Annotated in this window: 42 protein-coding genes (2 of these 42 cut by a window edge); 24 read left to right on the top strand and 18 right to left on the bottom strand. The window is 54.5% G+C overall.

From position 1 onward, the window contains the following. The 5 genes from fhuB to CWS43_RS20420 form a co-directional block, all read right to left on the bottom strand. Positions 1-1,306, bottom strand: the 5' portion of a protein-coding gene (gene fhuB / locus CWS43_RS20440) for a Fe(3+)-hydroxamate ABC transporter permease FhuB (protein WP_101078925.1). Its footprint begins 617 nt before the window's first position; only the first 1,306 of its 1,923 coding nucleotides appear in the window; the start codon lies at positions 1,304-1,306; its stop codon lies off the left edge, out of view. After that, positions 1,299-2,219 carry an ABC transporter substrate-binding protein gene (locus tag CWS43_RS20435; protein WP_101078924.1) on the bottom strand — a complete coding sequence of 307 codons (921 nt, stop codon included), beginning with the start codon at positions 2,217-2,219 and terminating at the stop codon, positions 1,299-1,301. Before CWS43_RS20435 ends, fhuB begins: the two co-directional genes overlap by 8 nt. Then, complete coding sequence (locus CWS43_RS20430) at positions 2,219-4,570, bottom strand: TonB-dependent siderophore receptor (RefSeq protein ID WP_101078923.1); 2,352 nt, start codon at positions 4,568-4,570, stop codon at positions 2,219-2,221. Before CWS43_RS20430 ends, CWS43_RS20435 begins: the two co-directional genes overlap by 1 nt. Positions 4,571-4,699: 129 nt before the next feature. Then, positions 4,700-5,731, bottom strand: coding sequence for a FecR domain-containing protein (locus tag CWS43_RS20425; protein ID WP_101078922.1), 1,032 nt, complete (start codon positions 5,729-5,731; stop codon positions 4,700-4,702). Continuing rightward, entirely contained in the window at positions 5,724-6,317 is a 594-nt protein-coding gene (locus CWS43_RS20420; RefSeq protein WP_232777111.1) for a sigma-70 family RNA polymerase sigma factor, read from the bottom strand. Before CWS43_RS20420 ends, CWS43_RS20425 begins: the two co-directional genes overlap by 8 nt. Positions 6,318-6,569: 252 nt before the next feature. On the opposite strand from CWS43_RS20420, the gene CWS43_RS20415 reads away from it, so the two are divergent. The 7 genes from CWS43_RS20415 to cobA all read left to right on the top strand — a co-directional run bounded on the left by CWS43_RS20415 (position 6,570) and on the right by cobA (position 18,834). Next, positions 6,570-7,802 (top strand): nitrate regulatory protein, encoded by a 1,233-nt coding sequence (locus tag CWS43_RS20415; protein WP_101078920.1) that lies wholly within the window; start codon positions 6,570-6,572, stop codon positions 7,800-7,802. Positions 7,803-8,070: 268 nt separating this feature from the next. After that, the gene (locus tag CWS43_RS20410; protein ID WP_101078919.1) at positions 8,071-9,333 is read left to right on the top strand and encodes a CmpA/NrtA family ABC transporter substrate-binding protein; all 1,263 of its coding nucleotides are present in this window, start codon (positions 8,071-8,073) and stop codon (positions 9,331-9,333) included. Between the two features lie 12 nt (positions 9,334-9,345). Next, a complete protein-coding gene (gene ntrB / locus CWS43_RS20405) occupies positions 9,346-10,245 on the top strand; it encodes a nitrate ABC transporter permease (protein ID WP_101078918.1) in 900 nt (299 codons plus the stop codon). Between the two features lie 9 nt (positions 10,246-10,254). Continuing rightward, positions 10,255-11,052, top strand: coding sequence for an ABC transporter ATP-binding protein (locus CWS43_RS20400; protein ID WP_101078917.1), 798 nt, complete (start codon positions 10,255-10,257; stop codon positions 11,050-11,052). A gap of 20 nt (positions 11,053-11,072) precedes the next feature. Next, complete coding sequence (nirB, locus tag CWS43_RS20395; protein ID WP_101078916.1) at positions 11,073-15,269, top strand: nitrite reductase large subunit NirB; 4,197 nt, start codon at positions 11,073-11,075, stop codon at positions 15,267-15,269. After that, the gene (locus tag CWS43_RS20390; RefSeq protein ID WP_101078915.1) at positions 15,266-17,938 is read left to right on the top strand and encodes a nitrate reductase; all 2,673 of its coding nucleotides are present in this window, start codon (positions 15,266-15,268) and stop codon (positions 17,936-17,938) included. The genes nirB and CWS43_RS20390 overlap by 4 nt, the downstream gene beginning before the upstream one ends. Continuing rightward, positions 17,935-18,834 (top strand): uroporphyrinogen-III C-methyltransferase, encoded by a 900-nt coding sequence (gene cobA / locus CWS43_RS20385; protein WP_101078914.1) that lies wholly within the window; start codon positions 17,935-17,937, stop codon positions 18,832-18,834. Before CWS43_RS20390 ends, cobA begins: the two co-directional genes overlap by 4 nt. A 62-nt stretch (positions 18,835-18,896) precedes the next feature. Here the strand turns inward: cobA and nifJ are convergent, their stop codons facing one another. Then, entirely contained in the window at positions 18,897-22,427 is a 3,531-nt protein-coding gene (gene nifJ, locus CWS43_RS20380) for a pyruvate:ferredoxin (flavodoxin) oxidoreductase (protein ID WP_101078913.1), read from the bottom strand. A 305-nt stretch (positions 22,428-22,732) separates the two neighbouring features. On the opposite strand from nifJ, the gene CWS43_RS20375 reads away from it, so the two are divergent. Continuing rightward, entirely contained in the window at positions 22,733-23,005 is a 273-nt protein-coding gene (locus CWS43_RS20375; RefSeq protein WP_101078912.1) for a DUF333 domain-containing protein, read from the top strand. A gap of 48 nt (positions 23,006-23,053) precedes the next feature. Here the strand turns inward: CWS43_RS20375 and hslJ are convergent, their stop codons facing one another. Next, a complete protein-coding gene (gene hslJ, locus CWS43_RS20370) occupies positions 23,054-23,476 on the bottom strand; it encodes a heat shock protein HslJ (RefSeq protein ID WP_101078911.1) in 423 nt (140 codons plus the stop codon). A gap of 382 nt (positions 23,477-23,858) precedes the next feature. Here hslJ and CWS43_RS20365 point away from each other — a divergent pair, with 382 nt between their 5' ends. From CWS43_RS20365 to CWS43_RS20330, 8 genes are all read left to right on the top strand, one after another. Next, positions 23,859-24,725: a helix-turn-helix domain-containing protein gene (locus tag CWS43_RS20365; RefSeq protein WP_101078910.1), complete on the top strand. Its 867-nt coding sequence runs from the start codon at positions 23,859-23,861 to the stop codon at positions 24,723-24,725. Between the two features lie 79 nt (positions 24,726-24,804). After that, positions 24,805-26,103: an MFS transporter gene (locus CWS43_RS20360; protein ID WP_101078909.1), complete on the top strand. Its 1,299-nt coding sequence runs from the start codon at positions 24,805-24,807 to the stop codon at positions 26,101-26,103. Between the two features lie 194 nt (positions 26,104-26,297). After that, the gene (locus CWS43_RS20355) at positions 26,298-28,814 is read left to right on the top strand and encodes an alpha-L-rhamnosidase (RefSeq protein ID WP_232777109.1); all 2,517 of its coding nucleotides are present in this window, start codon (positions 26,298-26,300) and stop codon (positions 28,812-28,814) included. 150 nt (positions 28,815-28,964) lie between these two features. After that, the gene (locus tag CWS43_RS20350; RefSeq protein WP_101078907.1) at positions 28,965-30,068 is read left to right on the top strand and encodes an ABC transporter ATP-binding protein; all 1,104 of its coding nucleotides are present in this window, start codon (positions 28,965-28,967) and stop codon (positions 30,066-30,068) included. A gap of 60 nt (positions 30,069-30,128) precedes the next feature. Next, the gene (locus tag CWS43_RS20345) at positions 30,129-31,409 is read left to right on the top strand and encodes an ABC transporter substrate-binding protein (protein ID WP_101078906.1); all 1,281 of its coding nucleotides are present in this window, start codon (positions 30,129-30,131) and stop codon (positions 31,407-31,409) included. Positions 31,410-31,426: 17 nt separating this feature from the next. Then, the gene (locus tag CWS43_RS20340; RefSeq protein WP_101078905.1) at positions 31,427-32,338 is read left to right on the top strand and encodes a carbohydrate ABC transporter permease; all 912 of its coding nucleotides are present in this window, start codon (positions 31,427-31,429) and stop codon (positions 32,336-32,338) included. Beyond that, the gene (locus CWS43_RS20335) at positions 32,335-33,177 is read left to right on the top strand and encodes a carbohydrate ABC transporter permease (RefSeq protein ID WP_232777107.1); all 843 of its coding nucleotides are present in this window, start codon (positions 32,335-32,337) and stop codon (positions 33,175-33,177) included. The genes CWS43_RS20340 and CWS43_RS20335 overlap by 4 nt, the downstream gene beginning before the upstream one ends. Positions 33,178-33,197: 20 nt before the next feature. After that, entirely contained in the window at positions 33,198-34,127 is a 930-nt protein-coding gene (locus CWS43_RS20330) for a metallophosphoesterase (RefSeq protein WP_101078904.1), read from the top strand. Between the two features lie 56 nt (positions 34,128-34,183). Here the strand turns inward: CWS43_RS20330 and CWS43_RS20325 are convergent, their stop codons facing one another. Beyond that, complete coding sequence (locus CWS43_RS20325; protein WP_101078903.1) at positions 34,184-35,176, bottom strand: 2-hydroxyacid dehydrogenase; 993 nt, start codon at positions 35,174-35,176, stop codon at positions 34,184-34,186. Between the two features lie 237 nt (positions 35,177-35,413). Here CWS43_RS20325 and CWS43_RS20320 point away from each other — a divergent pair, with 237 nt between their 5' ends. Genes CWS43_RS20320 through CWS43_RS20310 form a run of 3 tightly spaced genes read left to right on the top strand, consistent with a single transcriptional unit; the run spans position 35,414 to position 38,678 of the window. Further along, the gene (locus CWS43_RS20320; RefSeq protein ID WP_101078902.1) at positions 35,414-38,140 is read left to right on the top strand and encodes a YdbH family protein; all 2,727 of its coding nucleotides are present in this window, start codon (positions 35,414-35,416) and stop codon (positions 38,138-38,140) included. After that, positions 38,137-38,331, top strand: coding sequence for a YnbE family lipoprotein (locus tag CWS43_RS20315; RefSeq protein ID WP_101078901.1), 195 nt, complete (start codon positions 38,137-38,139; stop codon positions 38,329-38,331). Before CWS43_RS20320 ends, CWS43_RS20315 begins: the two co-directional genes overlap by 4 nt. A 41-nt stretch (positions 38,332-38,372) precedes the next feature. After that, positions 38,373-38,678, top strand: coding sequence for a YdbL family protein (locus CWS43_RS20310; RefSeq protein WP_101078969.1), 306 nt, complete (start codon positions 38,373-38,375; stop codon positions 38,676-38,678). Positions 38,679-38,799: 121 nt separating this feature from the next. Here the strand turns inward: CWS43_RS20310 and CWS43_RS20305 are convergent, their stop codons facing one another. After that, positions 38,800-39,417 carry an FMN-dependent NADH-azoreductase gene (locus CWS43_RS20305; protein WP_101078900.1) on the bottom strand — a complete coding sequence of 206 codons (618 nt, stop codon included), beginning with the start codon at positions 39,415-39,417 and terminating at the stop codon, positions 38,800-38,802. Positions 39,418-39,716: 299 nt separating this feature from the next. On the opposite strand from CWS43_RS20305, the gene hrpA reads away from it, so the two are divergent. The 3 genes from hrpA to CWS43_RS20290 all read left to right on the top strand — a co-directional run bounded on the left by hrpA (position 39,717) and on the right by CWS43_RS20290 (position 44,642). Beyond that, a complete protein-coding gene (hrpA, locus tag CWS43_RS20300) occupies positions 39,717-43,610 on the top strand; it encodes an ATP-dependent RNA helicase HrpA (protein ID WP_101078899.1) in 3,894 nt (1,297 codons plus the stop codon). Positions 43,611-43,839: 229 nt separating this feature from the next. Then, the gene (locus CWS43_RS20295) at positions 43,840-44,307 is read left to right on the top strand and encodes an STM2901 family protein (protein ID WP_101078898.1); all 468 of its coding nucleotides are present in this window, start codon (positions 43,840-43,842) and stop codon (positions 44,305-44,307) included. Beyond that, a complete protein-coding gene (locus CWS43_RS20290; protein WP_198555884.1) occupies positions 44,307-44,642 on the top strand; it encodes a DUF1493 family protein in 336 nt (111 codons plus the stop codon). Before CWS43_RS20295 ends, CWS43_RS20290 begins: the two co-directional genes overlap by 1 nt. 26 nt (positions 44,643-44,668) lie before the next feature. Here CWS43_RS20290 and CWS43_RS20285 read toward each other — a convergent pair whose 3' ends face one another. The 6 genes from CWS43_RS20285 to rstA all read right to left on the bottom strand — a co-directional run bounded on the left by CWS43_RS20285 (position 44,669) and on the right by rstA (position 51,237). Further along, on the bottom strand, positions 44,669-45,151 hold the full coding sequence (locus tag CWS43_RS20285) for an Hcp family type VI secretion system effector (protein WP_101078896.1): 483 nt from the start codon (positions 45,149-45,151) through the stop codon (positions 44,669-44,671). Between the two features lie 378 nt (positions 45,152-45,529). Beyond that, positions 45,530-46,411 carry a serine protease gene (locus tag CWS43_RS20280; protein WP_101078895.1) on the bottom strand — a complete coding sequence of 294 codons (882 nt, stop codon included), beginning with the start codon at positions 46,409-46,411 and terminating at the stop codon, positions 45,530-45,532. 339 nt (positions 46,412-46,750) lie between these two features. Further along, positions 46,751-47,113 carry an acid resistance repetitive basic protein Asr gene (gene asr / locus CWS43_RS20275; protein WP_101078894.1) on the bottom strand — a complete coding sequence of 121 codons (363 nt, stop codon included), beginning with the start codon at positions 47,111-47,113 and terminating at the stop codon, positions 46,751-46,753. 587 nt (positions 47,114-47,700) lie between these two features. Next, complete coding sequence (locus CWS43_RS20270) at positions 47,701-49,182, bottom strand: carboxypeptidase M32 (RefSeq protein ID WP_101078893.1); 1,482 nt, start codon at positions 49,180-49,182, stop codon at positions 47,701-47,703. After that, positions 49,166-50,509, bottom strand: coding sequence for a two-component system sensor histidine kinase RstB (gene rstB / locus CWS43_RS20265; RefSeq protein ID WP_101078892.1), 1,344 nt, complete (start codon positions 50,507-50,509; stop codon positions 49,166-49,168). Before rstB ends, CWS43_RS20270 begins: the two co-directional genes overlap by 17 nt. Next, positions 50,506-51,237 (bottom strand): two-component system response regulator RstA, encoded by a 732-nt coding sequence (gene rstA / locus CWS43_RS20260; protein WP_101078968.1) that lies wholly within the window; start codon positions 51,235-51,237, stop codon positions 50,506-50,508. The genes rstB and rstA overlap by 4 nt, the downstream gene beginning before the upstream one ends. Positions 51,238-51,591: 354 nt before the next feature. Here rstA and CWS43_RS20255 point away from each other — a divergent pair, with 354 nt between their 5' ends. Beyond that, on the top strand, positions 51,592-52,011 hold the full coding sequence (locus tag CWS43_RS20255; protein ID WP_101078891.1) for a hypothetical protein: 420 nt from the start codon (positions 51,592-51,594) through the stop codon (positions 52,009-52,011). Positions 52,012-52,089: 78 nt separating this feature from the next. Here the strand turns inward: CWS43_RS20255 and CWS43_RS20250 are convergent, their stop codons facing one another. The 3 genes from CWS43_RS20250 to CWS43_RS20240 are packed head-to-tail and all read right to left on the bottom strand — an operon-like array spanning position 52,090 to position 55,850. Next, positions 52,090-53,325, bottom strand: coding sequence for a cytochrome c (locus CWS43_RS20250; RefSeq protein WP_101078890.1), 1,236 nt, complete (start codon positions 53,323-53,325; stop codon positions 52,090-52,092). Continuing rightward, positions 53,322-55,085, bottom strand: coding sequence for a GMC family oxidoreductase (locus CWS43_RS20245; protein ID WP_101078889.1), 1,764 nt, complete (start codon positions 55,083-55,085; stop codon positions 53,322-53,324). Before CWS43_RS20245 ends, CWS43_RS20250 begins: the two co-directional genes overlap by 4 nt. Positions 55,086-55,100: 15 nt before the next feature. Beyond that, a complete protein-coding gene (locus CWS43_RS20240; RefSeq protein ID WP_101078888.1) occupies positions 55,101-55,850 on the bottom strand; it encodes a gluconate 2-dehydrogenase subunit 3 family protein in 750 nt (249 codons plus the stop codon). Between the two features lie 444 nt (positions 55,851-56,294). Between CWS43_RS20240 and CWS43_RS20235 the strand changes: the two genes are divergently transcribed. Next, positions 56,295-57,671, top strand: partial view of a YchO/YchP family invasin gene (locus CWS43_RS20235; protein WP_101078887.1) — the 5' portion only. Its footprint extends 129 nt past the window's final position; the window shows 1,377 of its 1,506 coding nt (coding positions 1-1,377); it begins with the start codon at positions 56,295-56,297; its stop codon lies beyond the right edge, outside the window.

Below are 57,671 nucleotides of genomic sequence, written 5' to 3'. Positions count from 1 at the left end.
CGGCAGGGAAAAGCTGCGACAGCGGCTGATTAAACAGGATCACCAGCAACACCACCATCAGCGATGCGCCGCTGCTGATACCGAGCAGTTCCGGGCTTGCCAGCGGATTGCCGCTCTGTCGCTGGATCAGCACACCGGCCACCGCCAGCATCGCACCCGCGCTGAGCGCACCAAGCATCCGCGGCCAGCGCCATTGCAGAAGTGAACCGGCTGCTGCCGCGGTACCGGGCGTACGGTTGAAGAACAGCGAAAGCGCGATGCCGCAGGCGAGCATCAGCAGCAGAGCGGCAATCCGGCGGCGCGTCAGCGTGCGTAACACCGGCATGTTTAACGTTTGCGGGGCGATATACGGATTGCGCTGGCGGAACAGCAACATCAGCATCAGCGGCGCGCTGAGTAATCCGGCGAGCGCACCGGTCGGCAAATCCCCGCCTGCGGGTGAGAGAAATTGCGCCAGTTGATCGACGGCGGTCAGCAGCCCGGCACCGGCCAGCGGCACGCAAATCAGCTGATGCGTGAAGCGCCGGACGCCTGCCAGACGCACCAGCGCCGGAGCGGCCAGCCCGATAAAACTGATGATGCCGACCTGACTCGTGATGAGCGCGCTGAGCGCCACGGCAACCGCGAGCGTGGCGATGCGGATTTTCACCACAGAAACGCCCAGCGCACCGGCGCTCTGATCTGACAGACCGATCAGCATCAGCGGTCTTGCCAGCAGCGCGCTTCCCGCCATCAGACACAGCACCGGCAACAGTAAAAACTGCGCGACCGGCCAGCCGTTCTGGTTCAGCGAACCGGCCTGCCAGCTGAATAAATCACTCAGATAATCATGGTTGAACAACACCATCAGCGTATTCACGGAGTTACCGTACAGGCTGATGACCATGCCGGTCAGAATGATTTTCAGCGGATCCAGCCCCTGACGGGCGATCAGCAGATAAAGTACCAGCACGGTCAGCGCCGCACCGGCCAGCGCCAGATTCGTCAGGCCGAAAACCAGCAAACCGGGGAAAACGATAATGCCCGCCGACATCGCCAGATTGGCACCGGCGGCAATCCCTAAAGTGGCCGGTTCCGCCAGCGGATTGCGCAAAACCTGCTGGAAAAGCAAACCGGCGGTCGCCAGCGCCATGCCCGCCAGCGCGCCGGTCGCCAGCCGTGGCAGAAAACTGTAATGCAGTAACAGGCTGGCCGTGGAAGGCAGATTACCGGCATGAAGGCGACCGAGATTGCTGATTAACAGCAGGGCGCACAGCAGCGCCAGCGGCAGGATAATCAGCCAGGGCAACGGAGAAAATTTACGCATGAGAGTCAGGATCCGTGAGCGCTGTCGTGATGTGCTGCGCCAGACCAGTGGCTGTCGTCAGGCCGCCAAACGGAAAGAAATGCGTCAGTTCCCGTGCGCGTCCGCCCGCAACCAGCGGCAGTTGTTGCCATAATCCGTCCGGCTGGCGAAGGCGGGAAACCTGCGTCAGCGTCGTCGGTAATTCGGTGTAAAACAGCCAGTCAGCGGGCAAAGACGCCAGCTTTTCAACGCTGACGTTTGCCGTGCCCATCGCGCCAACCGGCTGCGTCCAGGCGTTGCGCAGGCCGAGGCGGGTGAGAATGACGTCCGGCAGGCTGTTCCGGCCATACACCGTGGCGTATTTACCGTCCTGACTGCGCACCGCCACCAGGATCCGCTGACCGGCCGCGCGGCTGAGCCGTTGCTGGCCGTCACTGAGGGCTCGGGTGGCGCGGTTTATCAGCTGCGCTGCCTGCGCGGATGCGGAGAATGATTTGCCCAGACCGGCAGTAAAACTGACTAATGCCAGCCAGAGATCGCCCGCAGCGGGATAAACCGAAACGACTTGCACCGGCGCGATGCGTTGCAGGCTGTCGAGAAGGGCGGGCGCGATCATATCGCTGAGGATCAGCGCGGGTTTCAGGGCGGCGATAAGCTCGATATTCGGTTCCCAGTACGGGCCGATATCCTGCACCTTTTCCGGTAAAACGGGTTCGGCGATCCGGCGGTGGAAATAGCCCACATCGGAAACAGCCAGCGGCGTAATGCCCAGTGACAGCAGGGTTTCCGCCGCCAGCCAGTTAATCGCGATAATACGATCTGCGTTTGTCGTTAAGGGCTGGGATGAAGCGGCCAGCGCCGCCGGGGCATTTACCCACGGCAGCGCCAGCAACGCTTTCAGACAGTCACGACGACTGAGTAAAAAAGCGGACATCAGAAGCTGTATTTCAGCGAGCCGATAAACGTCCGTTCCTGCCCCGGATAGCAGCTGGTGTCGTCGTCACAGGTGCCGACATAGTGGTGATCAAACAGGTTCTGAATGTTGAATCCGACCGTCACATGCTGGTTCACCTGATATTTCGCACCCGCATCCACCAGCGCGAAGTTCTTCACCGGAAGGGTGTTGGCGTTATCGCCATACATGCTGCCGACATAACGCACGCCGGTGCTGAGCAGCAGGCCGTCGAGCACACCCTGATGGAAACCGTAGTTCAGCCAGGTCGATGCCATATGTTTCGGCACGTTAGCCTGTTGTTTGCCGCGATCGCCGTTGTTGCTCTTGGTGATTTCCGTTTCGGTGTAGGTGTACGACGCCAGCGCATCCAGATTTTCCGTCAGCTTCACCGTGGTTTCGGCTTCGATACCGCGCGAACGTACTTCGCCGGACGCCACCTGATATCCGGTGAGCACGTTATTCACGATCTCATTGGTGAGCACGTTACTTTTGGTGATATCGAACGCCGCCAGCGTCATCAGCAGCGTTGGGTCCGGCTGATATTTCACGCCGACTTCATACTGATGCGCCTGGCTCGGATCAAACGTACGGTTCTTGCTGTCGGTGCCGCTGTTTGGCACAAAAGATTCGGCGTAGCTGATGTATGGCGCAAGTCCGTTTTCGGCCAGATAGGTCAGACCGGCGCGCCCGGTCCAGGCGCCTTTGTCCACCCAGCTGGTGGTGTCAGTCAGGTTATTTTCGGTACGCATACTCACGTCATCATGACGGCCGCCCAATGTCAGCAGCCATTTTGGCGTCAGGGAAATCTGATCCTGCATGTAAACGCCGAGCTGTGCGGTGGTCTGATCGTTGTCATTGAGCGCGTAAGTCGGATCCGCGATATCCAGCCCGTACACCGGATTGTAGATATCCAGCGCCGGAGCGGCCGCGCCAAAACGTTTGGCATTGCCGTCGAGGCGGCTGTAATCCAGCCCGGTCAGCAGGCGGTGCGTCACCGGACCGGTGGCGAAATCGGCCTGCAACTGGTTATCCATATTGAACGCGCGCATGTGTTCATCAAAACGGATGGCGTTACGCGAGACGGTGCCGGTGGTGAAATTGACGTTACCCGGCAGCAGGTTGTTAAGAATGGTGTCAGTCTGGCCGTAGCGCACGTTCTGGCGCACCTGGAAAATGTCGTTGAACTGATGGCTCAGCTCATAACCCACGGTGAACTGTTCCTGACGAAAATGGTTGTAGTTGTAATCGCCGAGCAGGGTATCAGTAACGTTGCCGCCCGGTTTAGTGAGCACGGAAACGGTGCCGCCGGACGTATCACGCAGGTAATCTGCACGCAGGGTCAGGCTGGTCTGATCGTCTGGCAGCCAGGTAAACGATGGCGCGAGATACAGGCGGTTGTCTTCCACGTCCGGCCCGTTTTTGTACTGAAATTGCGTGTCGCTGTCGCGGGCGAGGCCAATGACGCGGTACAGATAGTGGCTGTCATCGTCAATTTTGTCGCTCATATCAAACTGTGCCTGACGGCGGTTGAAATTGCCCAGTTCAACCTGAACGTCATGCACGCCCTGCGCGGACGGCAGTTTGCTGACGCGGTTCACAATCCCGCCCGCATCGCCCAGCCCGAAAAGGGTGGATGACGGCCCGCGCACGATATCAATGCGTTCCAGCGCGTATGGCTCGGTGCGGAAATAGCTGTAGCTGTTATTGAGCTGACGCAGGCCATCGCGGTAATCGTTGGTGGTCAGGGCATTAAAGCCGCGAATATAAATCCAGTCATAACCTTTCGGATCGACGCCGTAGGTTTCGGTTTTCACGCCCGGCACATAACGCAGCGCTTCCGTCACGGTTTGCACGTTCTGGCGATCCATACGCTCGCGCGTCACCACGGAAACTGACTGCGGGACTTCAAGCAGCGGTGTGTCGGTTTTGGTGGCGGAATTGCTTTCCTGAGGGACGGTGGTCCACGCGCCAGATTGCCCGTTCACCGTCATAGTATCGGAACCGGCAGCAGGCTGCGGGGCGACGACAACCGTGTCATTTTCAATGCTGAAACTCAGGCCGGAGCCTTGCAGCACACGGCCAAGCGCGGCTTCCAGCGTCATTGTTCCCTTCACGGCCGGAGCCGTTTTTTGCGCCACAGATTCGGGCGCGGCAATCAGCTGCACGCCAGCCTGCTGTGCCAGCGTATTCAGCGAGGCGATCAGCGGCTGAGCCGGAAGTGAAACGGTAAGCGTGGCCGCCGCAACGGCGAGCGGAGAGCAAACCGCCAGCGCGATGGCGGTCAGGCCGGTTTTGAAACGGGTACCCTGGTAAATCGTCGAAATGGTCATGCAGTTATCCCCAGAAAAAACCAAATAAGAATCATTATCCTTTCTGAAGACGAGACCGACGCCAAAACCCTGACGTCGTCTCCTGAAATTTTTTAAACTTTTTTAGCAGGGGGGAAATTTTTGTGACGATCAGCGCCGCGATATCTGTGTTTCGCCGGTCTGCGTGCTGATTTTTACCGGTAACACTTTAGGCAATGCGCGGACGAAACTGTCCGGGCGGTGAACGTTAAAACTGCCGCTGATGCGCAGCGCAGCGACGTCCGGCGAGGCTGCGTGGTAAGGCATTTCGCCGTAACGCGAGAATTCGGCCAGCGCCAGGCTGAGCGGGGTGTTATTAAAATTAATCCGCGACTGCCGCCAGTCGGCAATAGTGTCCGGCGCGACAGACGCCTGACGCGTCAGTGCGCCGCTGGCATCGCTGGTCGCCCGCTGCGTAGCGCGAAGCACCATAAGATGACGGTTTTGCGGATCCTGCCGCAGCGTAGCCATCACGCGCCAGTGCATATTTTGCAGCCACGAACGCGGCCCGACACGCACCGCGCCGCTGCTTACGGCAACGTCCGTACCGTCGCCGCTCATCGATTTCGGAATGTACCGTACGCTGAAATGAGTCCCCAAAACCGTCACGCGGGAAGGGCCGCTGAAAACGATAAACGGCTTATCTTCCAGATGTTGCACCTGAAAATACGCCTGACCTTTGATCAGCGTGACTTCGCGGCGCTGCTCAAAATACGCTACCTGCAACTGCGTTTCGGCATCAAGGCTGACGAGCGTGCCATCGGGCAACGTGAGTTGTTCTAATTCTCCGCGACCGGTATGGAACGCGGTGGTCATGACCGGCGGTGCAAACCACTGCCACGCGGGCCACATCAGCATCACGCAAAGCAGCGCGGCAACCGGGGCGGCAAACCAGAAAGGACGACGCGCCTGCGGCTTTTCCACCGGCAGCGAAGCCCGCAACCGGGCAATATTTTCCTGCGGCAAATCGCCGACGCGCTGCCACATGGCCTGCATCGCCTGAAATTCCCCGGCATTTTCGCCCTGCGAGAGCCACTCATCAAACTCGCGCTGTTCGCGTGCCGACAAACCGGCCTGTTGCCGGCTGAGCCACCGCGCGGCCTGTTCGCTGGCGGACATCTGCGCATCAGAGATGTTATTCATCGCGGGCATCCTTTTCTGCGTGACCGGCGGCTTTCGGGGTGTGATGTTCCTGCTGCCAGGCGTCATTGCTGTTCCGGCAGGCAATCATGGCGCGGATAATATGCTTCTCGACCATATTGATGGATATTCCCATGTGGCTCGCGACATCCTTTTGCGACAATCCGTCAAAACGATGCAGGATAAAAGCTTCCCGGCATCGTGGCGGCAGGGCTTCGATGGTGCGGGTCATCAGCGCATTATACTGATTTTCTTCAATGAGTTCGTAAGGTTGCAGATAAGACGGTGCGGCAAAATGCGCGCCATCGGTTTCTTCAGAAGCCTCATCCAGCGGAAGTTCGGGGCGGCGATAATGATCGACCAGCAGATTTCGCGCGATGCGATACAGCAAACTCCGGTGCGACCGGACCGGCTGCGTGACAGACAAAGCCCGGATAAACGTCTCCTGCGCCATGTCTTCTGAATGCTCGCGGTCACGAAGCTTACGGTTAATAAACCGATATAATTCAGTGTAATATTTCTCGAAAGCCGGCACTGGATTCTCAGATAATGAAAGACAGGGAACTTCTGCGATGCCTATTTTAGACATAAATCCCACAATCATTCATTCACAAATGATAATCATTCTCGAAATAAATTAACCTCATCCACCCATTTGCCTTAAGTAAAAATTACGAAGTGATCTTTTAAGATTTCTATTCGGAAAGCTGAAGACCCACTCAGTAGTCTTGCATTTTTTAGATCTGACCCTGGCGCGCTCAATATCCTGCTGAACGGATTGCCCCCCTGCGGCACGCTTCTTGCTTTATCCCTGAATCTTTCCCACACATCAGGTTTCTTCATGACCCTAACTGCTCTCGGATTCGTTCTGGCGTCGAAAAAAAGTGAAATTACCTGCCTGCAACAACTCCTGCAGATGGGTGAACTGGTCGGTGCGGTCAGCCAACTGATCCATGTGCTGCAACGTGAGCGGGGAACGGCAAATATATTTCTGTGTTCTCACGGGGAAACCTGGGCCGGACAGCTCAGCGAACGGGCGTTGCAGGTGCAAATGGCCGAACAGGTTGTGCATCAGCAACTTCAGGCGCTGGATCTCACCGGCCAGCCGATGGGCAATGCCCCGCGATTATTCAGCCGTATTGCCGCCGTTTTACACAGCCTCAGCACGTTGCCGTTACTGCGTCAGCAGATTCAGGAGCAGACGATCGGCCAGCCTGACGCCATGCGCAAGTACAATGAGGTGATCCGCACACACCTGGCGCTGGTATTTGAAGCGGCTGATATCTCGGGTGATCCGCCGGTTTCACGGGCATTACTGGCGATGTTCAGCTTCATGCAGGGTAAGGAGCTGGCGGGGCAGGAACGTGCAACCGGGGCGGCGGGTTTCGCGGCACAGCATTTTGACGACGCGGCGCACCAGCAACTTTTGGACCTGATCGACGGTCAGGAGCGTTGTTTCCAGACGTTCACGGAATTCGCCGATGCCCGCTGTCTGGCATTGTGGCAACAGCAAGTGAGTGGCGACAGCAGCGAGTTTGAGCGTTTCCGGCGTATAGCCTGCACCCGTACGACGCCGGACGGCGAGGCCGGTGGCGTGGCTTTACGCTGGTTTGCCGTCACCACGGAACGGATCGATGGCATGAAGATCGTGGAAGATTTGCTTGAAGATATTTTGATGGAATGCTGCCGCAAGCGTATCCGCGAAGCACAGGTTTCCCTCGAACTTCAGCAGCAGGATGTCGGACAAATTTCGCAGCCGGAAAACCATTATTCCGCCCTGATCCCCTTGCAACTCAGCCGCGCGGTGCTTGAACTGGTCGAGCAACAGTCGCGCCAGTTACAGGCGCGGGACGCCGAACTGGCCGAACTTCGCGCCACGCTCACTGAGCGAAAGCTGATTGAACGCGCGAAAAGCTTACTGATTCAGCATCACGGAATGACCGAACCGCAGGCGCATAAAACCCTGCGCGATATGGCGATGAATCAGAATAAAAAACTCGCCGAAATTGCCGACGCCATGCTGGCGGTCTCATCGGTATTGGCGAAAAAGGAGGGTGTAACACCAAGGGAGTAGTTGCACTGTGCGTGTGCCTTTGCGATGTGCAGGACGTGCTGTTCCGGTGCACATAAACGGCCATTCCCGCTGGTCATGTCGCTAACAGGCTGATTTTGCAATGACGCAAGGAGTTGGCACACAAACTGCATTATTTCGAAGACATAAGTATCAGGCCAATGGCGGTCTGGTCAGAATTACGGATAAAGGCGTCCGTTAGCGTTCAGGAAACTGAGCGCTAACCGGACGCTTTTTTTTTGTTCATTTTTCACCATTACAGGAAGCCGCAATGACGAAAGACAACAACCAAATTCTGGGGCAATTCACCCGCCGGCGCTTCATTGCGGGCAGTGCGGCGCTGGGCGGCAGCATGATGATGCCGGGATTTATGAACAGCGTCTGGGCGGCGGGTTCAGACGCACCGGAAAAGAAAGAGATCCGCGTGGGTTTTATTCCGCTGACTGACTGTTCTTCCGTCGTGATGGCCGCGGTGAAAAAGTTTGATGAAAAGTACGGCATCAAAATCATCCCGAGTAAGGAATCGAGCTGGGCGTCGGTGCGCGACAAACTGGTCTCCGGTGAACTGGATGCCGCACATGTGTTGTACGGGCTGGTGTACGGATTGCAACTTGGGGTTTCCGGACCGCAGCACGACATGGCAATGCTGATGGCGCTCAACAATAACGGGCAGGCGATCACGTTGTCGAACCAGTTAAAACAGGCCGGTGTAACGGACTCTGCGTCGCTGAAAAAAGTGGTCGATGCCAGTGCCAAAGGCACTTACACCTTTGCGCAGACGTTCCCGACCGGGACACATGCCATGTGGCTGTATTACTGGCTGGCGAATGCCGGGATCCACCCGTTTAACGATGTGCGAAATGTGGTCGTTCCGCCACCGCAGATGGTGGTGAACATGAAGATCGGCAACATGAGTGGTTTTTGCGTGGGGGAACCCTGGAACCAGCGGGCGATTCAGGACGATATCGGCTATACCGCCATCACGTCACAGGAAATCTGGCCGGATCATCCTGAAAAGATCCTCGGCACCACGTCAGCCTGGGTCGATGCTAATCCGAATTCTGCGCGCGCCCTGACTGCGGCGGTGCTGGATGCGTCCCGCTGGATTGATACCTCCGATGCCAACCGTATCGAAACCGCGCAGGTCGTGGCGGGTCGCGCTTACATCAACACACCGGTGGAAACTCTTCAGGGGCGGATGCTCGGCGATTACGAAAACGGTTTAGGCAAGAAATGGAAGGACGCCCACAGCATGCGCTTTTTCAACGATGGCGCGGTCAATTACCCGTACCTCTCCGACGGGATGTGGTTTCTGACCCAGCACAAACGCTGGGGACTGCTCGACCAGGATCCTGACTATCTCGCGGTAGCCAAAAAAATCAATCGCATCGACGTCTATAAACAGGCGGCGACCGCCGTGGGCGGGATAAACCTGCCTGCAAGTGATATGCGAACCAGCACACTGATGGACGGAAACGTCTGGGACGGCAGTCATCCTGCTGAATACGCCAACAGTTTTGCCATGAAACGTTAAGTGAGGTCGCCGATGTCCACGAACACAAAAACCCAGATTGTTACGCTGAATGAACCGGTGAGCGCAGAAATTGTGCCGCTCAGAACCGTCCAGCCGGTTGCCGTCGCGAAGACGCCTATCGGGGTGCGGATCCGCGCGGTATCGCGTCGTTTCCTGCAAAAAGCCATTCCGGCGCTGCTCGGTGCCATCGTCCTGATTGCGGTCTGGCAGATTGCCGCCCTCAGCAGCAAAGGTTTCCCCACGCCGCTGAAAACCTGGGAAGCGGCAAAAGTGATTTTTGCTGACCCGTTTTACATTGCCGGACCCAATGACATGGGCATTGGCTGGAACGTGCTGGCCTCGCTGAAACGCGTGGCGATGGGCTTCGGGATGGCGGCACTGATCGGCATACCGGCCGGTTTTCTGATTGGCCGTTTCAGCTTTATCGCCAATATGCTCAATCCGATCATCTCGCTTTTGCGCCCGGTCAGCCCGCTGGCCTGGCTGCCGATCGGCCTGTTGCTGTTCCAGCGCGCAGAACCCGCGTCGGCGTGGACCATTTTTATCTGCTCCATCTGGCCAATGATCCTCAATACGGCGGAAGGCGTCGCCCGTATTCCGCAGGATTACCTCAATGTGGCGCGGGTGCTCAGGCTCAGTGAATTCACCGTCATGCGCAAGATCCTCTTTCCCGCCGTGCTGCCGTACATCCTCACCGGCGTCCGTCTGTCGATTGGCATTGCGTGGCTGGTGATTGTCGCAGCCGAAATGCTCACCGGCGGCGTCGGTATTGGTTTCTGGATCTGGAACGAATGGAACAACCTCAACGTTGAAAACATCATTATCGCCATCCTGCTGATTGGTGTGGTGGGCATGGTGCTGGAGCAGGGGCTGATGGCCATTGCCCGCCGTTTCAGCTACGACAACCACTAGGAGCCTGACATGAAAAATGACAAAGCGATTATCTGCGTGCAAAACGTCAGCCAGAGTTTCCCGACCGCGAAAGGCGCGTTTCTGGCGCTCGATAATGTCAGTTTCGATATCGCGCAGGGCGAGACGGTCAGCCTGATCGGGCATTCCGGTTGCGGGAAATCCACCTTACTGAATCTGATCGCCGGGCTGAGCCGCCCGACGGAGGGAGTCCTGCTGTGTGATAACCAGGAAATCACCGGCCCCGGCCCGGAACGTGGCGTCGTGTTCCAGAACCATTCGCTGCTGCCGTGGCTGACCGCGTCTGAGAATGTCGCGCTGGCGGTGAATCAGGTGTTCAAAGGCCAGATGAGCAAGGGGGAAATGCAGGCGTGGATCACGCACAACCTCGAGCTGGTTCACATGGGACACGCGGCGGATAAACGTCCCGGCGAAATTTCCGGAGGCATGAAACAACGTGTGGGTATTGCCCGTGCGCTGGCGATGAAACCGAAAGTGTTGCTGATGGATGAACCCTTTGGTGCGCTTGACGCGTTAACCCGCGCGCATTTGCAGGACGCCGTTATGGAAATTCAGTCAAGGCTGAAAACCACCATTTTGCTGATCACCCACGATGTTGATGAAGCGGTGCTGTTGTCTGACCGCGTCATGATGATGACCAACGGTCCTGCGGCGAAAGTCGGTGAAGTGTTGCAGGTGGAACTTGCGCGCCCGCGCTCACGGCTGGCGCTGGCGAACGATCCGCTGTTCCACCAGTACCGTCAGCAGGTTCTGCAATTCCTGCATGAAAAACACCAGGCTGTCGCCTGATTTCGGGCGGGGTGAACGCAATGGATAAACCGACTCTGATCATCATCGGCAACGGTATGGCGGGCATACGGCTGGCAGAACGGCTGTGCGAACAGGCACCGGAGCGTTTTTACCTGATGATTATCGGCGATGAAAATCATGCCGCGTACAACCGCATTTTGCTCACGCCGGTCTTATCAGGTGAAAAAAGCCCGGATGACATCACGACGCATGATACGCACTGGTACACACGTCACAACGTCACGTTTATGGCCGGTATTGCCGTGACAGACATTGATCGCCACGCCCGTCTGGTGCGGGCGGGCGGACAGACGCTGCGTTATGACCATCTGGTGATCGCCACAGGATCGCGCCCCTTTATGCCGCCGTTGCCGGGTTCTGATTTACCGGGGATCCACGGTTTTCGTAATCATCAGGATGTCGCGGACATTCTTCGGGGGCATTACGCCGGGCAACCGGCGGTGGTGATCGGCGGCGGCGTGCTTGGTGTGGAAGCCGCGGCTGCGCTGGCGCTGCGCGGAATGCAGGTGACGCTTTTACACCGTGGCCTGCATCTGATGGATCAGCAACTGGATGAAACGGCCGGGGGATTGCTTCGCGAGAGTCTGTCGGCACGCGGAATTGACACCCTTTTGCAGGCAGAAACGGCGTCTTACGTTGCCAGCGCCACGGGGAGTCTTCAGGCCGTGAAGCTCGGTTGCGGACGCGAAATTCCGGCGCAGCGCGTGGTGGTGGCAGCCGGTGTCCGGCCAGATATCACGCTGGCACAAAACGCCGGGCTGCTTTGCGGACGCGGCATTCTCGTCGATGACCAGTTGCAAACGTCTGATCCGCATATTTCGGCCATCGGCGAATGCTGTCAGCTGGGTGAACTGACGTTCGGTCTGGTCGCACCGTGCTGGCAGCAGGCCGAAGCGCTGGCGGCACGGCTGGCGGGGAAAGAGATACCGCCTTTCTCCACGCAAAATGTCCCGCTGCGTTTAAAAGTCACGGGCATCAGTTTGTTCTGCGTCGGGGATTTACACCCGACGCCGGAGGCACAGATTCACCGCACATTCGATCCGATTGAAGGGCACTACCGTCGCCTGGTGATGCGCGATAACCAGCTGAAAGGCGTGCTGCTGTGGGGCGATATCGGCGACGGCGCGGGCTATTTATCCCGCCTGAGTATTCCACCAGAACAGCAGGCACCGCTGAGCGTTTTTAATCCCGATGAACCGCCTGCGATGAAAATAAAACCGTTAACTGATCCGTTATCCCCGGAGATAGCGAGGAGCAATGTGATGTCTAAACCCGTATTAGTCATGGCCGGACACGGCATGGTCGGCCACCATTTCCTGCAACAACTGGTGGCGCGCGAACTGCATTTGCAATACCAGATCATTGTGTTTGCTGAAGAAAAATCACCGGCCTATGACCGCGTTCATCTTTCGGAATTTTTCTCCGGGCGCAGTGCTGCCTCGCTGTCGATGGTGGAAGACGGCTTTTTTGAATCCACCGGTATTGAATTACGCCTCGCGCACGGCATCGAACATGTCGATACCCAACACCGTTTTGTGGTTGACCATCAGGGGCGACAGACCGCGTATGACGTACTGGTGCTGGCGACCGGCTCTTATCCGTTTGTGCCGCCGATACCGGGCAACGATGCGCCGGGGTGTCTGGTGTACCGCACGCTCGATGATCTGGCGGCGATTCAGGCCTGCGCGGCAAACGGGAAGACCGGCGTGGTGGTTGGTGGTGGTTTACTGGGGCTGGAAGCCGCCAATGCGCTGAAACATCTCGGACTGCAAACCCACGTCGTGGAGTTCGCGCCACGGCTGATGGGTGTTCAGCTTGATGAAGGCGGCGCAGGGATGTTGCGCCGTAAAATCGAAGCGCTGGGCGTACAGGTCCATACCGGTAAAGAAACCCGCGCGATTGTCGCCGGTGAGACGGGCGGCTACCGCATGGAGTTCGCTGACGGCAGCCATCTGGATACCGACCTGGTGTTGTTCTCGGCCGGTATCCGTCCGCGCGATCAGCTGGCGAAAGAGTGCGGGCTGGAGGTGGGGCCGCGCGGTGGCATCGTGATTAACGATCAGTGCCGGACATCCGATCCCGCCATTTTTGCCATCGGCGAATGCGCACTGTGGAATGGTCAGATTTTCGGGCTGGTTGCGCCGGGCTATCAGATGGCGCGAACGCTGGCGGATACGCTGTGCGGCAGTGACGTGGCGTTTAAAGGTGCGGACATGAGCACCAAACTGAAATTGCTGGGCGTTGAAGTGGCCTCGGTCGGCGACGCGCACGGACGCACGGCGGGCAGCCAGAGTTACAGCTGGGTCGACGGCCCGGCGGACATCTACAAGAAAATCGTGGTCTCCGGCGATGGCAAGCGTCTGCTCGGCGCGGTGCTGGTGGGCGACAGCACTGAATACAGCACGCTGTTACAAATGATGCTCAACGATATGCCACTGCCCGCACGTCCTGAAGGACTGATATTGCCTGCCAGCGCGGGCGCAGCGCCGCAAAGTCTGGGCGTTGCGGCACTGCCGGATGGCGCGCAAATTTGCTCCTGCCACAACGTCAGTAAAGGCGATATCTGCGAGGCGGTGAAAGGCGGCTGCGGCGATATGGCCGCGATAAAATCCTGCACAAAAGCAGCGACCGGCTGCGGAGGCTGTGCCGCACTGACCAAACAGGTGATGGAATATGCGCTGACAGAAATGGGCGTCGAAGTAAAAAAAGACGTTTGCGAGCACTTTGCCTATTCACGTCAGGAAATTTATCACTTAGTCCGTCTGGGCAATATCCGCACCTTCGAAGAACTTATCCATAAACACGGTCAGGGAACAGGGTGCGAAATCTGCAAACCGCTGGCCGGTTCCATTCTGGCGTCATGCTGGAATGATTACGTGCTTAAACCCCAGCATTTGCCGTTACAGGATACGAATGACCGCTACTTTGCCAATATCCAGAAAGACGGCACCTATTCCATCGTTCCGCGTATTCCGGCCGGAGAAATTACGCCGGACGGGCTGATCGCCATCGGTCTGGTCGCCAGACGCTATAACCTTTACACCAAGATCACCGGCGGCCAGCGTGTCGATTTGTTTGGCGCGCGCCTCGAACAGTTACCGGAAATCTGGCAACAACTGGTGGATGCGGGTTTCGAAACGGGTCACGCCTACGGCAAATCGCTGCGCACCGTGAAATCCTGCGTCGGTTCTAACTGGTGCCGTTACGGCGTACAGGATTCCACGTCGCTGGCGCTCAGGCTGGAGAACCGCTACAAGGGCTTGCGCTCACCGCATAAAATCAAAATGGCCGTTTCCGGTTGCACCCGCGAATGTGCGGAGGCGCAAAGCAAAGACGTCGGCGTGATTGCGACTGAAAAGGGGTGGAACCTCTATGTGTGCGGCAACGGCGGCATGAAACCGCGTCATGCCGACCTGCTGGCGCAGGACATGAGCACGGAAGACCTGATCCGCACGGTCGACCGTTTTCTGATGTTTTACGTCCGGACGGCTGATCGCCTGCAACGAACCAGTACCTGGATGGATAATCTCGAAGGTGGCATGGATTATCTGCGGCAGGTGGTGATCGACGACAGCCTGGATATCGCCGCCGAACTGGAAAATGAAATGGATGCCGTGGTCGGCACCTATCAGTGCGAATGGCAAACGACGCTGGCCAGCCCTGACCGTCTGGCGCTGTTCCGGCCTTTCGTCAACAGCCAGGAACCGGATGAAGCGGTAGTCATGGTCACGGAACGCCAGCAGATCCGCCCGGCCACGCCACAGGAACGTGCCCGGATGCCTGCCGTCACGGTGAATCAGCCGCAGATGGCGGTACACGGATGGGTCGAGTTGTGCGATCTGAGCGCCATCCCGGTGAATGCCGGTATGGCGGCGAGGCTGGCAAACCGGCAGATTGCGCTGTTTCATCTGCCGGACCACCCGCAACAGGTGTTTGCGCTGAGTAATCATGAACCGGACAGTGACGCAAACGTGCTGGCGAGAGGGCTGGTGGGGGATGTGAAAGGGGAACCGGTGGTGATTTCCCCGCTGTATAAACAGCGTTTTCGTTTGCAGGACGGTCGCAGCGTTGACGACGCGCAGAATGTGCTGAGTGTCTGGCCGGTGAAAATAGAAGAAGGCCGCGTCTGGGTGCAGGAAGTGCCGTCTGTCGCAGAATCTGTCTCCGCTGAAATTATCGCCACGGTCAGCTTATGAATAAACCCTCTGCATCAGAAACCACGCTGACAACCTGCGCCTATTGCGGCGTCGGGTGTGGCGTCAGAATGCAACCACTGGCTGAAGGTTTTGCCGCCAGCGGTGACCCGGTTCACCCGGCAAACCACGGGCGGCTGTGCGTGAAAGGCAGTGCGCTGGGGGAAACGCTCGGATTGCAGGGGCGTTTACTTCACCCTGAAATTAACGGTCAGCGGGTGAGCTGGTCTGAGGCGCTGGACGCGGTAGCCACCGGATTGCAGAAGGTGATCCACGAACATGGTCCGCAGGCGGTGGCGTTTTACGGCTCCGGTCAGCTACTGACGGAGGATTATTACGTCGCCAATAAACTGATGAAAGGATTTATCGGTGCCGGAAATATGGATACCAATTCGCGCTTGTGTATGGCGTCGGCGGTTGCCGGGTACAAACGCGCATTCGGCGCGGATGCCGTGCCGTGCAGTTATCAGGATCTGGAACAGGCCGATTGTGTGATCCTGACCGGTTCAAATACCGCCTGGGCACATCCTGTGGTTTATCAGCGGCTGGTGCAGGCCAAAAAAGAGCGGCCGGAGATGCGCATCGTTGTGATTGACCCGCGCCAGACGGCCACCTGCGATCTGGCGGATTTGCACCTTGCCTTGCGTCCGGGGAGTGATGCTGCGCTGTTTTGCGGTGCGCTGAATGCGATGGCGCAGACCGGCAAACTGGATACCGACTTCCTGCGCGATCATACGCAGGGCGCGGAAGACACCTTACTGGCCGCCCGGGACTGGACGGCGGCGAAAACCGCGGAATTTTGCGAGCTGACCGTGGCGCAGTTGCTGACCTTTTACCACCTGATTGAAAACAGTGACCGGCTGGTGACGGTCTATTCGATGGGCATCAACCAGTCCAGTTCGGGCGTGGATAAATGTAACGCCATTATCAACTTACATCTGGCGACCGGCAAAATCGCCAGGGAAGGATGCGGGCCTTTTTCAATTACCGGTCAGCCCAATGCGATGGGTGGCCGCGAAGTGGGCGGGCTGGCGAATCAGCTTGCGTCGCATATGGGCTTTACGCCCGCCGATATTGACCGCGTCGGCCGCTTCTGGAAGAGTGACAACGTCACTCATTCCGCCGGGCTGAACGCCGTAGAATTATTTCGCGCTATCGGAGAAGGACGCATCAAAGCCGTGTGGATTATGGGCACCAATCCGCTGGTGTCGCTGCCGGATGCAGACCGCGTGCGGGCGGGGCTTGCGCGTTGTCCGCTGGTGATTGTCTCCGACATTATGCGCGATACGGACACCACCCGCGCCGCACATATTTGCCTGCCCGCGCTGGGATGGGGTGAAAAAAATGGCACGGTGACAAATTCAGAACGCCGCATTTCACGTCAGCGGGGCTTTCTGCCTGCGGCCGGGGAAGCCAGACCGGACTGGTGGATCCTCAGTCAGGTCGCGCAGCGGTTAGGATTTGGCGCGGCGTTTGCGTGGACGCATCCCGCAGAAATTTTCCGCGAACATGCGGCGCTTTCCGGTTTTGAGAATCACGGGTCACGGGCCTTTGATATCAGCGCGCTGGCGCACCTTTCCGATCAGCAGTGGGACGAATTGCGACCGGTACAGTGGCCGGTCAATGTGCAAAATCCGCAGGGCACCGCACGTCTGTTCGCTGACAAGCGGTTCTTTCATCTGGACGGGAAAGCGCAGCTGATCGCGATCACACCCGTGTTACCGGCCAGCCAGCCGACGGCGGCGTATCCGCTGGTGATGAATACCGGCCGTATACGCGATCAGTGGCATACCATGACGCGAACCGGCAAATCGCCGCGCCTGATGCAACACATCAGCGAGCCGTTTTGTCAGTTTCATCCCGACGATGCCCCGCAAATTCAGCAGGGCGATCTGGTGCGCGTCGCATCATCGCATGGCTGGCTTTTACTGCGGGCGCAGCCGGACAGCCTGCAACGGCGCGGCAGCGTGTTTGTCCCTATGCACTGGAATACGCAATTCAGTCAGCAGGCGCGGGTGGATGCACTGATTGAGGCGCATACCGATCCGCTGTCGGGGCAACCTGAAAGTAAGCACATGCCGGTCAGTCTGCGGCGATGGAAAGCGGCGTGGCAGGCCGAGTTATTTATTCGCGGCGAGGGCGTTGCGCCACCGTCCACGGCGTACTGGAGCCGCATCACTCAGGCGGGGATCACGCACTACACGCTGGCCGACACCTCACAACCTGAAGACTGGCGCGTCTGGCTGGATGAACAGACCGGCACAGACCTCCGGATATGCCAGACCGCACAGCTGGGTGAGGACGGATTTAATCTGCTGGCGTGGTCCGGCGGACAATTACAACTGGCTTTCTACGCAAGCCGCAGACCGCCTTCACCGGACCGGCAGGCTGTTATCGCGGCCTTTGCCCGACCTCCGGAGAGTGCGCAGGCCCGTCTGGCGTTGCTGGCCGGTCGCGCAGGCGGTGATAAGGCTCCGACAGGTGCCATCATTTGCAGCTGTTTTTCCGTGGGTGAAATCCCGGTGACTGACGCTGTCCGGCGCGGTTGCCACACGGTTCAGCAGCTCGGCGCGGCGCTTAAATGCGGCACGCAATGTGGCTCATGCATCCCTGAACTTAAAAAAATTATTGCCGGCCAGCTCGCCATGCTGCCGGCGGGAGACAGCGAATGAACATTCTGGAAACCTCATTACAGGAACAGCAAATCGCCCGGCTTCTGGCGACGGCGAACAGGCGTGATCCGGTTTCTCGCGGTGAAGTCTGGCTGACCGGTGCCGGGCCGGGAGATGTCGAACTGCTGACACTGAAAGCCTTGCGGGTGATACAGCAGGCCGATGTCGTGGTTTTCGACAGGCTGGTCTCCGCGCCGGTAATGGCGCTGATCCCGGAAGACGCATTGCGTATCGACGTGGGTAAATCAACACGTAATCACACACTCGGGCAGGATGAAATTAATCTGTTACTTGTGGATCTGGCGCGTGCCGGTCACCGGGTGGTGCGTCTGAAAGGCGGCGATCCCTTTGTCTTTGGCCGTGGCGGTGAAGAGATGGCGTTTTGTCAGCAAAATGGCGTGCCGTGCCATATTGTGCCCGGCATTACCGCCGCGATGGGCTGTGCGGCAGCGTGCGGGATCCCGCTGACGCACCGCAGTCTGGCGCAGTCGGTACGATTTGTGACCGGGCATGGCGCACAGGGTGATCCGGATTTCGACTGGTCAGCGCTGGCGATGGCAAATCAGACACTGGTGTTTTACATGGGGATTGCGAACAGTGACAACATCAGTCAGAAACTGATGACCCACGGATTGCCCGCACTGACACCGGTTGCCGTCATTGAGCGCGGAACACAACCGGAACAACGGGTGATCACCGGTACGCTGGATTCACTCGGGCAGATCATTACAGAGAATCAGGTGGAAACACCGGCGTTGCTGATTGTCGGCGATGTGGTGGGAATGTACCGGGCAAAGTCCGCGCCACAGGTTTACGGATTAAGTGAGAACCGGGTGAACGGATTTGCAGATATTGCGGACTTGTCGTTTCAACAAACGACGATGGTGCAGGGCTGATTATCAGGGGGGAAGCGCATTTGCCTCCGCCCCTGATTTCATTTCACGTTAACACTTAGCGGTCAGGACTCAGACTCGGTCTTCTTCCCCGCCAGCAGCGCCAGAAAGTCATATTTCTGCTGCAATTCCTTCTCCGCCGCCGCATACAACTGCGCCGCCACTTCAGGTTGTTGCGCATTCAGCCTTCTGAACCGCTGCTCATTATTGAGCGTATCGGTCAGCCCGCTGGAAGGCGGCCTTGAATCGAGCGCCAGCGCCGGTTTGCCTTCTTCCACGCGACGCGGATCAAACCGGTACAGCGGCCAGAAACCGGTGGTGGTCAGCTGCTTCATCTGATCATGGCTGAGCGCCAGGTCGTAACCGTGTTCTTCGCACGGGCTGTACGCGATGACAAGCGACGGCCCCGGATAGGCTTCGGCTTCCTGAATGGCTTTCACCGTCTGGTTGAGCTGCGCGCCGAGGGAGATTTGCGCTACATACACATGACCGTACATCATCATGCTCACACCCAGATCTTTACGCGATTTGCGTTTGCCCTGTTCGGCGAATTTCGTGACCGCACCCAGCGGTGTGGCTTTCGACTGCTGCCCGCCGGTGTTGGAATAACACTGGGTATCGAGCACCAGTACGTTGACGTTTTCCGTCAGGCTCAGGACGTGATCCAGCCCGCCGAAACCGATGTCATACGCCCAGCCGTCGCCGCCGATCAGCCAGATGGATTTATCCACCAGATAATCCGCGTCGGTCGCCAGCTGGTGCGCGTCCGGCGTATCAATACCGGCCAGAATTTTACGCAGCGCGGTCACATGCTCACGTTTGACTTCCGGCGTGGACGTCTCATCGCGCAGGCCACCCAGCACTTCAGCCGGGATATGCGGCTCCAGCGATTCCACCAGACGCAGCACGCGGCGGCGATGCTGATCGACCGTCAGACGGAAGCCCAGCCCGAACTCGGCGTTGTCTTCAAACAGGGAGTTTGCCCACGCCGGACCGCGGCCATCGGCGTTGGTGGTGTACGGCGTTGACGGTAAATTACCGCCGTAAATGGACGAACACCCGGTGGCGTTGGCTATCAGCAAACGGTCGCCGTACAGCTGCGTCAGCAGTTTGATATAAGGCGTTTCGCCACAACCGGAACAGGCACCGGAATACTCAAACAGCGGTGTGATCAGCTGCGAGGTGCGGATATCAATGCGTTCCAGCGTCGTTTTATCGATTTCCGGCAGCTTGAGGAAGAAGTCATAGTTGGCGCGCTCTTCCTCAAGATGCTCGATGCGGTCAGCCATGTTAATGGCTTTGATGGACGGATCCTGACGGTCTTTCGCCGGGCAGACTTCCACACACAAATTACACCCGGTGCAGTCTTCGGGCGCGACCTGCAACACGTATTTCTGGCCGCGCATGTCGCGCGATTTTACGTCCAGCGATTGCAGCGCGGCAGGGGCGTTTTCCAGCGTATCCGGCTGAACCACTTTGGCGCGAATGGCCGAATGCGGGCAGGCGGCGACGCAGTGGTTACACTGCGTACACAGATCTGGCTTCCAGATCGGCACTTCTTCGGCAATGTTGCGTTTTTCCCATTGCGTGGTGCCGGTCGGCCAGGTGCCATCCGGCGGGAACGCAGAAACCGGCAGGGCGTCGCCAAGCCCGGCCAGCATGGTGGCGGTAACGGTTTTGACGAAATCCGGTGCGGCATCTGAAACAATCGGCGGACGTTTGCGCGGATTTTCCGGAATAGCCTGCAACGGCACGGCGACCAGCTCTTCCAGCGTGGCGGCCAGCGCCATCCAGTTGCGCGTGACCACGTCCTCGCCTTTGCTGCTGTAACTGCGGGCAATCGCGCCCTGCAATTCTTTCAGCGCTTCGTCGCCCGGCAGGATTTGTGTCAGGTGGAAGAACGCCATCTGCATAACGGTGTTAATACGCGCACCGAGTTTGCACTCGCGGGCAATTTTCGCCGCGTTAATCACGTAGAAACGGGCTTCGCGCTGAATCAGCGTCGCCTGCACTTCCAGTGGTAAACGCGCCCAGACTTCATCAGCGCTGAACGGCGTGTTAAGCAGGAAAATCCCGCCATGGCGCAGACGTTCTGCCATCTGATACAGATCGATAAACTGCCACTGGTGGCAGGCAACGAAATGCGCCTGGCTGACCAGATACGCGGATTTGATCGGCTTTTCACTGACGCGCAGATGCGAAACCGTCAGGCCACCGGCCTTTTTGGAGTCGTAAACGAAATAACCCTGCGCGTACATCGGCGTGCTGTTACCGATGATCTTGATGTTGTTTTTGGTCGCTGACACGGAACCGTCGCTGCCCAGCCCGTAGAACAGGGCTTCCAGTGATGCGTGCTGCGGTAAGTCGTCTTCAACCACCGGCAACGAAAGGCCGGTGACATCGTCATAAATGCCGACGGTGAAGCGCGGACGCGGTTTGCTGAGCGCCAGTTCGCGGAACACCGACAGTACGCAGTCCGGCCCGAATTCTTTTGACGATAATCCGTAACGGCCACCGATCACTTTCGGCAGCGAATCGCGCTCGCCACGGTTATAGGCTTCAGCCAGCGCGGTCATAACATCGAGATACAGCGGTTCGGCCAGTGCGCCGGGTTCTTTGGTGCGGTCCATCACCGCGATGCTTTTCACGGTTTGCGGCAGCACGGCCAGCAAATGTTCAGCGCTGAACGGACGGTATAAACGCACTTTCAGCACGCCAACTTTCTCGCCGCGCGCATTCAGGGTTTCGATCACTTCTTCGGCGGTGCCGATCCCGGAACCCATCAGCACGATCACGCGCTCTGCCTGCGGATCACCGACGTATTCGAATGGCTTATATTCGCGGCCGGTGAGGGCGGCGAACGCATTCATCGCATCGATAACGTGCTGGCAGGTGGCGTTGTAATAGGGGTTTGTGGCTTCGCGGGACTGGAAATAGGTGTCCGGATTGGCGGACGTGCCGCGGATCACCGGATGATCCGGTGACAAGGCGCGGGCGCGGTGTGCGTCAATCTGCGCCTGCGGCAGCATCTGCTGGAGCGTGTCGTCGCTCAGTGGCGCGATTTTATTGATTTCATGTGAGGTACGGAAACCGTCAAAGAAATGAATAAACGGTACGCGGCTGTTGAGGCTGGCGACCTGCGAAATCAGCGCGAAGTCCTGTGCTTCCTGCACGCTGGCGGCAGAGAGCAGGGCGCAACCGGTCTGGCGCACGGCCATGACGTCGGAATGATCGCCAAAAATCGACAACGCGTGCGTCGCGACAGTGCGGGCGGCGACGTGCAATACGAAGGGTGTCAGCTGACCGGCCAGTTTGTACAGCACCGGGATCATCAGTAACAAACCTTGTGACGAAGTGAACGACGTCGAAAGGGCACCGGTCTGCAATGCGCCATGTACGGTGGAAATCGCACCGGCCTCGGACTGCATTTCCATCACCGTCGGGACATCGCCCCATAGGTTTTTCTTTCCTTCGCCTGACCAGGCGCCGGCAATTTCGGCCATAGTGGAACTTGGCGTGATCGGGTAGATGGCAATCACTTCGTTGGTGCGATAGGCCACGGAAGCAACTGCATTATTACCGTCAGTAGTGATCATGGAGTACCTTTTGCTTTGCTCACAAAAAAAAGCGGCCAGTGGAAAATGGTTCACCGGCGAGAATGTTAAAAGCTTAGCAGAGGGCGGAATAATCGATTTATCCTGATTGTGTTAAGGGGTTTTTATTCGGGGAGTGAATGAATAAGGCGCATTAACGCGATAAAAAGTTTCGGGTAGTGAATAAAAAGTCGATTTTTTTAGGAAAAAGTTGATGTTCTTTTGCAGGAGTGCTCGACGCGGGAGAAAAACGTCGGATATGATGGCGTTTCGAAAAAATATCCCCGTCATAGTCAGGAGCAGGACAGATGAACACTGCGTTTCGCGTGTTACTGGCTGCTGGTGTGCTGGTCTTAGCCGCATGCAGCAGCAATGATGACGTCCCACAGAAAGGCAACAGCGTGAATGTTGGTCAGCGCACCATTAATATGGACAGCCCGGCATATGCAGCCTGTTCAATGGCCGGCGGACAATTGCGCATGGCGCCGCAGCTTGATGGCAGCCGCATTGGTATGTGTTCGATGTCCAATGGCCGCCAGTGCTCAGAAAGCACTTTAATGCAGGGGCTGTGTAAAGCCTGACGAAACGCCAAACATCCGCTTGGCGTTTTTGCATCTAAAGTGCGCGGATTACATCCGGTCTTTCAGGCGGTACACCAGCGTATGCTTGCCTTGTTTCAGGGTCAGCTTCTGTTCCTTCAGGGAAACGGCCGCGCCGTTGTTCAGCACATCACTGATCACGTGATCCCATTTGTTCAGGTTCTGATCCGCACACATCATCATGGTGGAAGCCAGGCCTTTCACGGTCAGCACATTATCTTGCAGTTTTCCCTGCCCCATAAAGTTGTTACACATTTTGCCGGATACGTGCATATTTGAGCCGAACTCAATTTCCGGAATACGGCCTTGTGCCGCTGGCACCGTCTGACCATCGACGCTCAACAGTTCAAAGCGGTGGTGTTGCAGATCGGTTTGTTTAAGCGGGGGATTTTGATTGAGGCTACATGCGCTCAATGTAACGGCGGCTGCCAGAATAAACAGTGACTTCTTCATCTTCTCTCCTGAGAAACGTTCCTTTTGCACTCATCATATCGATACATTCAACTGACTTATGCGGTTTTTGTTGGTGTATTATAGCGTGAATGAGTTCACGAGTTAAACCCTGTCGTAACCGGCTATGTGTTTCATTGCCAAATGATACCGTCCTCCACAGCAATTGTTCCCCCGATATGTTTTTCCCTAATTAGAAAAATTCTGTCATTCGCAGGTATTTGTGAAAGTGAAACTAATATCACTACCGCTTACGTGCCAGTGCCACCCCGATATGTAGACTTGGCATCATTATTACGGTCTAATCATTACATTAAGAAAATATTATTAATAATAGAAATTAAGTTTTAAAAAATACAACGCATCACGGCAAACTGGTGGGGATATGAAAGTTCTGCGGGTCGATGATTTTTTTCTTTCAGATGATCATGCTTTTAGTTTGTTCGATATGCACCATCAAATGAAAGAGGATGTTCACGGGCATGAGTTCGATGAGCTGATTATTGTCCGGCAAGGCAGCGGGTTTCATATAATTAATGACCAGGTGGAATTTATCTGCCAGGGAGATTTCTTTCTGGTATCGGCCAGTGATGTGCATTGTTATGAATCCGCAAACGACTTATCGATTATTAACATCCTTCTGCACACAAGCAGACAATTTCATTTCATAAAGAATACTGACGTGTTAAAAGAAACAATCCGTAAACAGAGGTCATTAAAGTTAAAAAAATCAGGCTTGGACGAAAATGAAATGGCCGAGGTTATCCGGCTGGCTGAATTCGTTAACAATAAACATGATCTGGAGTTTGATTCGGATTATTTTTCCGCCACGGAATCGGCACTCTTCACCATTATCAGCATATTGTTTCGGTGTGCTAACAAAAAAGAAGATAAAACAGACAGCCTGGAAAACGGTAAGCGCTATCTGATTAATTACTTACGTAATAACTACTGCGAGAACATTAACTGGAAATTTTTGTGTGAATCCAGCGGCGTGACTAAAAGAACTATGTTTCGTTTTATAAAGCAGATCACCGGTTATACGCCTGAAAAATTCCAGCTGCATTTCCGGTTGCTAAAAACACAGGAATTGTTACGGACTACGGATTATGCGGTCAGTGAAATTGCCCAGATGTGTGGATTTAGTAGTCCTTCACGACTTACGGAAAATTATAAGGATCAATTCCAGCGAACCCCCTCTCAGGAGCGTATTCGGGTAAGTAATAGTGTCATATTAAATTTAGTTAATTAAAGCAATGGGTAAGTAATAAGGCTGATATTAAGTATTATTCAAAAGGTGAGCGTAACCCTAACTTTTTAAGGTAATCATTATGACTATAATAAAAAAGCCTAATCCCTGGTATGTAGGTGTTGTGTCAGGGATGGCATCTTATATTGATTCTGCGGCTATTGTATCAAATGGTACTGCTCTGGTTATCTATCAAAAATCCATAGGCACAACATCAGCTGAAATAGGCATTCTTTCTGGTGTATTAACGCTGTGTATTGCTCTGGGGGCTTTATTAGGTGGCCGGTTAGGCGATTGTTATGGCAGACGGAAAATTTTCATTGCGACGATGATGATGGTTATCGCAGGCTCACTTCTGCTGTCCTTCGGTAATGACTTTACTGTGTTGTTGGTCGGGACTCTTTTTGTCGGGTTCGCAACGGGTGCAGACCTTCCTGTTTCACTGGCGACGATTGCTGAGGCAGCAACGGATAAAAATCGCGGCAAAATTATCGGATTATCCAACCTTCTTTGGTTTCTTGGGATTGTCACCACGATGGCGATTTCCGCGTTGGTAGGCGGTTGGGGGCGTACAGGCGGTCAAATTATGTATCTGCATGTTTGTGCCGTTGCCGCGGTGTTACTGGTGCTTCGCTGCACGATACCAGAGTCACCGATGTGGCTTACCGCAAGAAACGAGCGCAGAAAAGGGGTTGCTACCGTGCGTGCCCAAAAAGCATCGTACAGGGATCTGATCCAGGGCAAGTACCTGTTGCCATTCACCTCGTTGTGCCTTTTTTATCTGTTCACGAATCTTGCGGCCAATACCGGCGGGCAGTTCGGCACTTATATTGCGGTGAACGTCGTTGGTCTCACTGTGGAAAAAAACTCGCTGTGGAATTTACTGACCATGCCCGTTGGTGTGATCGCGGGCATAATGTTTATGCGGTTTGTTGATACCCCTAAGCGTATCCCGGCATTTATCGCCGGTGCGTTCTGTTTCGCGGGGGGCTTTTTTCTGCCGGTTATTTTCCAGTTCTCACCGCTTTCCTGGTTTTCTTGTCTGTTCTTTACCGCAATCGGCAGTGGGCTTGCTTTTGAAGGCATAATGAAAGTCTGGTCGCAGGAGTCATTTCCGACCATGCTCAGATCGACTGCGCAAGGCATCATTGTGGCAATTTCCAGATTATCTTGCGGGCTGCTTGCTTTCGTTACCCCCTTATTACTGGATGCGGGGCCTGGCACGTTATATTCCATTTTATCCACGATTGTCGCTTTGGGGCTTTTTGTCGGTTGGCTGTGTTTTCACGGCAAACAGCGGAATGAATTTAAGAGTGAAGCTGAAATTGCAGTTGAACAATACCGCCATTTACCGGCTGAAATGCCACTCGAAAAAATGTAGCTATCAGACGTATTCTTTCTATAAAGGAGTGCCTAATTATGTTGTCCGTTTCCAGGTTAACGCTAAATCAGGAATGTTATTTACAGGGGGTTGACTGTACTCCTGTTATTGGCTGGGAAATAAAAAGCAGTAACCGTAATGTCAGGCAGATTTCATATCATATACAAATCGCAAACGATAAGAATTTTTCTGACGTGTTCTTTGACAGTGGAATTGTGCCGGAAGAAATATCCAATAATATTTCAGTCGGTGATTTATCATTGGCGCCGTCTTCCCGATATTTTGTCCGTGTACAAATTGAGGATAACCATGGTGAAATCAGTGCATGGAGTGAGATCGCACAATTTGTTACCGGGCTATGCGGCAGTCCCTGGCTGGCCAGTTTTATTACAGGCGAAAGCAGTGAGGCCAAAAAAAGTTCTGCGGCCACCTCTCTGAGAAAAGAATTTCACGTCAGTCATGAGAAAGAAATTGCATCAGCATTTGTGCATGTAAGTGCGCTGGGGCTTTATCAGCTTTATTTAAACGGCAAGAAAATCGGCAATGATGAACTGACGCCAGGATGGACCAGTTATCATCATCACTTACTTTATCAGACATACGATGTGACCGGTTTGCTGGAGGACGGAATAAACGCCTTTGGTGCATTGCTGGGCGCGGGTTGGTATAAAGGTGATATGGGATTCACGCGTGACCGGAATTATTACGGCGAACAAACTGCGCTGATTTGTCAGTTAGCCATCCATTATGCCGATGGTTCTGAAGAGGTCGTCATTACCGATGAAAGCTGGAAGAGCGACAGTTCACCTGTTCTTTTTTCTGAGATTTATGACGGTGAAATTTATGATGCCAGAAAAGAACAGGCTGGCTGGAAAAATAAAAATTATCCGGCTACCCGCTGGCAGGCGGTAAATGTTATTGATTATGATAAGTCGACATTAACGGCACAAGGCACTTGCACCGTACGCCAGATAGAAACCCTGAAGCCATTGGCAGTTATTATTACGCCACAAGGTGACCGGGTTATCGATTTCGGGCAAAACCTGAGTGGCTGGGTCGAATTTAATGTGACGGGGCGCGCCGGAGAGAAGGTGATATTACGCCATTTCGAAGTGCTGGATGCGAAAGGAAATGTCTATCTCGATAATTTACGGTCGGCACAGCAGAGGATTGAATATTATCTGAAGGGGGGCGGTGAGGAAACGTATCACCCACATTTCACCTGTCAGGGATTTCGTTATATAAAAATAGAAGAATATCCTGGCGAGCTGAAACTGGATAATTTCAAAGCTATCGTATTACATTCCGAAATGACGCAGACCGGCCAGTTCTCCTGCTCGAATCCGGATATTAATCAACTTCACCACAATATTTTATGGGGGCTTAAGGGGAATTTTGTCGATGTCCCGACAGATTGCCCGCAACGCGATGAGCGTCTTGGCTGGACAGGAGATGCGCAGATATTTTGCCGGACAGCCAGCTACCTGATGCAGACGCGTAATTTTTTTGCCAAATGGCTGACCGATTTGCGATTCGACCAGACCGCAGAAGGCGGTGTTCCTCACGTCATTCCCGATATTCTGACCGGCCATTGTAGCCGCGACCGCCTGTTATCGGACGGCGGGACGGATTCAGCGTCAGCGTGGGCAGATGCGGCCGTGATCAACCCGTGGACGATGTATCTGATGTATGGCGATACGCGGGTGCTGAAAAACCAGTATGAAAGCATGAAGGCCTGGATCGACTTTATGACTGAACATTCTGAAAATAACATCTGGCACTACAAGTTACAGTTCGGGGATTGGGTGGCGCTGGACGCAAAAGAAGGGAGCTATTTTGGCGCAACGCCGAATGACCTCACCTGCACAGCTTATTATGCCTGGTCAACATTGTTATTTGCCAGGGCGGCGAAAGCGCTGAAGCGGATGTCCGATCATGAAAAATATCTCAAACTGCATCAGGATATCGTCCGCAGTTTTCAGAATGAATTTTTTACACCGACCGGCCGTCTGGCGTCGGGAACACAAACTGCACATATTCTGGCGCTGTATTTTAATCTGGTACCCGATGTTTTCCGGCAGAAAACGGCGCAGAGGCTGGTTGAATTGCTCCATGAACAGGGTGGGCATCTGGTTACCGGTTTCGTCGGTACGCCATATTTCTGCCATGCCCTCAGTCAGAATGGCTTTGCGAAGGAAGCCTGGGATCTGTTGTTGAAAGACGATTTTCCTTCCTGGTTGTATCAGGTAAAAGCGGGGGCGACCACCATCTGGGAACACTGGGACGGCATCAGACCGGACGGTTCAATGTGGAGCGCGGACATGAACTCATTCAACCATTATGCCTACGGGGCGGTGGGTGAATGGCTCTATCGCGTGGCGGCTGGCATTGAAGTGGATGAGGAGCAGCCCGCATTTAAACACGCGGTAATCAGCCCGGTCATCGGCGGTGGGCTGGACTGGCTCAATGCGGACTATCATTCCCTTTACGGTGAAATATCTGTGCACTGGAAAGTCACGGGCGATAGTCCCCGGGGCAAAAAAGTGGTGCTGGACGTCAACATTCCTGCCAATACGTCTGCGACGATAACGCTGCTTTTGGCAGAATGCATAGTCGAGTCCGACGGCATTGATTTTATGCATGATGCAGGCGGGTTATCGGCAAAAGTGGGTTCCGGACATTATCACATTACCTATATTCTGCGCGATTAACCCGGCACAGAGCCTGGCCGGAGGGCGTAGCCGCCTGCGCCTTCCGGCCCTGAAATGATTTCATCTTCCGCCCGTCATCTGCCCATCATAAAACCGTCATTTTACCCCGCTAGGTTATGCCCATCACAGGTCAGAGAGACGTAACGCGGCATGAGCTATTTATCACTCCATCACATCCAGAAATCCTGGGGGAATAAAATTGCACTCAACGACATCAGTTTCGATGTGGAAGAGGGCGATTTTATTGCTTTACTCGGGCCTTCCGGCTGCGGGAAATCGACCATGTTACGTGCTATTGCCGGGCTGGAGTCGGTTGACAACGGGGCTATTTATTTTCAGCAATCGGATGTCACTGCGCTTTCACCTTCCGAGCGTAAGTTGTCGATGGTGTTTCAGTCTTACGCGTTATTCCCGCACATGAGCGTGCGGGAAAATCTGTTGTTTGGCCTGCGTGCGCGTAATGAAGACAAGCGCCAGTTTGCCGCACGTCTGGGAGAAGTGAGCAAACTGATGGAGCTCGGGCATCTGCTCGACAGGTTACCCTCGCAACTTTCCGGCGGGCAGCAGCAGCGTGTGGCGCTCGGGCGTGCGGTGATCGCCAACAATAAACTGTGCCTGATGGACGAACCGCTTTCTAATCTCGACGCCAAGCTGCGTCAGAGCATGCGCCGCGAAATTCGTGCTATTCAGAAAAAACTCGGCCTGACCATGCTGTATGTCACCCACGATCAGACCGAAGCGATGAGCATGGCTGATAAGATCATCCTGCTCAACGATGGCCGCATTGAACAGCACGACACGCCGGACAACCTTTATAACAACCCGACCAGCATTTTTGCCGCGCAATTCATTGGTGCGCCACCGATGAACATCCTGCCGCTGGAACACCGCGGTGCCGGTCATTTCCTTGCCAATATGACGGTGCCGGTGGTGGACAATATTGACGAAGAAGGGCTGAGCCTTGGCCTGCGCGCAGAAGATATTCATCTGGTTTCCCCGGAACACGCCAGCCTTAACGGGCAGGTAGTCAGCGTTGAATATATGGGGGCGGACACGCTTGTGGCCTGCGCTTTAACGGGTTGCCAGGAACTCCTGACCGTCAAAGTAGCCGGTATGAAATGCTTTGCTGAAGGTCAGGTGGTGGGGCTGCAATGGGGAACCGGTGCACAATATTTTTTCTTCACAGCGGGCGGCAGGCGCTGCTACCACGCTGAACAATCCTGTTTGCCTTTAGATCAACGTGTTGCCGTGTAGTTATCACTTTTTTGCTCTCTTTTATTCACTCTTACAACGACTATTGCCAAAGGGAAGACTATGTCTATCGCGCACCGCTTTTCACGTCTGGCCACTGCTGTTCTCTTAATCACCGGAACGTCGGCCTTTGCGGCGGATCCTGTGAAATTGCAAATGTACTACCCGATTGCCGTTGGCGGGAAGATCAGCCACACGGTAGATACGCTGGTAGAAGATTTTCAGAAAACGCACCCTGATATCAGCATTCAGCCGGTCTATACCGGTGATTATGCAACGACGGTAACCAAAGCGCTGACGGCATTTCGCGGTGGCAATGCCCCGCAAATTGCAGTGATCGGCGACATCGAAGCTTATTCCCTGATTGATGCAGGCGCGATCCTGCCGGTCAGCGATCTGGCGAATGACGCTGAGGGCAAAAAGTGGATTGACGGTTTTTATCCGGCCTTTATCCGCCACATTCAGGACAAAGTGTGGAGCATCCCGTTCCAGCGTTCGACGGTCGTGATGTACTGGAACAAGCAGGCGTTTGAGAAGGCGGGGCTGAACGGTGATACCCCGCCAGCCAGCTGGCAGCAGGTGGTTGATTTCGGTAAAAAACTGGTTATCCGCGAGGGTAATGACGTCAAACAGTGGGGTATTGAAATCCCGTCTACGCCAAACGGTTACTGGAACTTCCAGGGTATCGCGGCGACCAACGGTAGCCACCTGGATAACGGCAAAGGGACGGCAGTCACCTTTGATACACCGGCCAATATCGAAGCGTTGCAATGGCTGACGGATCTGGCGCAGAAAGACGGCGTATCACCAAAAGGCACCATTGCCTGGGGCACTACGCCGCAGGACTTTATCGACGGTAAAACGGCCATGATGGTGACCACCACCGGCAATCTGACGACTGTACGCGATAACGCGAAATTCCCGTTTGGTGTGGCGATGTTGCCTGAAAAAACCCAGCGCGGCAGCCCGACCGGCGGCGGCAACCTTTACGTCTTCAAAAACACCACGCCGGAACAGCAGAAAGCGGCAATGGAATTTATCCGCTGGGTATCAGCGCCTGAGCAGGCGGCACGCTGGAGTATCGCGACCGGTTACGTGGCGACATCGCCAGCGGCCTGGGAAACACCGGTCATGCAAGATTACGTGAAACAAGTCCCGCAGGCACTGGTGGCGCGCGAGCAGTTGAAATATTCACAGCCGGAGCTTTCGACATACAACAGCGTGCAGATCCAGGAACTGCTAAATCACGCGATCGAAGCCTCTGTCACGCAGGCAAAAACGCCAGCAGATGCGCTCAGTTCCGCGCAGAAACAAGCTGACCGCCTGCTGAAACCTTATCAATAACAACGGTAAGGAACCGCATGAGCATGCTTCATTCTGTCGTACCGGCTGCACGTAAACGCCGGCTGTCATTACAGCTGTATGGCTATCTGTTGTTGTTGCCGGCACTGGGTTTTTTACTGCTGTTTACTCATTACCCGGCGCTGGCGACAGTGTGGGAAAGCCTGTTCAGTGCGGCGCGCAGCGGACATCCGGCACAGTTTGCCGGGCTGGATAACTACCGTGCGCTGCTCGATGATGACGTGTTCATGCTGTCTTTACGCAACAACCTGTTGTACGCGGTCATCACGATCCCGCTCTCTGTGGTGCTGGCGCTGATGATGGCGCTGGCAGTGAACCGCCGTCTGCGCGGTAACGCGATGATCCGCGCCGCATTTTTCATTCCTTCACTATTGCCGATGGTAGCCATTGCCAATCTGTGGCTGTTTTTTTACACCCCGCAACTCGGTTTGTTAAACAAAATGCTGGCGCTTTTCTCGCTGCCAGCTGTCAACTGGCTCGGGGAACCGGGCACGGCGCTTTACAGCCTGATGGCGGTTTCGGTATGGCGTGAAGCCGGTTTTTTCATGATTTTTTATCTGGCTGCGCTCCAGCAGATTGACCCGAGGCTGGCGGAAGCCGCACAAATAGAGGGCGCGTCACGAAGCTATTTTTTCCGCCGCGTACAGTGGCCGCTGCTGATGCCGACGACGCTGTTTATCCTGATTAATGCCTCGATGAATGCCTTCAGAATTGTCGACCAGGTGATCGCCATGACCAATGGCGGGCCGAATAACAGCACCAGTTTGCTGCTGTTTTACATCTACCGCACCGCATTCAGTTACTGGGATTTACCGGCTGCCTCGGCGATGACCGTGGTGCTGCTGGTGATCCTTGCCGCCATTGCGCTGATCAAATTTAATTTGCTGGATAAAAAGGCACATTATCAGTGAGCATCACTCTGACCCTTACCCCGGCACGGACATTTTCTTTACGCCGCCTGTGCCTGAACCTGGCCATCTGGCTGGCCGCCTTGTTGTGGTTTTTACCGGTGCTGGTCGCCATCTGGGTTGCTATTCATCCGGCGTCTGCGCAGGGCAGTTTTTCTCTGTTTGCCCCGCTGACGTTACAAAATTTCATTCACGCCTGGGGCGCAGCACCTTTTGCCCGCTATTTCCTGAATACGACTTTGCTGGTGCTGATGATTGTCGTCTGCCAGCTGATCCTTGCCACACTGGCGGCTTACGCACTGGTGCGTTTCAAACTCAAAGGCGGTGGATTTATTTTTGCGCTGGTGCTGTTGCAACTGATGATCAGCCCCGATGTGCTGATCCTCAATAACTACCAGACGATTGGCGCGCTGGGATTGCGCGACAGCCTGCTCGGGATTGCACTGCCTTATTTCGCGTCAGCCTTTGCGATTTTCCTGCTACGCCAGACCTTCAAGAGCATCCCGCTGGTGCTGGAAGAAGCGGCGATTGTCGAAGGTGCCAGCCGCTTCTACATTCTGCGCAAAATCTACATTCCGCTGGCGAAACCGATTTATGTCGCTTTCGCCCTGGTTTCTATCAGTTTCCACTGGAACGATTTCCTCTGGCCTCTGGTGATCACCGACTCCGTGAAAGTGCGCCCGGTTACCGTCGGGCTACAGCTGTTTTCTGCGCCAGAGCAGGGCGTGCAGTGGGCGCTCATCAGCGCCGCGACCCTGATGACCGTTTTGCCATTACTGGTGCTTTTCCTTATTTTCCAGCGCCAGTTTGTTCAATCTTTTATGCGGGCAGGGATCCGGTAAGTTCCCGACAGGAGAATAGTATGACTGTAACCACCTCATTTCCTATGTTATCTGAGCGGCAGGAACGGGCGCTGGGCAACGTGAGTTCACTGTATCAGCAACCCGATGTGCATGACGCGCTGGTGAATGGCGCCCGGCTGCGCTTCGGGCTGATTGCTGACCCGCAATATGCCGATGCGGATACGCATAAAATCCGGTATTACCGCAACAGCCTGGATAAGCTGGCGACGGCCATCAATGAACTGAATGATTTAAAACTCGATTTTGTGGTCACGCTGGGTGATCTGGTTGATCGCAACTGGAGCAGTTTTCAGCCAGTGCTTGAGCGTTATGAAGCGCTGCGCCACCCGCATGCGATCCTCATCGGTAATCACGATGCTCAGGTGATTTCAGATCATCTCGGCGCGCAGAAACCCGCTATCGGTTTACCGAAAAGTTATTATTCGTTCAGCCTGCCGGGCTATCGTTTTCTGGTGACCGACGGCAACGACGTCAGCCTGTACTGCAACCACGCCAACGGTGATGACCGCCAGCTGGCAGAATATATGCTCGAGGAACTGACGGAATGTCAGCAATCGCAGGCGCAGGAGTGGAACGGCGCGGTCGGGCCGAAACAACTGGAATGGATTGAAAAAAACCTGCGTGAAGCGCATGAGCAGCGTGAGGTTGTGCTGGTGTTCGGGCATTATCCCCTGACGCCGGTGAACTCTCATAATCTGTGGAACTGCGAGACGCTGGTGGAGTTACTGTGCCGGTATGACGTGCGGGCTTATTTCGCGGGTCACGATCACCGTGGCGGTTATGACCGTGTGGAAAATACCGATTTCATTACCCTCAAAGGCATGGTCGATGGTGAGAACAGCCTGCCATTTTCGGCTGTAACGCTGGCAGATGATGTACTGACTATCACCGGTTACGGCACGGAAATCAGCCGGGTGCTGAGCCGTTAATCAAAAATAGAAAACAAAAAGGCTCACCGCAGTGAGCCTCATAAAAACGGTCAGTTTTACGCGGTAAGCAGGTTCGGGCAAGGCGTGCCTTTTGCCAGCTGGTCAATATTCATCAGCGTGGTTTCAGAAATACTGGTCAGCGCATCACTGGTCAGGAAAGCCTGATGGCCGGTGAACAACACGTTGTGACAGGAAGACAGACGGCGGAACACGTCGTCCAGAATGACTTCATTGGAGTTATCTTCAAAGAACAAGTCGCGTTCGTTCTCATAAACGTCCATACCCAGTGCGCCGATTTTCTGCTTTTTCAGCGCGTCGATGGCGGCGGTGGCATCCAGCAATGCGCCGCGACTGGTGTTCACAATCATCACACCATCTTTCATTTTGGCAAAAGACTGAGCGTTGAGCAGATGGTGATTTTCCGGCGTCAGCGGGCAGTGCAGGGAAATGACGTCGGATTCGGCGTAAAGCGTATCCAGATCGACATATTCTGCACCGAGCTCCAGCGCCAGCGGGCTTGGATACGGATCGAAGGCCAGAATACGCATTCCAAAACCTTTCAGAATACGCATCGTGGCCACACCGATTTTACCGGTGCCGATGATACCGGCGGTGCGCTGGTACATATTAAAGCCAATCAGTCCTTCGAGTGAGAAGTTGGCTTCGCGGGTGCGCTGATAAGCACGGTGAATGTGGCGGTTAAGGCACAACATCATGCCGACGGTGTGTTCTGCGACCGCTTCCGGTGAATAGGCCGGAACGCGCACAACAGAAATGCCCAGTTCTTTCGCCGCCTCAAGATCGACGTTGTTAAAGCCTGCGCAGCGTAGCGCCAGCGTTTTTATCCCCAGAGAAGCCAGTTCCTGCAACACTTCGCGGCTGCCGTCATCATTGACGAAAATACAGACGGCATCTGCACCGGCTGCGTTTTTTGCAGTTTGCGGGGACAGCAGAAAATCGAAAAATTCCAGCTCATAGCCATAATGTTCATTGACCAGTTCCAGATATTTCCGGTCGTAATTTTTAGTACTGTAGACAGCCACTTTCATGGTGTTTCTCCGCAGTGAGTTTGAATCTCTGGCAAAACTGTTTCCGACTGTTTTATAAGGAATAAACATTTTCAGAAACAATTCGCAATATGCCACCAAACTAACAGAGCGTCGGGGGGCAGACAATTTTTCCTGTGCTATTTGGGTGCCGGATACTGGTATTTCAACCATCAGTTGTTACGCTAATTATGATATCTTGCGGGCGGTCAGACTATTAAGTGCAAAACAAGGCAAGTCATGAGGAACGGACTGAAGAGAAGCGCGCAAATTATCCTGAGTATAGTGGTGATTCTCGCGCTGCTGATGTGGGCGTTATGGAAAACGGTGCCGCAGTGGTTGCCGGCGGTGGCCAGCCACTGGCTCCCGAAAGGAACACAACTGACACTCAGCGGTGCGCCGCACTGGTCGGACGGTGTGTTGCAATTGCCGGGGCTGCGTTATTCCGCCGGTGAATGCCAGCTTGCGACTGCGGAAAATGCACGTCTGAGCAAAGAAGGCGGGCACTGGGCGCTCAATATTGATGCGCTGAAAGTCGATACTGCCTGTCTGGCGCAACTGCCAAAAAGTGACGCCTCAACGCCGCTCTCCGTGGCGGATTTACAACACCTTCTGCCCGACGGGCGCGTCAACGTGACGCAACTTTCCGTAACGCCCTGGCAGCGTTATGCGGGGCAAGTTCAGTTCAGCAGCGAAGGCGGCGTACAGCATCTGACCGTGAGCAGCGACGCGCTGAAACTCGACGCCGTGCTGGGCGCTGACCGTACGCTGGCGATCCATTCGTTCAGCCTGATCCCGCCCGGTAGCGAACAACCTGTCACGCTCAGTGGCAAACTGCTTCTGCCCGCCACGTTCGATCAACTGCCGGAATCCGGCGAGCTTCATGCAGAAATTCAAACCGCGCAGGTGCCATCCCCGCTGGATATTACCCTTAACTGGCAGGCCACCGAAGGTGTGCTGACGCTGGCAGAAAAGGGGCGTGACCTGCCGCTGGCGACGTTGCCGTGGAAACTCAACCGCAATGAATTGCAGATTACGCAAGGCCAGTGGCACTGGCCGTACGCCACACAACCGCTGGCAGGCGGCGTGAATCTTACGCTCAGCGACTGGACGCCGGCCTTCGATCAAACCCGCATTACGGCGCGCCTGAACGTGCTGACGCAAGGCCATAACGGTAAGGCTAACGTGGTGCTGACGATGGGGCCGGGGCGCATCGGCTTGCTGGACAGTGATTTAGATTTGCGCCTGACCGGGCAGGCGAATTTGCAGGCCACATCGCTCAGCGCCTCGTTGCCCGGACAGCTGAGTGGTTCTGTGCTCAACCCGACGCTTTCCCTGCGCAGCGGCTCACTTTTGCGCGCCTGGGGAAAACCCACGTCAGAGCTGACTATCAGCGATGCACGCTGGCCGCTGGCGGGCGTTAAAGTCTCGGCGCAGGGCGTCAGCGGGCCACTGCAGGCGATCCTCAAGGCCCGCCACAGTTTCTGGGGTAAATTCGATCTGCATCTCAGCGGTAAATCACAGGCATTCTGGCCGGACATCGGGCAATGGGATTTCAACTACTGGGGCAACGGGCATCTGCCGCCGCTTAACGGTCGCTGGGATATGTCCGGTAAAGGCCAGTGGCACGACAATGTCATCAACATTCTGTCCCTTTCGACCGGCTTTGACCGGCTGCACTACGGTTTGGTCGATGTTGATGCGCCGCGTCTGACACTGGAAAAACCACTGGTCTGGCAACGTCCGCCATCAGCCCGTTTCAAACCGCAATATCCTGATTTGCCGACCGTGTTTAAAGGCGATATCAGGCTGGTGGCGAAGAAAATTGCCTTCACTAATGGCGGTTATCTGCCTCCGGCAACGCTCGCACTGCAACTGAACGGCGAAAGCCCGGACAGCTTTACGATGCGCGGTATGCTTGATGCTAAACCGATCGGCCCCATCCGCCTGAATGGCCGCTGGGACGGTGAGCGTTTGCGTGGTGAAGGTTGGTGGCCGAAGCAGCAACTGACGGCGTTCCAGACGTTACTGACGCCGGATCTGAATATCAGGCTGCGTGAAGGCTCGTTCTATGCCCAGTCAGCGTTTTCAGCTGCGCGTAAACAGGGATTTGTCGCCGGTGGTCACTGGGTGGTGAAAAACGGTGGGTTCTGGATGAAAGACGGCGACATGAGCGGGCTGGACTTCAGCCTGCCGTACCGCCTGAAGGATCAGGTCTGGCAGTTGGGTGTGAAAAAACCGGTCATGCTGCGTATTGGTGAAGTGAATAATTTGGTCAAAATGCAAAACGTCACTGCGGATTTGCAGGGGCATTACCCCTGGAGTGAGAAAACGCCGCTCACCCTGAGCAATCTGGGCGTGGATACGTTACGCGGTCACCTTAGCCTGTCGGCACTGCGGATGCCCCAGCATGATGCCGCCGTGCTTAAACTGGAGAAAATTAATCTCAGCGAACTCTTTACCGCGCTGAAACCAAAACAGCTGGCGATGTCCGGTGTGATCTACGGCGAGTTGCCGCTGTATGTCCAGAATCCGCAATGGATCATCCATAACGGCTGGATCAGGAATGACGGCAGCCTCACGCTGCGTCTCGATCCTGATTTTGCCGATGCAATGGCCAGCGGGAATTTTGCTAACAATATGGTCATTGGCCTGCTGCGCTACATGGAAATCAGCCGTTCAGATGCAGAGGTAAGTCTCGATAATCTCGGGGTGCTGGTGATGAAAGCTAAAGTGGACGGCGTGAACTACACCGATACGACGCATGGCGGCGATAAAGAAAAACGCGAAATTGTCCTGAATTATTCCCATCAGGAAAATATTTATCAGCTTTGGCGAAGTTTGCGCTTTGGCGACAATCTTCAGGAATGGCTGCAACAGCAGGTGTCTTTGCCTGCGAATGCGCTTTCAAAAAGCCCGGCTACGGCGGGGCAGCAAAAGGATCAAACCGTGAGGAAGGAACAATGAAACTGCGACTTGTCGGCCCGTGCGTGGCGCTCAGCGTAATGATGCTCAGTGGCTGCGTACCTCGCATTGAACTGGCCGCGCCTAAAGAGCCGATCACTATCAACATGAATGTGAAAATCGAACATGAGATCCATATCAAAGTGGATAAAGACGTTGAAAACCTGCTGAAAAACCAGAGCAACTTGTTCTAGGAGAGCGTATGTCCGGGGTGTTTATCAAAAGAATCAGCCTGATGTTACTGGCCGGTGGTTTATTTTTTTGCAGTCAGGCATTCGCTTTAACCTTGAGTGAAGCTAAGCAACAGGGGCGTGTCGGAGAGACACTTTCCGGCTATCTGGCGCCCGTGAAGCAGGATGCAGAAAGCGTCGCGCTGGCGGCAAAAATCAACGATGCGCGCAAACAGCAATATCAGCAGGTGGCACAGGATAATAACGTCAGCACCGACGACGTCGCCAAACTCGCCGGGCAAAAACTGGTCGCCAGAGCCGCAACTGGCGAGTACGTGCGCGGCATTAACGGGAAGTGGTTGCAGAAGTAACCCGGAAATTAAGTCATAAAAAAAGCGCGCCATTCGGCGCGCAAGTGCTTTATCACAACATCATCTGAGCGGGTCTGGCAGGTTCTAAAGTGAATGATGGCTCAGATTGTGATAACAGATGTTATGCAGCAGCCAGTTCTTTGATGGCTGCATCGATTGCTGCTTTCGCATCAGTCTGTGCTTTGGTCGCGACTTCCGGGCCGTAAGCAATACCTTCTGCGTAAACGAATTCTACGTCGCTCATGCCCAGGAAGCCCAGGAACAGAGACAGGTATGGAGCAACCAGGTCGCTTGGGGTGTCTTTATGGATACCACCACGGCTGGTCAGAACGATAACGCGTTTGCCTTTCACCAGACCTTCAGGGCCTTTCTCGGTGTATTTGAAGGTCACGCCAGCACGGGCCACCAGGTCAAAATAGTTTTTCAGCTGAGTAGGGATGTTGAAGTTGTACATAGGGGCTGCGATAACGATCACGTCATGCGCCTGCAGTTCTTCAATCAGGGTATTAGACAGCGCCAGCGCTTCTTCCTGACGCGGAGTCAGCGGGGCATCAGATGGACGCAGTGCGCCAACCAGCTCACCATCAAGAACAGGAATCGGATCAGCAGCCAGATCACGAACAGTGACAGCAGAACCGCTGTTGGCGGCCTGATACTGTGCGACCAGGTAATCGGCCAGTTGGTTAGACTGAGAGAAGTTAGCCAGAATGCTTGATTTCAGAACGAGTACTTTGCTCATTAGTGAGTTCCTTACTGTGTGATACATAGGGAGCAGGTTTTATAACCAGAACATCCCCGGAATGGAACTTACTTTATTCACAAAGCTTATTCAGTGATAGCGCAATATTTCGAGACCTCCTTTCAGTATTTTTGAACAAGACACGAAAGGCTAAAAACGTCGAACTTTCTTCATCCTCAATAGCTTGTGTTAACATATTGGTATACAGGCTCGTAAGAACCCGCCTCAGATCATTTCAAATTCAGATGACGGATGCTTTGCTCATTCAGTCGGCTGACTTGCAACAAGGAATATAGAACGTGAAATCACCGCTCGCGGCATTATCAGCGCAGTTAGACGGGCTGATGCTACGTGACCGGCAACGCCTGCAACGTCGTTTGCAGGGTGCCAAAAAGACTTTCGAACAGAACACCAACCCTCAGGCCGTTGAGGCATTAACGGCTGAGCTTCAGAACGCGATTACCGAAAGCCTGAAAAAAGTCAGCGCCCGTGAAGCTTCGCGGCCCAAAATCAGCTATCCGGAAAACCTGCCGGTCAGCCAGAAAAAAGACGACATCTTTAAGGCTATCCGCGATCACCAGGTGGTGATTGTCGCCGGTGAGACCGGTTCCGGTAAAACCACGCAGATCCCGAAAATCTGTATGGAACTGGGACGCGGTATTAAAGGGGTCATCGGTCATACGCAACCACGCCGTCTGGCGGCGCGTACTGTCGCCAACCGTATCGCCGATGAGCTGGATACCACGCTCGGCAATACCGTCGGCTATAAAGTGCGTTTTAACGATCAGGTCAGCGATAACACGCTGGTGAAACTGATGACCGACGGGATCCTGCTGGCGGAGATCCAACAGGATCGCATGCTGATGCAGTACGACACGCTGATTATTGATGAAGCCCACGAACGCAGCCTGAACATCGATTTTATTCTGGGTTATCTGCGCCAGTTGCTGCCGAAACGCCCGGATCTGAAAGTCATTATTACGTCCGCGACCATCGATCCGCAGCGGTTCTCCCGGCACTTTAATAACGCGCCGATCATTGAAGTCTCCGGCCGTACTTACCCGGTTGACGTACGTTATCGCCCGATTGTGGATGATGCCGAAGATGTGGACCGCGACCAGTTGCAGGCGATTTTCGACGCCGTGGATGAACTGGGCCGCGAAAGTATGGGCGACATCCTGATCTTCATGAGCGGTGAACGTGAGATTCGCGATACCGCCGATGCGCTGAACCGCCTGGACTTGCCGCATACCGAGATCTTGCCGCTATACGCGCGGCTGTCGAACAGCGAACAAAACCGCGTGTTTCAGTCACACGCCGGTCGCCGTATCGTGCTGGCGACCAACGTGGCGGAAACCTCACTGACCGTGCCGGGCATCAAGTATGTGATTGACCCCGGCACCGCGCGTATCAGCCGCTACAGTTTCCGCACCAAAGTGCAGCGCCTGCCAATTGAACCGGTTTCTCAGGCCTCGGCCAATCAGCGTAAAGGCCGTTGCGGACGTGTTTCCGAAGGTATCTGTATCCGTCTGTATTCGGAGCAGGATTTCCTGTCGCGCCCTGAATTTACCGATCCTGAAATTCTGCGTACCAACTTAGCCTCCGTTATTTTACAAATGACATCGCTGGGGCTGGGCGATATCGCGGCATTCCCGTTTGTGGAAGCGCCGGACAAACGTAATATTCAGGACGGCGTGCGCCTGCTCGAGGAGCTGAACGCCATCAATAATGCCGTCGATGGCCGTTACTCACTGACGCCGCAGGGCCGTCAGCTGGCGCAGTTGCCGGTTGATCCGCGTCTGGCGCGTATGGTGCTGGAGGCGCAGAAAAACGGTTGCGTGCGTGAAGTGATGATCATCACCGCCGCACTGTCTATTCAGGATCCGCGCGAACGTCCGATGGACAAACAGCAGGCTTCTGATGAAAAACATCGCCGGTTTGCGGATAAAGATTCTGATTTCCTGGCGTTCGTCAATTTGTGGGATCACCTGAAAGTGCAGCAAAAAGAGCTGTCTTCCGCGCAGTTCCGCAAGCTTTGCCGCAGCGACTTCCTCAACTATCTGCGCGTGCGTGAGTGGCAGGATATTTATACTCAGCTGCGCCAGGTCGTTAAAGAACTCGGGCTGCCGGTGAACAGCGAGCCGGCGGAATACCGCGAGGTGCATTGCGCATTGCTGACCGGTTTGCTGTCGCATATCGGGCAGAAGGATGCCGACAAACAGGAATATACCGGCGCGCGCAACGCCCGTTTCGCGGTGTTCCCGGGTTCCGGTTTATTTAAGAAACCGCCGAAATGGGTGATGGTGGCAGAACTGGTGGAAACCAGCCGTCTGTGGGGGCGCATTGCTGCCCGCATCGAACCGGAATGGATTGAACCGCTGGCGCAGCATCTGGCGAAAAGCAGCTACAGCGAACCGCACTGGGAAAAAGCGCAGGGTGCGGTGATGGCGACGGAAAAAGTCACGCTGTACGGCCTGCCGATCGTGGCTGCCCGCCGGGTGAATTACGGCACGATCGATCCGGTGGTGTCGCGTGAACTGTTTATCCGCCATGCGCTGGTGGAAGGCGACTGGCAGACGCGTCATGCGTTTTTCCGCGCCAATTTGCGCCTGCGTACCGAAGTCGAGGAGCTGGAACACAAATCACGCCGTCGCGATATTCTGGTCGATGACGAAACCCTGTTCCTGTTCTACGAACAACGCATCGGGCAGGAAGTGGTGTCGGCGAAGCACTTTGATACGTGGTGGAAAAAACAGCCGCAGGACAGCCTGAATTTCGAAAAAAGCATGCTGATCAAAGAGGGCGCGGGCAACATCAGCGCCCACGATTACCCGAATTTCTGGCATCAGGGCAATCTCAAACTGCGCGTGACCTATCAGTTTGAGCCGGGCACTGACGCCGATGGCGTCACGGTGCATATCCCGCTGCCACTGCTTAATCAGGTGAGCGAGGAGGGTTTTGACTGGCAGATCCCCGGCATCCGCCGCGAGCTGATTATGGCGCTGATCAAGTCATTGCCTAAACCGGTTCGCCGTAACTTTGTGCCTGCGCCAAACTACGCTGATGCTTTGCTCGGGCGCATCAAGCCGTTCGAAATGCCGCTGCTTGATGCGATGGAAAAAGAGCTGCGCAAGATGAGTGGCGTGACCATTGCGCGTGAAGACTGGCATCTGGATCAGGTGCCCGATCATCTCAAAATGACGTTCCGCATTATTGATGAGAAAAACAAAACGCTGCGCGAAAGCAAGGACCTGACAGCGTTGAAATCTGGCCTGAAAGAGCAGGTTCAGCAGACGCTCTCTGCGGTCGCCGATGACGGTATCGAACAGCGCGATTTACATGTCTGGAGTTTCGGCACGCTGCCGGAGCGCTACGAGCAAAAACGCGGCGGCTATGAAGTGAAAGCGTATCCGGCGATTGTCGACGAGAAAGACAGCGTGGCGATCCGCCTGTTTGACAGCGAGCTTGAGCAGCAACAGGCGATGCTCGCCGGGATGCGACGTTTGCTGCTGCTGAACATTCCTTCGCCGGTGAAATACCTGCATGAAAAGTTGCCGAACAAAGCCAAGCTGGGGCTGTATTTCAACCCTTACGGCAAAGTGCTGGATCTGATCGACGACTGCATTTCCTGCGGTATCGATAAGCTGATTGCGGAGTCCGGCGGGCTGGTGTGGCGTGAAGAGGATTTCGCGAAACTTCACGAGCATGTGCGCGCCAATCTGAATGACACCGTGGTGCAAATCGCGGTTCAGGTAGAGCAGATCCTGACGACGGTCTTTAACATCAATAAACGGCTAAAAGGGCGAATTGATATCACGATGGCGCTGGCGCTATCAGATATTAAAGCGCAGATGTCCGGCCTGATTTATCGCGGGTTTGTGACGCAAAACGGCTGGAAGCGCCTGCCGGATACGTTGCGCTATTTGCAGGCCATCGAACGGCGGATGGACAAACTGGCGATGGACGCTCACCGTGACCGTGCGCAGATGCTGAAAGTTGAAAACGTCCAGCAGCAATGGCAGCAATGGCTGAACAAACTGCCGCCGGTTCGCCAGCAGAGTGAGGATGTGAAAGAAGTCCGCTGGATGATTGAGGAACTGCGCGTCAGTTATTTCGCCCAGCAGCTTGGCACGCCGTACCCGATTTCAGATAAACGAATCTTGCAGACGATGGAACAGTTAGTCGGTAATTGATTGTATTTATTGGCTTTAAAATTACCGATTTTCCCTTAGTGGCACTCTGGGGCTGATGCCTTATAGTGCCATTTTTGCATCGATTAGTTTGACCTGTTCATTATCATTTCATTCATCCCTGTTTTTGCAATCTCTTGATGAGCCAGACATGGAGACGTTCATTCGATTTATTGAAAGTGGTTTAAGCGCGGCGTATTCTTAAACCCTTCTAATCAAATGGATATTGAGAATGGATACTACCGAAGAGTTGGGTGGGACTTATTTCTACCATGGTCATGCGAATGTAACTGCTCAGGAATTATTCTTGCTCATCTACGTAGAACGGTTATCAGAACACCTTGGTTTAGATGTAACCACGACAGCGATGATTTTAGGAGGCCAGCCATGGATTCCTGTATCAGGGAAACTTTCCGCAATAAACAACACACCTGGAACAAGCGTTGTATCTAAGCTGGCACGCGCCTTACTTAAAGAGAAAAGAATACCTTTCGGTTTAAGACTCTCAGCCCCTATGGGAAAAGGAGCAAAAATAAAACTTGTTCCAACTAGCAAATTGGCTCCTTTTATTGGTCGCTGGATCCCGTGGTTGGGATACGCGCAGATTGTCATCATGCTTGAAATGGTTGGTAGGAGTACCAGAAACAAATACAACCTCATCGCAAGACCTGAACACCGAATTGCATGGACGTATTTCTAATGGGCGAGAGGGATTTTGAAACGGAAATTTGTGAATATTTGACCAAGCATTATGGTTTCAGAAAGAGCTGGCGTGACCCTGAAATTGTTCCTGTTCAAAAGCACTGGGGCATAAACGAAGGGGAATTTAACTTACTTCCCGAAGACGCCGAAGACATGCTTGTGGACGTTTTCACTAAGTACAGCGTCGATTACTCACATTTTGACATGTTAAATTATTACGAAGCGGAGAGAGCGTTTTGGCAAAAGAAACTGCCACAACGCGAGTTAAAACCGCTAACCGTCGAAATGATTATTGAAGCTGTTAAAGTTGGGCGATGGTTTTACGATGATTAAAGAAAGGGGCTTTCGCCCCTTTCAAACTAAGCTGTCTGACGGTCATTCCACGAATCGGCAAAAATAATATTGCCGTCGTTGTGCTTCCAGGTAATTTTCTCGTAACGGATTTCAACCGTTTCCATATGGTTCTCATTTGGATTGCTGGCTGCGGCCATTGCCGGAGAAATAGAAACTATCCGCACTTTCTCCAAAAGCATGTTGAAATATTCCACTTCCTGACCGGCATCATTAATGCGGTACCATTTAATCTCAGCTGATTCGAGGTTCTGGCCTGTCGCCACAGCCTTGTAAATATATGGGCTTGAGCAATCGAAATCTTTTACGATCAGCAAAGGGGAATGCATGCGTGTGGCTGTGACTTTCCCTGTAGCGTTATCAGTTGGGATCATCAGGTTGTGATGAAATCCTTTCACTTCAATACTGTATTCCCTGTCTTTAACATCAACCCCGCCTTTAATCAGCGCACCGCCGTCATCTTTGAGCCATAAGTAAGCTGGAATTGCCATTTCTCTTATCTCCTTGAGTTTATGAAAATTTGAGTAAACGTACGCCCGGAGATATCAGAGAGCAATGAATCGAATGATGGGGAAATGATTTTCAGAAGTTTATTATTGATGGTTGACGAAGATCCAACGTTGGATTTCAGAGGCCAAAACAGGGGCATAGATGGGGCACCCAAAAGGGTGTTTAAAGTTGAGCTGGGTAGATAAGTGAAAAGTTAACTTGCTGATAATAAATAATAATGTATGAAATTAAAAAGATTATATTTCTTATAATGCAATATACAGACAATGGAACAACTGATTTAACCGGCCCCCTGAAATGAAAAAACCGCCTCAGTTCTCTACGGCGGTTTTTTATATCTCATATCACGGTATTAGCGTCTAGGGCGTAGTTGCTGGCGCTGCCGGGCTTGCACTGATGACACCAGAAGACAAGGTATTGAGCGCATCACGGATTGCAGGCACGGCCAGCGCACGGTTGTCGGCCAGATACCGGTCTTGTGCGGCAGGCGCGGAACTTTGAATCGCCACCAGAGACCAGCCATCTGCATTTTTCAACAGCAACGGAGAACCACTGTCGCCAGGCAACGTATCGCAGCGGTGCGATAATACACCCGGTTGTGCCCATCCGGTGATCAGACAGTCCTGATGCACATACAAATCATCCAGATGATCTTCCGGATAGCCTGCCTGCGTGATTTTTCTGCCTTCCTGTTTAAGCACATTGGTCAGATCGTCGCGCGAACCTTCCCATAGCGGTAAAGGCCTGATAGGTAATGCCAGCTTTTCATCGGTCAGCCGGATGAGGGCAAAATCAAAAGGCGCAGCTTTGGGGGGAACAATCCAGCCATCGCCGTCTGCTTTAAGTTTTTTGCCCAGTTTCGGGTCGACCAGCGTTTGTAATGCCGTGATCTGGTAACGCCATTTCTGTTTGTGAGAAATAAAACGCAGGGCAATCACTTTGTCTATTTTGCCCGGAGGGGCAAGAACGCAGTGACCGGCAGTGAGAACCAGATGTTTAGAAATGAGCGTTGCGGTGCATAAATTGCCGCTCTCCGTTTCTATCTGGCCAATGGCCTGCCACGGCCATTGTGCCGATGCAGCGATTTGTGTCCGCTGATCGTGGCCGAAAAACAGTGCCGTTTTTTCTTTTACGCTGATAGACGGTGCGTCGGTATCTGCAGTATCCGGGGAATCTGCATGAACGAAAGGAGTGGCGGTAACACAGAAAAAGCACAAAAACAGCGGTAATGCGATGCGCATAACATTCTGACCTTGAAAACAGGGAGAACCCGGAAACCAGTTATTATGGGACGATTATAGACGGTTATCTTTCGAGATGGGTAATTTTGTCTGATAACTCAGTCTTTTGAACAGACGACGGACGTCATCTCAGGGTATTTCAGAAGTAGAAGAACAGGGTGATCAAGCCTAAGAGGATCAGGAAGCACAGGGTGATTTCGAACAGGTATCGGCGCAGCATCTTCCATCAGTACCTCAAGATAGAAAACCGGAGAAAAAAACACCCGGCGAACCGGGTGTTAAATCATCAGTCTTGATAATGGTGAGTGGATACGCTCACAAAGACTTCTTACTGACTACTTATGCTGCTGGAGTTGCTTTTGCAGCTGGTGCAGCTTTCTTAGCATGTTTTACGTGTTTTTTAGCAGCCTGCGCTTTCTGAGCTACCGGAGCAGCTTTTTTAGCGTGTTTCACGTGTTTTTTAGCAGCCTGAGCTTTCTGAGCTACCGGAGCAGCTTTCTTAGCCGCTTTTTTGTGTTTTTTAGCAGCTTGAGCTTTCTGAGCTACTTTCTTGTGGGTCTTGTGCTTAGTAACGTGCTTAGCAGCAGGAGCAGCGGTAGTTGCTGCAGCAGCTGGCGCAGGAGCCGCAGTAGTTTCAGCAGCGAAAGCGACAGAAGACAGGCCCATTGCAGCGGCAACAACCAGAGCTAATACTTTTTTCATCTTTAATTCCTCAGAATTTCTGTTTAAGTGTCCACCCCACTGCGGGGCCGGTATGGAGAATACTAGGCGGGTTGGATCAGCTTGTCCGTAAGTGATTGGTTTCGGCGTGTAACGGAATGTACAAACTGGGGATTTCAGGGAAATCAGTGGGTTATGCGGTGGGGTTGCAGCGCTGGCGGCTCGATACCTTTTGGAAAGGTGAAATTTTGGTTTTTCATGTACCGGTGCCGTGGCACTGGCGGCTTATCTAAATTCAACTGCATTATTTAGATAACAATCAGCAGTGAGGTTGCGAGTTAGAAAGTTTCTGGCCGCTTTCAGAAGGCTTGCCGAACGCAGCGTTTCGAGACCTGTGGCTCGAAACCCAGTGAGGGAACCGCGCAGCGGCAAGTTTTCGCGGCAATAGCTGTGGCATCTGAAACATAGCCAGCGAGCGGAGCGCGTGTTGGGAAAAAGCGTGGGAGATCAAAGAGGGAGGCGCTTTCCTCCCTCTTTGGCGGTTTCGGCGCAGCGAGTTAAGTAATCACTGCAATTGAGAAACCGAAATTTTCTCGATCAAGCCTCTGGTGCAACCAGTTACTCAACCGTTAAAGGTATCTATTCTCCAGGTGTGCCCTGAAGAACCCCGGGTTCAGCGTCTCCCCGGTGGCATTCTTAATCAGCTGGTCGGTGGTAAACCGGCTCCCGTGTTGCCAGATATTTTGCTGTAACCACTGGAAGAGCGCTGTCAGGTCGCCGCGGGCGATATCATCCTGCAAAGTCGGGATCGCTTTGTTGGCGAACTGGAACAGCTGTGCGGCATACATTGCACCCAGCGTATACGTCGGGAAGTAGCCGAATCCGCCGTCGGTCCAGTGAATATCCTGCATACAACCGTCGCGGTAATTACCGACGGTATCAATGCCCAAGTATTCCTTCATCTTGCTGTTCCACAAGGCCGGAATATCATCGACTTCGATTTCGCCTTCCATCAGCGCCTTTTCGATTTCATAACGCAGGATGACGTGCGCCGGGTAGCTGAGTTCATCGGCGTCAACGCGGATAAAGCCCGGCTGGACGCGCTGGTTAAGCTTCATGAAATTGCTTTCATCCAGCCCGGGACGCTGACCGAACTGCTCGATAACCAGCGGGTACACCGATTTCAGGAACGGTTCGCTGCAACCCAGTTGCATTTCAAACAGCAGGCTTTGGGATTCGTGAACGCCCATCGACCGTGCGTTGGAAACCGGCTGGCCCAGCCACTCTTTTGGCAGGTTTTGTTCGTAACGCGCATGACCGGTTTCATGAATCACACCCATCATCGCGCTGAGGAACTCATCTTCGTTGTAACGCGTGGTGATACGTACGTCTTGAGGAACGCCGCCGCAGAACGGGTGCGCACTCACATCCAGGCGACCTGCATCGAAGTTAAAGCCCAGGCGATCCATGACTTTCAGGCCGAGCTGACGTTGCTTTTCGATATCAAACGGGCCTTGCGGCGCAATGCGGGATTCGGTTTTTTGCTTTTCTACCACGGTTTGCAGCAGATCCGGCAGCCAGGTTTTCAGATCACCAAACAGAACGTCAAGCTTTTGCGACGTCATGCCCGGCTCGTACAAATCGAGCAGGGCGTCGTAACGGCTGATGCCGGCGGCTTCGGCGCGCAGTCTGGCTTCTTCGCGGCTCAGTTTCACGACTTCTTTCAGGTTATCGGAGAAACCTTCCCAGTCGTTGGATTTACGCTGAATACGCCATGCCTGCTCGCAACGTGCACCGGCCAGTGATTTTGCCTCTACCAGGCTTTCCGGCAACAGCGCTGCCTGCTGATAATGACGACGCATTTCACGCAGGTTCGCCTGTTCCACATCATTAAGCTGCTCGCCGCTGGCCTGTTCCAGCCATTCGCCGACCTGTTTGGCCGTGAGGATCTGATGTGTCAGAACACTGAGTTCTGCCAGTGCCTCAGAGCGTGCCTGCCCGCCTTGCGGGGGCATCATAGCTGCCGCATCCCAGCCGGCGATCGCCGATAAATGGCTGAAACGGGACAGGCGGGCGAAGGTGTCGTGCAATTTTTTATAGGCGATGGTCATTGTGGCTCCCTTCCTGATTTTCGATATTAGGCTGCTCTGCAGCCAGATTAAATGTCGGTTTTACTGGCCAGCTGAAGCGCATGCTTGCACCTCCCAGTGGGCTGCTGTCAACAGTGATGCGCCCCTGATAGGCAACGGCAATGGAATGCACAATCGCCAGCCCCAGCCCGCAGCCACCCGTTGCGCGGTCGCGGCTTGGGTCAAGGCGGACAAAGGGTTCAAAGATCCGGGCGCGTTCTTCCGGTGGAATGCCCGGTCCGTCATCTTCAACTTGCAGGCAGGCCTGTTCGCCATCAAGCCAGAGGCTGACGCGCAATGTTTCCTGCGAATAGCGCAGGCCGTTATTCACCAGATTGTCCAGCACCCGTTCCATCAGACGTAAGTCAACGCCGCCAAAATCGTGATTGTGCGGAACGTCGTAAAGAATAGTGCGCTCGGTGATCATGCGGAAATCATCAACTTTGTCTTTCAGCCATTCAGCCAGATTGACGTTTTCCAGATTGAGCGTGACTTGCGGGCGATCGAGCCTTGCATAGGTCAGCAGTTCGTCAATCAGTGCCTCGAGCTGACCGATATCCCGGTTGATGGCGTTTTGTTCCGATTCTGGCAGATTCTCGCTGATGGCCAGACGGTAACGAAGGCGAACCAGCGGTGTCCGTAATTCATGCGCGATACCATCAATCAGCAATTTTTTGCTGGCAACCAGCGTGCTGATGTTATCCGCCATCTGGTTAAAGGCTATACCCAGGCGGTTCAGGCTGGAGGCGGAATCGAAATCGATACGCTCATCGAGATGTCCGTTACCCAGGCGCAGTGCAGAATTCTCCAGCCTCAGCAGATCCTGCCAGTGGGGACGCATCCACAGGAACACCGGCAATGCAAGAGACAGCCCAATCACCATCAGCAGAACGAGATCGAGCAGCCGCATCTCATGCATATAAAACAGATAAGGAATGGGGCCGACGACCAGCACATAGTGGCTGCGTGGTACGCGTTGTATAAATGTATATTCATCATCAAGTGCAACAATCTCGCCGTCTTTCAGACGCTGATCGAGCACCGGGCTAAGTTTACGTTTACCCAGTGGCTCGATGTGCAGTTTGAACGACAGGTTAAGATCCAGCGTATTGATGGTCTTATTCCAGTCTTTGATCGGGATTTCCCGAAGTTCACTTCGCATCAGGTAAAGCGAACTCTTCATCAGGTCATTCATTGACTGCCGGCCTGTTTTCTCAGCCGTCACTTTGTAGACCAGGCCGACCAGCATTGCCATGACCATAAAGCAGACCAGGAGTAACAGAAAAAACTGGATGAAGAGCTTTTTCATTCCAGTAATGTCTCCCAGGCATTGGGGGCAAATAAATAGCCTTTGTTGCGTACGGTTTTGATGCGAAAGGGTTCCAGCGTGTTGTCGTAAAGCTTGCGCCGCAGGCGGGAGATGGCCACATCAATGCTGCGATCCAGACCGTCGTAGCTGACGCCGCGTAAATTTTTCAGCAAGGCCTCTCTGTCCATAATGCGCCCGGCGTGCGTTGCCAGTTCCCATAACAGGTCAAAGTCGGATGTGGAAAGAACGATCGTCTCGTCCACCAGCGTCACTTCGCGGTTTACCGGATCAATACACAGTTGGCCAAAGTGCAGGGCGTTGCCGCTTTTCAGTGCCTGAACCGGCTGTTCTTTTTGTGTTGCCTGCGCGGGGCTTTGGCGCAGGTGAAGGCGCAACCTGGCCAGCAAAACGGCGGGTGGCGTCGTTTTTAAAATGTAATCACTGGCCCCCATTTCCAGTGACAGAATGTGGTTCATGTCACTGTCGAGCGACGTCAGCAGCACGATCGGGCCCGGGAAAATAGGGCGCAAATCGCGGCACAGCGTCATGCCGTCTTTGCCCGGAAGCATGATATCCAGCAGGACAAGATCGGGTTTTTCCTTCTCAATGCGCGCCTGCGCCGTATCACCGCGCGGCTCAACCAGCACGTCGATATCATGTTTACCCAGATAGGCGGCGATCAGGTTGCCGACTTCTGCATCATCTTCTACAAAAACGATTTTATTCATTGGCTTGCTGTTATAAAAAATCCGGTGGTTAGCATAGCGTGACGCGCCTGATGACGCCATCGTGCCAGGGTAATAGAACATGTCAGTTTTGCGGCATAAATTCCATATCCGCTAAATACTTTGGTCAAATTCTGAAATAGCAGGTTTTGCGTCCCGAGTGGCAACGGCCCAAACTAAAGCACCTGAACTGACTGGCAAAGTATTCATGAATTATGCCATTATATAGACGAATAACTTTAACGTTATAGATTCATTTGCATTATTGATTCGCCAAAAAACAGCACCGAGCACGCCTTCGTACGTTCAACACAGACGTCCAAATGAACAGGCCCTGACCAGGAAGAGGAATAGGGGATGAATGAAAACCGCCTGGTACCCGATGCGCGCAGTCAAAAAGCGTCCTTTGACTATATGGAATATTTGTCCGCATCCTGCAAAAAGAAATGGAGTTTTGTTGACGCTATTTATGGCGTGATGCCATTTTTCGGCATGGTTCTGAAATCCCGTTCTAAGAAAGAAAAATCTAAGCAGGAAGCCTTGCGCGCGCTGGCATTACAGGTGGTTTCCACACAGGTCAGTGATGAAACGAACATCGTGCGTCTGATTGAACTGGCCGAGCAGCAAAATATGTACAGTATTGATATCAACCTGCCGTATTCACTGACAGAAGAACAACTCACGGCAATAAAAGTTGAGTGCAAACATCTGGTACAGCTGAGCCAGAACAACGATCACCTGTTAGTGCAGATTATGCAGATGCCTTCTCAGCACTGACCGTTTGGCGCGAAAAGTCTTCAAACGTCTGTAAGATAAAAGGCCGCTTTCGCGGCCTTTGTCCTGTCTGGCGTCCGGTTATTTCTTCAGCTCTGCGCGTAAATCTTTCACATCGCTTGCCGAAACCGGTGCGGCGGCATTTCCCCAACTGTTACGGATGTAGGTCAGCACATTCGCCACGTCCGCATCGCTCATGTTGGCATCAAATGACGGCATAGACGGCGCGGTCGGTTTGCTGTCGGTCGCTACCGGACGGCTGCCCGCCAGCACAACGCGGATCAGTGATGTCGCATTCGGCTGGTTGATCAGCGCGGAATCGGCGAGGCGCGGGAACAACCCTTCCTGACCCATACCGGATGGCGTGTGGCAGGCAGAACAGCGGTCGGCGTAGATATGTTTACCGGCCACCATCGCGCTGTCCCCGGCTTTCACCGGGGCAGGCGCGGTGCTGCCGCTGTCATGGCCGCTGTCTTTCAGGTAAACCGCCACGGCTTTGAGATCCGCATCCGTCCAGTGTTGCGACGAATTCGTCACTTCTTCCGCCATCGGGCCTGAGGCGATATCGAACCGGTTAGAACCGGTTTTCAGATATTGCATCAGATCTTCCTGCGTCCAGTTGCCAATACCGGTGTGCCGGTTACTGGTAATATCCGGCGCAACCCAGTTTTCCACCACAGCGCCTTGCAGAAACTCGCTGTCTTTATCACCGCCAATCATGTTTTTCGGCGTATGGCAGGTGCCGCAGTGTCCCAGACCTTCAACAATGTATGCGCCGCGATTCCATTCCGCTGACTTATCCATCTGCGGTTTAAATTCGCCTTTGTTGAAGTTCAGCCAGTTCCAGCCCATCAGGCTGGCGCGTACGTTGAACGGGAACGGCAGCTGGTTGGTTTCCACTTCGTGATGTACCGGTTGCAGCGTTTGCAGGTACGCCCAGATCGCCGCGTTATCTTCGCGGGTCACTTTGGTGTACGCCGTGAACGGCATAGCGCCGTACAGACGTTTGCCGCCGTGGCCCACGCCTTCGGACATTGCGCGCTGGAAGTCATCGAATGACCATTTACCGATACCCGTTTCCGGATCCGGCGTGATATTGGCGCCGACTAAACGGCCAAACGGCGTTTCGATGGGCACGCCACCGGCGAACGGTTTGGCGTCCGGCGTGGAGGCAGTGTGACAGGCTGCGCAGTCGCCGACGGTGGCCAGATAGCGGCCCCGTTCAACCTGCTCGAATGAGCCGTCACCGGCGGCGTGCGCCAAACCGGAAACGCTGAGTGCCAGCAAGCCGAGTGAGAATGACGTTAACTTTTTCATGCGATCATCTCTCCCGGTTTTTTCAGGTAATAGTTACGGATCGCATGAGCGGCTTTAAACGCCAGTGCGCCGACGGTGCCGGTCGGGTTGTATCCCGGGTTTTGCGGGAAGGCCGATGCGCCGACCACAAACAGGTTCGGCACGTCCCAGACTTGCAGGTGTTTGTTCACGGAGCTGGTGGACGGATCCGCGCCCATCACAAATCCGCCGACGACGTGAGATGACTGATACGGTGTACCGTTCCAGTGGCCTTTCATCGGGTTGGCAACCAGCTGGCGCGGGTTCATCGCTTTCGCTATTTCCGCCACTTTACCGGTGCAATACGCCGCCATTTTCAGATCGTTTTCCGGGAAATCGAACGTGACGCGCAACAGCGGGCGACCGAGACGATCTTTGTAGTTCGGATCGAGCGACAGATAGTTAGTTTTGGTGGTGTAGCTGCTGGCCTCACAGCCGATGGACATCGAGCTGAGATAGTTGGCCACGGTGGCTTTTTTCCACTCGGAACCCCATTTCGGCGTTCCCGGCGGAACAGGGCGGTAGCCGATCGGCGCACCACCGATTGGCGTTACGCGGATACTGCCGCCGCCAAAGAACCCGAGGCCGCTGTGGTCGAAGTTATCGTTGTTAAAATCATCAATGCCCATCCCGACCGCACCTGCGCCGATGAACGGGTTGAAGTTCTTGTCATCGAAGAACAGTTGCACGCCGTTGGCCGTCTGATACGCGTAATTACGGCCCGTCGTACCTTCTAACGTGACCGGATCATAAGGCTTACCGATGCCGGAAAGCAGCATCAGACGCACGTTTTCAAAGGTGAAGGCGCTGACGATCACCAGGTCGGCAGGTTGTTCCCATTCGTCGCCGGAAGAGTCGATGTACACCACGCCGGTTGCGCGTTTGCCGGTGGAATCTTTCAGTACCTGCATCACTTCACAGTTGGTGCGGGCTTCGAAATTCTCTTTGCGGATCAATGCCGGTAAGACGGTGGTGATAGCGCTGGCTTTGGAGTAATTGGCGCAGCCGTAGTTGGTGCAGAAACCACAAAACGTACACGGCCCCATTTTGACGCCGAGCGGATTGGTGTAAGGCTCGGAGATCAGCGAAGAGGGCACCGGGAACGCTTTGTATCCCATATTGCGTGCGGCCTCGGCAAACAGCGTCGGGCCGTAAGGCTGGTCCATCGGGCGGGTCGGGTATTCAATTGAGCGCATGCCTTCATACGGGTTGCCGCCGTCATGATGCTCGCCGTTTACGTTGCTGGCCTTGCCGGAGACACCGGCGATGCGCTCAAAGGAGGCGTAATGCGGCTCCATCTCTTCCCAGTCGGTTCCCCAGTCCTGCAGGACCAGTTCTTCAGGGATGGCTTTTGCGCCGTAACGTTCGGTCAGATGGCTTTTCAGGCGGAATTCGTCCGGCTGGAACCGGAAGGTAATGCCTGCCCAGTGGTTGCCTGCGCCGCCGGTGCCGTTGCCCGGGTGGAATGAGCCCCATTCACGCATGGGCAACGCGGTTTGCGCCGGATTATTACGGATGGTAATGGTGTTCTGGCGTGTGCGTAACATCAGTTCCTGGCGGGAGTTGTAACGCAGTTCGTCGGCGACGGTGGCCACGTTGAAATCGCGCGCCGTATCACGCCACGGGCCGCGTTCGATAGCCACCACGTTCAGGCCTTCGTCGCACAGTTCATTGGCGATGATCGAGCCGGCCCAGCCGAGCCCGATGACCACCACGTCGGTTTTAGGTAATTTCTTTGCCATATTGTTTTTCTGCCCTTAGCTCTTCATTTTCCACGCGTCGCCGCCTGAAATGCTCAGCGGTTCCAGATCGAGTTTCTGGTTATGTTTGCCGACATATTCACGGTAGTCGTAGCGTGCGCCGGGGAAGCCCAGCATTTTCCACGACACCATATTGCGGTTACCGCCATAAATCGGGTCAGCGAAGAAACCTTCCATTGTGTTCTTGAGCGCAATGGCGAAGAACAGTTTGGAATCGATCCCATCCAGAGCAATTTTTCCGCTTTCCAGGCCTGACAGGATTTGGTCCTGCTGGTCGCCGGGCAGATCTTTGAACAATTTCTGGTGCTGCGATTGCGCATATTTATCCAGCGCGGCCAGGCCGAGACGATAGCGTTGCTGAGGAACTAAAGGAGACTGGTCGCCCTGTTCTGGCGTGCCCTCCTGAAAGGGGCCTTCCATGTAAAGGCGGGCATAGGTGCCGTAGAAACCGGCCAACTGGCGATCGATGAACACCGCGCATCCGGCGTCTTTACCGCCGACGCTCAGATTGTCGGCGGGCACCAGACGGTCAACAATGGCTTCCATGGCGGCGGCTTCGGCGTCGGTGAAGAACGCCCAGCCGTCGGTATCAATTTGCGGTGGCGGGCTGGCGTCAAAGGGGCTCCACACGGGCGTGCCTTTGAGCGTCACTGCGTTAGCGGCTTTGGCTGCACCCAAAACTGCGGAGGCTGCCGTAAACGAGAGAATTTGCCGGCGGGTCACGCCGGGCAAGGTTTTTTTGCTCATCTATGTTCCCTGTTTTTTATATCGCTTTATTCGGCGCACATCCTGCCAGCCTCGGTGGAAGAGGATGGCGGAAGAGGGACGCATGCATAAACGTTCTCCGGCGGACACTGACGGGAAACGTTATTTCTGACATCAGACGCGCTCTGCAAAATGCAGTCGGGTGGCGTCGGAATAATCGTTAACCTGCTAAGGATAAATGAAAACCAACTGTAAAGATAAATAGATCGTTTGTTAAAAATGTTATGAAATGTGTGTGATTGGTTTTTAATGTTGTAATTTTAGACGTGAATTAGAGGGGTGTTTACATTTTATCCGCGTTTATTGCGGGGATATCACTGCCAGGCAGGGCATAAACCACGCGGCTGAAAGTTGCATGACGGCATGAAGGTTGAAATATGTCGTGTGTGAGGTAAGATCTAACCTTACTCAAAAAATGTGTAAGGCATGACAAACGTCACAGATTTTTTTTCTATTCTATTAAAGCGTTTTGCAGGCAAAACCTGCCTCTCTTTGTTTATCGCAGGGGGAGCCGCCTTTTATGCTGCAAGCGCCAGTGCGCTGACGGCAGAACCCACCGAAAATGCCCCACTCAGTGCCGGTCTCATCGGTTTCCTGCCTGCCAGTGACTCGCAGTCGGCGTTTAATACCGGCAACGCTGTGCAGCCCGATACGTTGCCGAGCCTCGGCAGTCAGTATATAAAAAATGACACCGGCCCCAGCGCCACGGAAAAACAGCTGGCCACAACGCTGAAAGAACTCGGCACCACCACCTCCGACAGCGACGATCCGCTGCGCGTACAGGCAGAGACGCTGGCGCTGAGCCAGGCGGCCCGGCTGGTGCAAAGAGAAACCCGCAGTCTGCTTTCACCGCTCGGCACCGTCAGCACCACGCTGGATGTCACCGGACATAATCTGGACGGCAGCTCCGGCCAGCTTTTCAGCCCGCTGTACGATACGAAAAACAATCTGGTTTACAGCCAGATCGGGTTGCAGAGCGCATCAGATGCGACGGTGGGGAATTTCGGATTTGGCCAGCGCTTTAATTCCGGGCCGTGGATGCTCGGCTATAACGCCTTCATTGATAACGATTTTGACCACCAGCTGACTCGCGGCAGCTTGGGGGCGGAAGCCTGGACGGATTACCTGCGGTTTTCCACCAACTATTATCATCCGCTGACTTCGTATCGCGCGGACAGCAGCACGTCTGCGCAACTGCGGCGTCAGGCGCGCGGTTACGACATCACCACCAAAGGCTATTTGCCGTTTTACCGCCAGTTGGGGGCGTCGCTCAGCTACGAGCAGTATTTTGGCAATCAGGTGGATTTGTTCGGCAATGGTACGCGGCAGAGTAATCCGTCGGCGGTGTCGTTCGGACTTAACTATACGCCGGTGCCCCTGGTCACGGTGATGGCAGAGCATCAGGCCGGGCAGGATGGTGATAATCAGGATTTAGTGAAACTGACGCTAAATTACCGGCTGGGCGTGCCTCTGGATCAACAACTGTCATCACAGAATGTCGCGGCAGCCCGCTCACTGCGCGGCAGCCGGTTTGATATTGTCGATCGCAATAACATGCCGGTGATGGAGTTTAAACAGCGGAAAACGTTGTCGGTGTATTTAGCCACACCGCCGTGGTCATTGCAGCCGGGTGAAACGGTACCGCTGAAATTACAATTGCGCGCGCTCAATTCCGTGGTAGCGCTGAGCTGGCAGGGGGATACTCAGGCGCTGAGCCTGACGCCGCCGTCAGATAACCGTAATCCTGATGGCTGGAGCGTCATTGTGCCGCCGTGGGATGAAACGGCAGGCGCGACCAACAGC

The organism is Rahnella sp. AA (assembly GCF_002834385.1).
In the GTDB taxonomy this organism is placed as follows: Bacteria; Pseudomonadota; Gammaproteobacteria; order Enterobacterales; family Enterobacteriaceae; genus Rahnella.
The sequence above is the reverse complement of the archived record's forward strand: the minus strand, read 5'-3'. Positions and strand labels throughout refer to the sequence as shown.

Excerpts from the sequence above, each read along its gene's own strand:
- CWS43_RS20435 (WP_101078924.1), bottom strand. The coding sequence starts at position 2,219 with ATGTCCGCTTTTTTACTCAGTCGTCGTGACTGTCTGAAAGCGTTGCTG.
- CWS43_RS20430 (WP_101078923.1), bottom strand. The coding sequence starts at position 4,570 with ATGACCATTTCGACGATTTACCAGGGTACCCGTTTCAAAACCGGCCTG.
- CWS43_RS20425 (WP_101078922.1), bottom strand. The coding sequence starts at position 5,731 with ATGAATAACATCTCTGATGCGCAGATGTCCGCCAGCGAACAGGCCGCG.
- CWS43_RS20420 (WP_232777111.1), bottom strand. The coding sequence starts at position 6,317 with ATGTCTAAAATAGGCATCGCAGAAGTTCCCTGTCTTTCATTATCTGAG.
- CWS43_RS20415 (WP_101078920.1), top strand. The coding sequence starts at position 6,570 with ATGACCCTAACTGCTCTCGGATTCGTTCTGGCGTCGAAAAAAAGTGAA.
- CWS43_RS20410 (WP_101078919.1), top strand. The coding sequence starts at position 8,071 with ATGACGAAAGACAACAACCAAATTCTGGGGCAATTCACCCGCCGGCGC.
- ntrB (WP_101078918.1), top strand. The coding sequence starts at position 9,346 with ATGTCCACGAACACAAAAACCCAGATTGTTACGCTGAATGAACCGGTG.
- CWS43_RS20400 (WP_101078917.1), top strand. The coding sequence starts at position 10,255 with ATGAAAAATGACAAAGCGATTATCTGCGTGCAAAACGTCAGCCAGAGT.
- nirB (WP_101078916.1), top strand. The coding sequence starts at position 11,073 with ATGGATAAACCGACTCTGATCATCATCGGCAACGGTATGGCGGGCATA.
- CWS43_RS20390 (WP_101078915.1), top strand. The coding sequence starts at position 15,266 with ATGAATAAACCCTCTGCATCAGAAACCACGCTGACAACCTGCGCCTAT.
- cobA (WP_101078914.1), top strand. The coding sequence starts at position 17,935 with ATGAACATTCTGGAAACCTCATTACAGGAACAGCAAATCGCCCGGCTT.
- nifJ (WP_101078913.1), bottom strand. The coding sequence starts at position 22,427 with ATGATCACTACTGACGGTAATAATGCAGTTGCTTCCGTGGCCTATCGC.
- CWS43_RS20375 (WP_101078912.1), top strand. The coding sequence starts at position 22,733 with ATGAACACTGCGTTTCGCGTGTTACTGGCTGCTGGTGTGCTGGTCTTA.
- hslJ (WP_101078911.1), bottom strand. The coding sequence starts at position 23,476 with ATGAAGAAGTCACTGTTTATTCTGGCAGCCGCCGTTACATTGAGCGCA.
- CWS43_RS20365 (WP_101078910.1), top strand. The coding sequence starts at position 23,859 with ATGAAAGTTCTGCGGGTCGATGATTTTTTTCTTTCAGATGATCATGCT.
- CWS43_RS20360 (WP_101078909.1), top strand. The coding sequence starts at position 24,805 with ATGACTATAATAAAAAAGCCTAATCCCTGGTATGTAGGTGTTGTGTCA.
- CWS43_RS20350 (WP_101078907.1), top strand. The coding sequence starts at position 28,965 with ATGAGCTATTTATCACTCCATCACATCCAGAAATCCTGGGGGAATAAA.
- CWS43_RS20345 (WP_101078906.1), top strand. The coding sequence starts at position 30,129 with ATGTCTATCGCGCACCGCTTTTCACGTCTGGCCACTGCTGTTCTCTTA.
- CWS43_RS20340 (WP_101078905.1), top strand. The coding sequence starts at position 31,427 with ATGAGCATGCTTCATTCTGTCGTACCGGCTGCACGTAAACGCCGGCTG.
- CWS43_RS20330 (WP_101078904.1), top strand. The coding sequence starts at position 33,198 with ATGACTGTAACCACCTCATTTCCTATGTTATCTGAGCGGCAGGAACGG.
- CWS43_RS20325 (WP_101078903.1), bottom strand. The coding sequence starts at position 35,176 with ATGAAAGTGGCTGTCTACAGTACTAAAAATTACGACCGGAAATATCTG.
- CWS43_RS20320 (WP_101078902.1), top strand. The coding sequence starts at position 35,414 with ATGAGGAACGGACTGAAGAGAAGCGCGCAAATTATCCTGAGTATAGTG.
- CWS43_RS20315 (WP_101078901.1), top strand. The coding sequence starts at position 38,137 with ATGAAACTGCGACTTGTCGGCCCGTGCGTGGCGCTCAGCGTAATGATG.
- CWS43_RS20310 (WP_101078969.1), top strand. The coding sequence starts at position 38,373 with ATGTTACTGGCCGGTGGTTTATTTTTTTGCAGTCAGGCATTCGCTTTA.
- CWS43_RS20305 (WP_101078900.1), bottom strand. The coding sequence starts at position 39,417 with ATGAGCAAAGTACTCGTTCTGAAATCAAGCATTCTGGCTAACTTCTCT.
- CWS43_RS20295 (WP_101078898.1), top strand. The coding sequence starts at position 43,840 with ATGGATACTACCGAAGAGTTGGGTGGGACTTATTTCTACCATGGTCAT.
- CWS43_RS20290 (WP_198555884.1), top strand. The coding sequence starts at position 44,307 with ATGGGCGAGAGGGATTTTGAAACGGAAATTTGTGAATATTTGACCAAG.
- CWS43_RS20285 (WP_101078896.1), bottom strand. The coding sequence starts at position 45,151 with ATGGCAATTCCAGCTTACTTATGGCTCAAAGATGACGGCGGTGCGCTG.
- CWS43_RS20280 (WP_101078895.1), bottom strand. The coding sequence starts at position 46,411 with ATGCGCATCGCATTACCGCTGTTTTTGTGCTTTTTCTGTGTTACCGCC.
- asr (WP_101078894.1), bottom strand. The coding sequence starts at position 47,113 with ATGAAAAAAGTATTAGCTCTGGTTGTTGCCGCTGCAATGGGCCTGTCT.
- CWS43_RS20270 (WP_101078893.1), bottom strand. The coding sequence starts at position 49,182 with ATGACCATCGCCTATAAAAAATTGCACGACACCTTCGCCCGCCTGTCC.
- rstB (WP_101078892.1), bottom strand. The coding sequence starts at position 50,509 with ATGAAAAAGCTCTTCATCCAGTTTTTTCTGTTACTCCTGGTCTGCTTT.
- rstA (WP_101078968.1), bottom strand. The coding sequence starts at position 51,237 with ATGAATAAAATCGTTTTTGTAGAAGATGATGCAGAAGTCGGCAACCTG.
- CWS43_RS20255 (WP_101078891.1), top strand. The coding sequence starts at position 51,592 with ATGAATGAAAACCGCCTGGTACCCGATGCGCGCAGTCAAAAAGCGTCC.
- CWS43_RS20250 (WP_101078890.1), bottom strand. The coding sequence starts at position 53,325 with ATGAAAAAGTTAACGTCATTCTCACTCGGCTTGCTGGCACTCAGCGTT.
- CWS43_RS20245 (WP_101078889.1), bottom strand. The coding sequence starts at position 55,085 with ATGGCAAAGAAATTACCTAAAACCGACGTGGTGGTCATCGGGCTCGGC.
- CWS43_RS20240 (WP_101078888.1), bottom strand. The coding sequence starts at position 55,850 with ATGAGCAAAAAAACCTTGCCCGGCGTGACCCGCCGGCAAATTCTCTCG.